Annotated in this window: 56 protein-coding genes, 1 tRNA gene and 3 pseudogenes (1 of these 60 cut by a window edge); 29 read left to right on the top strand and 31 right to left on the bottom strand. The window is 49.7% G+C overall.

What is annotated here, in order from left to right; genetic code table 11:
- The 3 genes from AC1S5B_RS17395 to hslO form a co-directional block, all read right to left on the bottom strand.
- Window positions 1-261: the 5' portion of a hypothetical protein gene (locus tag AC1S5B_RS17395; protein WP_482036963.1), read on the bottom strand. Its footprint begins 27 nt before the window's first position; 261 of the gene's 288 nt are visible here — the first part of the coding sequence; it begins with the start codon at window positions 259-261; the stop codon falls past the left edge of the window.
- Window positions 262-266: 5 nt separating this feature from the next.
- Window positions 267-1,418 carry an NAD-dependent epimerase/dehydratase family protein gene (locus tag AC1S5B_RS17390; RefSeq protein WP_482036962.1) on the bottom strand — a complete coding sequence of 384 codons (1,152 nt, stop codon included), beginning with the start codon at window positions 1,416-1,418 and terminating at the stop codon, window positions 267-269.
- Window positions 1,419-1,725: 307 nt separating this feature from the next.
- A complete protein-coding gene (gene hslO, locus AC1S5B_RS17385; protein WP_482036961.1) occupies window positions 1,726-2,628 on the bottom strand; it encodes an Hsp33 family molecular chaperone HslO in 903 nt (300 codons plus the stop codon).
- 270 nt (window positions 2,629-2,898) lie between these two features.
- On the opposite strand from hslO, the gene glmS reads away from it, so the two are divergent.
- The gene (glmS, locus tag AC1S5B_RS17380; protein WP_482036960.1) at window positions 2,899-4,851 is read left to right on the top strand and encodes a glutamine--fructose-6-phosphate transaminase (isomerizing); all 1,953 of its coding nucleotides are present in this window, start codon (window positions 2,899-2,901) and stop codon (window positions 4,849-4,851) included.
- Window positions 4,852-4,964: 113 nt separating this feature from the next.
- Window positions 4,965-5,876, top strand: a complete 912-nt coding sequence (locus AC1S5B_RS17375) for a transposase (protein ID WP_482036959.1) — start codon at window positions 4,965-4,967, stop codon at window positions 5,874-5,876.
- 351 nt (window positions 5,877-6,227) lie between these two features.
- Here the strand turns inward: AC1S5B_RS17375 and AC1S5B_RS17370 are convergent, their stop codons facing one another.
- Window positions 6,228-6,992 carry an IS1 family transposase gene (locus AC1S5B_RS17370; RefSeq protein WP_482034382.1) on the bottom strand — a complete coding sequence of 255 codons (765 nt, stop codon included), beginning with the start codon at window positions 6,990-6,992 and terminating at the stop codon, window positions 6,228-6,230.
- 463 nt (window positions 6,993-7,455) lie between these two features.
- On the opposite strand from AC1S5B_RS17370, the gene AC1S5B_RS17365 reads away from it, so the two are divergent.
- Entirely contained in the window at window positions 7,456-9,267 is a 1,812-nt protein-coding gene (locus AC1S5B_RS17365) for a hypothetical protein (RefSeq protein WP_482036958.1), read from the top strand.
- A gap of 237 nt (window positions 9,268-9,504) precedes the next feature.
- Here AC1S5B_RS17365 and AC1S5B_RS17360 read toward each other — a convergent pair whose 3' ends face one another.
- Window positions 9,505-10,185 (bottom strand): phosphoadenylyl-sulfate reductase, encoded by a 681-nt coding sequence (locus tag AC1S5B_RS17360; protein WP_482036957.1) that lies wholly within the window; start codon window positions 10,183-10,185, stop codon window positions 9,505-9,507.
- A gap of 81 nt (window positions 10,186-10,266) precedes the next feature.
- Between AC1S5B_RS17360 and AC1S5B_RS17355 the strand changes: the two genes are divergently transcribed.
- Complete coding sequence (locus tag AC1S5B_RS17355; protein WP_482036956.1) at window positions 10,267-10,653, top strand: glutaredoxin family protein; 387 nt, start codon at window positions 10,267-10,269, stop codon at window positions 10,651-10,653.
- Between the two features lie 27 nt (window positions 10,654-10,680).
- Window positions 10,681-12,183, top strand: coding sequence for a UDP-N-acetylmuramoyl-L-alanyl-D-glutamate--2,6-diaminopimelate ligase (locus AC1S5B_RS17350; RefSeq protein WP_482036955.1), 1,503 nt, complete (start codon window positions 10,681-10,683; stop codon window positions 12,181-12,183).
- Window positions 12,184-12,198: 15 nt separating this feature from the next.
- Here AC1S5B_RS17350 and AC1S5B_RS17345 read toward each other — a convergent pair whose 3' ends face one another.
- Window positions 12,199-12,741: a methylated-DNA--[protein]-cysteine S-methyltransferase gene (locus tag AC1S5B_RS17345; RefSeq protein WP_482036954.1), complete on the bottom strand. Its 543-nt coding sequence runs from the start codon at window positions 12,739-12,741 to the stop codon at window positions 12,199-12,201.
- Between the two features lie 177 nt (window positions 12,742-12,918).
- Here AC1S5B_RS17345 and ubiG point away from each other — a divergent pair, with 177 nt between their 5' ends.
- From ubiG to AC1S5B_RS17295, 10 genes and pseudogenes are all read left to right on the top strand, one after another.
- Window positions 12,919-13,677, top strand: a complete 759-nt coding sequence (gene ubiG / locus AC1S5B_RS17340) for a bifunctional 2-polyprenyl-6-hydroxyphenol methylase/3-demethylubiquinol 3-O-methyltransferase UbiG (RefSeq protein WP_482036953.1) — start codon at window positions 12,919-12,921, stop codon at window positions 13,675-13,677.
- A gap of 401 nt (window positions 13,678-14,078) precedes the next feature.
- Window positions 14,079-14,680: pseudogene (locus tag AC1S5B_RS17335) on the top strand (DUF4347 domain-containing protein); the annotation flags it as partial.
- Window positions 14,681-14,734: 54 nt separating this feature from the next.
- Window positions 14,735-15,103, top strand: a complete 369-nt coding sequence (locus AC1S5B_RS17330; RefSeq protein ID WP_482037111.1) for a CSLREA domain-containing protein — start codon at window positions 14,735-14,737, stop codon at window positions 15,101-15,103.
- Between the two features lie 79 nt (window positions 15,104-15,182).
- Entirely contained in the window at window positions 15,183-15,635 is a 453-nt protein-coding gene (locus AC1S5B_RS17325) for a hypothetical protein (RefSeq protein ID WP_482036952.1), read from the top strand.
- On the top strand, window positions 15,620-15,937 hold the full coding sequence (locus AC1S5B_RS17320; RefSeq protein WP_482036951.1) for a choice-of-anchor Q domain-containing protein: 318 nt from the start codon (window positions 15,620-15,622) through the stop codon (window positions 15,935-15,937). The genes AC1S5B_RS17325 and AC1S5B_RS17320 overlap by 16 nt, the downstream gene beginning before the upstream one ends.
- A pseudogene (locus tag AC1S5B_RS17315) lies at window positions 15,919-16,440 on the top strand (Ig-like domain-containing protein); the annotation flags it as partial. The gene AC1S5B_RS17320 and the pseudogene AC1S5B_RS17315, both read left to right, overlap by 19 nt.
- 11 nt (window positions 16,441-16,451) lie before the next feature.
- Window positions 16,452-16,520, top strand: a pseudogene (locus AC1S5B_RS17310) (hypothetical protein); the annotation flags it as partial.
- 54 nt (window positions 16,521-16,574) lie between these two features.
- On the top strand, window positions 16,575-16,814 hold the full coding sequence (locus AC1S5B_RS17305; protein WP_482037106.1) for a putative Ig domain-containing protein: 240 nt from the start codon (window positions 16,575-16,577) through the stop codon (window positions 16,812-16,814).
- Window positions 16,745-17,026, top strand: a complete 282-nt coding sequence (locus AC1S5B_RS17300) for a hypothetical protein (protein WP_482037110.1) — start codon at window positions 16,745-16,747, stop codon at window positions 17,024-17,026. The genes AC1S5B_RS17305 and AC1S5B_RS17300 overlap by 70 nt, the downstream gene beginning before the upstream one ends.
- A 15-nt stretch (window positions 17,027-17,041) precedes the next feature.
- Window positions 17,042-18,130 (top strand): tandem-95 repeat protein, encoded by a 1,089-nt coding sequence (locus tag AC1S5B_RS17295; protein WP_482036950.1) that lies wholly within the window; start codon window positions 17,042-17,044, stop codon window positions 18,128-18,130.
- A gap of 173 nt (window positions 18,131-18,303) precedes the next feature.
- Here the strand turns inward: AC1S5B_RS17295 and carA are convergent, their stop codons facing one another.
- From carA to AC1S5B_RS17270, 5 genes are all read right to left on the bottom strand, one after another.
- Window positions 18,304-19,458 (bottom strand): glutamine-hydrolyzing carbamoyl-phosphate synthase small subunit, encoded by a 1,155-nt coding sequence (carA, locus tag AC1S5B_RS17290; RefSeq protein WP_482036949.1) that lies wholly within the window; start codon window positions 19,456-19,458, stop codon window positions 18,304-18,306.
- A gap of 399 nt (window positions 19,459-19,857) precedes the next feature.
- Window positions 19,858-21,090, bottom strand: coding sequence for an outer membrane protein assembly factor BamB family protein (locus AC1S5B_RS17285; protein ID WP_482036948.1), 1,233 nt, complete (start codon window positions 21,088-21,090; stop codon window positions 19,858-19,860).
- Between the two features lie 451 nt (window positions 21,091-21,541).
- A tRNA-Pro gene (locus AC1S5B_RS17280) sits at window positions 21,542-21,615 on the bottom strand.
- A gap of 210 nt (window positions 21,616-21,825) precedes the next feature.
- On the bottom strand, window positions 21,826-23,547 hold the full coding sequence (locus AC1S5B_RS17275) for a pentapeptide repeat-containing protein (RefSeq protein WP_482036947.1): 1,722 nt from the start codon (window positions 23,545-23,547) through the stop codon (window positions 21,826-21,828).
- A gap of 20 nt (window positions 23,548-23,567) precedes the next feature.
- Window positions 23,568-25,091, bottom strand: a complete 1,524-nt coding sequence (locus AC1S5B_RS17270; protein WP_482036946.1) for an Ig-like domain-containing domain — start codon at window positions 25,089-25,091, stop codon at window positions 23,568-23,570.
- A gap of 81 nt (window positions 25,092-25,172) precedes the next feature.
- On the opposite strand from AC1S5B_RS17270, the gene AC1S5B_RS17265 reads away from it, so the two are divergent.
- From AC1S5B_RS17265 to AC1S5B_RS17255, 3 genes are all read left to right on the top strand, one after another.
- Window positions 25,173-25,754, top strand: a complete 582-nt coding sequence (locus AC1S5B_RS17265) for a 2OG-Fe(II) oxygenase (RefSeq protein WP_482036945.1) — start codon at window positions 25,173-25,175, stop codon at window positions 25,752-25,754.
- Complete coding sequence (locus AC1S5B_RS17260) at window positions 25,739-27,136, top strand: recombinase family protein (protein WP_482036944.1); 1,398 nt, start codon at window positions 25,739-25,741, stop codon at window positions 27,134-27,136. The genes AC1S5B_RS17265 and AC1S5B_RS17260 overlap by 16 nt, the downstream gene beginning before the upstream one ends.
- Window positions 27,137-27,354: 218 nt before the next feature.
- Window positions 27,355-27,561 (top strand): family 2 glycosyl transferase, encoded by a 207-nt coding sequence (locus AC1S5B_RS17255; RefSeq protein WP_482036943.1) that lies wholly within the window; start codon window positions 27,355-27,357, stop codon window positions 27,559-27,561.
- A 242-nt stretch (window positions 27,562-27,803) separates the two neighbouring features.
- Here the strand turns inward: AC1S5B_RS17255 and frr are convergent, their stop codons facing one another.
- The 7 genes from frr to apcB all read right to left on the bottom strand — a co-directional run bounded on the left by frr (window position 27,804) and on the right by apcB (window position 32,433).
- The gene (gene frr / locus AC1S5B_RS17250; protein WP_482036942.1) at window positions 27,804-28,352 is read right to left on the bottom strand and encodes a ribosome recycling factor; all 549 of its coding nucleotides are present in this window, start codon (window positions 28,350-28,352) and stop codon (window positions 27,804-27,806) included.
- Window positions 28,339-29,067, bottom strand: a complete 729-nt coding sequence (pyrH, locus tag AC1S5B_RS17245; RefSeq protein WP_482036941.1) for a UMP kinase — start codon at window positions 29,065-29,067, stop codon at window positions 28,339-28,341. The genes frr and pyrH overlap by 14 nt, the downstream gene beginning before the upstream one ends.
- A 100-nt stretch (window positions 29,068-29,167) precedes the next feature.
- Window positions 29,168-29,713, bottom strand: a complete 546-nt coding sequence (locus AC1S5B_RS17240; RefSeq protein ID WP_482036940.1) for a thioredoxin family protein — start codon at window positions 29,711-29,713, stop codon at window positions 29,168-29,170.
- A 28-nt stretch (window positions 29,714-29,741) separates the two neighbouring features.
- Window positions 29,742-30,644 (bottom strand): agmatinase, encoded by a 903-nt coding sequence (gene speB / locus AC1S5B_RS17235; RefSeq protein ID WP_482036939.1) that lies wholly within the window; start codon window positions 30,642-30,644, stop codon window positions 29,742-29,744.
- Window positions 30,645-30,769: 125 nt separating this feature from the next.
- On the bottom strand, window positions 30,770-31,318 hold the full coding sequence (locus AC1S5B_RS17230) for a hypothetical protein (RefSeq protein ID WP_482036938.1): 549 nt from the start codon (window positions 31,316-31,318) through the stop codon (window positions 30,770-30,772).
- 118 nt (window positions 31,319-31,436) lie between these two features.
- On the bottom strand, window positions 31,437-31,811 hold the full coding sequence (locus tag AC1S5B_RS17225) for a histidine kinase (RefSeq protein ID WP_482036937.1): 375 nt from the start codon (window positions 31,809-31,811) through the stop codon (window positions 31,437-31,439).
- Between the two features lie 112 nt (window positions 31,812-31,923).
- Window positions 31,924-32,433: an allophycocyanin subunit beta gene (gene apcB / locus AC1S5B_RS17220; RefSeq protein ID WP_482036936.1), complete on the bottom strand. Its 510-nt coding sequence runs from the start codon at window positions 32,431-32,433 to the stop codon at window positions 31,924-31,926.
- A gap of 458 nt (window positions 32,434-32,891) precedes the next feature.
- Between apcB and glnA the strand changes: the two genes are divergently transcribed.
- From glnA to AC1S5B_RS17200, 4 genes are all read left to right on the top strand, one after another.
- Window positions 32,892-34,310, top strand: a complete 1,419-nt coding sequence (gene glnA, locus AC1S5B_RS17215) for a type I glutamate--ammonia ligase (protein WP_482036935.1) — start codon at window positions 32,892-32,894, stop codon at window positions 34,308-34,310.
- Between the two features lie 188 nt (window positions 34,311-34,498).
- Entirely contained in the window at window positions 34,499-35,608 is a 1,110-nt protein-coding gene (locus tag AC1S5B_RS17210) for a class I SAM-dependent methyltransferase (RefSeq protein WP_482036934.1), read from the top strand.
- Window positions 35,609-35,771: 163 nt separating this feature from the next.
- Window positions 35,772-36,233, top strand: a complete 462-nt coding sequence (locus AC1S5B_RS17205) for a YbjN domain-containing protein (RefSeq protein ID WP_482036933.1) — start codon at window positions 35,772-35,774, stop codon at window positions 36,231-36,233.
- A 17-nt stretch (window positions 36,234-36,250) separates the two neighbouring features.
- Window positions 36,251-36,988, top strand: a complete 738-nt coding sequence (locus tag AC1S5B_RS17200) for a lipoate--protein ligase family protein (protein WP_482036932.1) — start codon at window positions 36,251-36,253, stop codon at window positions 36,986-36,988.
- Between the two features lie 6 nt (window positions 36,989-36,994).
- On the opposite strand, the gene AC1S5B_RS17195 is transcribed toward AC1S5B_RS17200, so the two are convergent.
- The 5 genes from AC1S5B_RS17195 to AC1S5B_RS17175 form a co-directional block, all read right to left on the bottom strand.
- The gene (locus AC1S5B_RS17195; protein WP_482036931.1) at window positions 36,995-38,212 is read right to left on the bottom strand and encodes a site-2 protease family protein; all 1,218 of its coding nucleotides are present in this window, start codon (window positions 38,210-38,212) and stop codon (window positions 36,995-36,997) included.
- 168 nt (window positions 38,213-38,380) lie between these two features.
- A complete protein-coding gene (locus tag AC1S5B_RS17190) occupies window positions 38,381-38,869 on the bottom strand; it encodes an AAA family ATPase (protein WP_482036930.1) in 489 nt (162 codons plus the stop codon).
- A gap of 73 nt (window positions 38,870-38,942) precedes the next feature.
- On the bottom strand, window positions 38,943-40,334 hold the full coding sequence (locus AC1S5B_RS17185) for a DUF2330 domain-containing protein (protein WP_482036929.1): 1,392 nt from the start codon (window positions 40,332-40,334) through the stop codon (window positions 38,943-38,945).
- A gap of 83 nt (window positions 40,335-40,417) precedes the next feature.
- Window positions 40,418-41,323: an RnfABCDGE type electron transport complex subunit D gene (locus AC1S5B_RS17180; RefSeq protein ID WP_482036928.1), complete on the bottom strand. Its 906-nt coding sequence runs from the start codon at window positions 41,321-41,323 to the stop codon at window positions 40,418-40,420.
- 184 nt (window positions 41,324-41,507) lie between these two features.
- Window positions 41,508-42,298, bottom strand: a protein-coding gene (locus tag AC1S5B_RS17175; protein ID WP_482036927.1) for an IS5 family transposase whose coding sequence is annotated in 2 segments (ribosomal slippage) — window positions 41,508-41,947 and window positions 41,947-42,298 — 792 coding nt in all. Because the reading frame shifts where the segments join, the coding sequence is not laid out codon by codon here.
- Between AC1S5B_RS17175 and AC1S5B_RS17170 the strand changes: the two genes are divergently transcribed.
- On the top strand, window positions 42,255-42,611 hold the full coding sequence (locus tag AC1S5B_RS17170) for a hypothetical protein (RefSeq protein WP_482036926.1): 357 nt from the start codon (window positions 42,255-42,257) through the stop codon (window positions 42,609-42,611). The two genes, AC1S5B_RS17175 and AC1S5B_RS17170, sit on opposite strands and share 44 nt — an antisense overlap.
- A gap of 234 nt (window positions 42,612-42,845) precedes the next feature.
- On the opposite strand, the gene AC1S5B_RS17165 is transcribed toward AC1S5B_RS17170, so the two are convergent.
- The 5 genes from AC1S5B_RS17165 to ilvC form a co-directional block, all read right to left on the bottom strand.
- Complete coding sequence (locus AC1S5B_RS17165) at window positions 42,846-44,018, bottom strand: IscS subfamily cysteine desulfurase (protein WP_482036925.1); 1,173 nt, start codon at window positions 44,016-44,018, stop codon at window positions 42,846-42,848.
- A gap of 18 nt (window positions 44,019-44,036) precedes the next feature.
- Window positions 44,037-44,468: a hypothetical protein gene (locus AC1S5B_RS17160; protein ID WP_482036924.1), complete on the bottom strand. Its 432-nt coding sequence runs from the start codon at window positions 44,466-44,468 to the stop codon at window positions 44,037-44,039.
- 55 nt (window positions 44,469-44,523) lie between these two features.
- Window positions 44,524-45,225: a hypothetical protein gene (locus AC1S5B_RS17155; protein ID WP_482036923.1), complete on the bottom strand. Its 702-nt coding sequence runs from the start codon at window positions 45,223-45,225 to the stop codon at window positions 44,524-44,526.
- Between the two features lie 36 nt (window positions 45,226-45,261).
- The gene (locus tag AC1S5B_RS17150; RefSeq protein ID WP_482036922.1) at window positions 45,262-46,026 is read right to left on the bottom strand and encodes an IS1 family transposase; all 765 of its coding nucleotides are present in this window, start codon (window positions 46,024-46,026) and stop codon (window positions 45,262-45,264) included.
- 226 nt (window positions 46,027-46,252) lie between these two features.
- A complete protein-coding gene (ilvC, locus tag AC1S5B_RS17145; protein WP_482036921.1) occupies window positions 46,253-47,248 on the bottom strand; it encodes a ketol-acid reductoisomerase in 996 nt (331 codons plus the stop codon).
- Window positions 47,249-47,377: 129 nt separating this feature from the next.
- Between ilvC and AC1S5B_RS17140 the strand changes: the two genes are divergently transcribed.
- A complete protein-coding gene (locus tag AC1S5B_RS17140; protein WP_482037105.1) occupies window positions 47,378-47,869 on the top strand; it encodes a DUF3122 domain-containing protein in 492 nt (163 codons plus the stop codon).
- Here AC1S5B_RS17140 and AC1S5B_RS17135 read toward each other — a convergent pair.
- Together AC1S5B_RS17135 and AC1S5B_RS17130 are read right to left on the bottom strand one after the other, a co-directional pair.
- Window positions 47,866-48,780 (bottom strand): alpha/beta fold hydrolase, encoded by a 915-nt coding sequence (locus AC1S5B_RS17135; protein ID WP_482036920.1) that lies wholly within the window; start codon window positions 48,778-48,780, stop codon window positions 47,866-47,868. The two genes, AC1S5B_RS17140 and AC1S5B_RS17135, sit on opposite strands and share 4 nt — an antisense overlap.
- Before the next feature lie 66 nt (window positions 48,781-48,846).
- Complete coding sequence (locus AC1S5B_RS17130) at window positions 48,847-49,605, bottom strand: ferritin-like domain-containing protein (RefSeq protein ID WP_482036919.1); 759 nt, start codon at window positions 49,603-49,605, stop codon at window positions 48,847-48,849.
- A 323-nt stretch (window positions 49,606-49,928) separates the two neighbouring features.
- On the opposite strand from AC1S5B_RS17130, the gene AC1S5B_RS17125 reads away from it, so the two are divergent.
- The 4 genes from AC1S5B_RS17125 to ureC all read left to right on the top strand — a co-directional run bounded on the left by AC1S5B_RS17125 (window position 49,929) and on the right by ureC (window position 54,820).
- The gene (locus tag AC1S5B_RS17125; protein WP_482036918.1) at window positions 49,929-51,707 is read left to right on the top strand and encodes a bifunctional pantoate--beta-alanine ligase/(d)CMP kinase; all 1,779 of its coding nucleotides are present in this window, start codon (window positions 49,929-49,931) and stop codon (window positions 51,705-51,707) included.
- A 135-nt stretch (window positions 51,708-51,842) separates the two neighbouring features.
- Entirely contained in the window at window positions 51,843-52,727 is an 885-nt protein-coding gene (gene rfbD, locus AC1S5B_RS17120; protein WP_482036917.1) for a dTDP-4-dehydrorhamnose reductase, read from the top strand.
- Between the two features lie 153 nt (window positions 52,728-52,880).
- Window positions 52,881-53,042, top strand: coding sequence for a hypothetical protein (locus AC1S5B_RS17115; protein ID WP_482036916.1), 162 nt, complete (start codon window positions 52,881-52,883; stop codon window positions 53,040-53,042).
- A 68-nt stretch (window positions 53,043-53,110) separates the two neighbouring features.
- Window positions 53,111-54,820: an urease subunit alpha gene (ureC, locus tag AC1S5B_RS17110; protein WP_482036915.1), complete on the top strand. Its 1,710-nt coding sequence runs from the start codon at window positions 53,111-53,113 to the stop codon at window positions 54,818-54,820.
- Between the two features lie 238 nt (window positions 54,821-55,058).
- Here the strand turns inward: ureC and AC1S5B_RS17105 are convergent, their stop codons facing one another.
- A complete protein-coding gene (locus AC1S5B_RS17105) occupies window positions 55,059-55,358 on the bottom strand; it encodes a ferredoxin (protein WP_482036914.1) in 300 nt (99 codons plus the stop codon).
- A gap of 374 nt (window positions 55,359-55,732) precedes the next feature.
- Between AC1S5B_RS17105 and AC1S5B_RS17100 the strand changes: the two genes are divergently transcribed.
- On the top strand, window positions 55,733-56,710 hold the full coding sequence (locus AC1S5B_RS17100; RefSeq protein ID WP_482036913.1) for a Gfo/Idh/MocA family protein: 978 nt from the start codon (window positions 55,733-55,735) through the stop codon (window positions 56,708-56,710).
- The last annotated feature ends 175 nt before the right edge of the window (window positions 56,711-56,885 follow it).

Genomic DNA, 56,885 nt, shown 5'->3' with positions numbered 1-56,885 from the left:
GTGAACACCAATTGATACCATAATGCCACCTAACAGAACCCCGATCCCTTCGGCAAAGCAGTTGATCCGATGTCGATTTTCAGCCGCTTGGGCAATGGATAGTTCGCGCATGGCGGCTCCAGAGGTTGCCAGTTTCTGGTAGTTTTGATAGCTCTTGTCTAGGGCTGACCATTCTGGAAACAGGTAAAAGGTGCTGATGGCGATCGCCCCTAATCCAGGTGCGATCGTCGTTGAGACCAATAGCCACACACGAGCGCCCATCGTGATTACCGTTTCCAGGTGACTTTGGGCAGAATCTGCGACTCGTCTACACGGGTTTTGTATTTGACTGCCACATTGAGCAACGAATCGAGCAGCGAATTCGAGAGATAGTGAGGCTCCAATCCAAGATCTAGCAAGTTTGTGTTTTTAGCATTGAAGTAGTGTTCTTCTTTTTCAATCCGAGGATTTTCCAAATGCTTCACTTCAACCTTTAAGCCAATCTTGCTGCCTGCTTTTTCCACCATGGAGGCTAAATCGCCCACACTGAAGAGTTCAGTGAACTGGTTGAAGACTCGGAATTCACCTGGATTGGCTGGCGTGGCGATCGCCAATTCCACACAACGCACCGTATCCCGAATATCCAAGAAGCCACGAGTTTGTCCGCCCTTTCCATAGACCGTTAGAGGATGCCCCACCGCCGCTTGAACGCAAAAGCGATTCAGCGCCGTGCCAAACACGCCATCGTAGTCCAATCGATTCACCAGCAAATCATCCATGGCGGTTTCATCGGTCAACACGCCGTAAACCACACCTTGATTCAGATCCGTTGCCCGTAAGCCCCAAATGCGGCAAGCAAAATGAATATTATGAGAATCATGCACCTTGCTCAGGTGATACATGCTGCCGGGTTGCTTGGGATAAGGCAATGTATCTTTGCGCCCATTATGCTCGATCGTGATGTAGCCCTCTTCAATATCAATATTGGGGGTGCCATATTCGCCCATGGTGCCCAGTTTGACCAGGTGACAATCGGGAAAATCCTCTTTCATGGCATAGAGAATATTCAACGTGCCAACGACGTTGTTTACCTGAGTCATGACGGCGTGTTCGCGATCGATCATGGAAAAGGGGGCGGATCGCTGTTCGCCAAAATGAACGATCGCTTCGGGTTCAAACTGCCGAAGCGTCTTGCTCAAAAACTCGTAGTTTGTAATATCGCCAATGAACAGGTCAATATTTTTTTCCGTTAGCTCATGCCAGCGCTTGAGACGGTTCTGGATCGGCGCGATCGGGGTGAGAGTTTCCACACAAAGCTCATTATCCCAATGCCGCCGCACCAAATTATCGAGAATACCCACCTCATATCCCCGCTTGTTGAGGTAGAGCGCGGTTGCCCAACCGCAATAGCCATCGCCACCAATTACTAGGACTTTCATCTTGCACATGCTTGCGAATACTCTGCCAAATCTACCAGACTTAGGCACATTCTGAGCTATGAATTTGGGTTAACACGTTGGTGACTAAAAAATCTATCCTGTTCTGATTCATCCCACTTGTGAAGTTTAGCAGGTTGCAGAATCGCTAAGCGCCTTACTATCAAGGAGTTTAACGATGAATTTTGTGCTTGTATTGGGCGTAGAAATGCAGTCACGAGTACCCTCAAGTTTTTCGGTAAGGCGCTACCGAGTCCGGCACTAGGGGAGGCAAGCTTGTGTTTTGAATACAAATTCGTTAATCATGCACCTAGCTAGAAACTGGATCTTTCTGTTCGCTCAATAACTCTGCTAACTCGCCTTCACTCGCCTGATAAACCGTATTGCAAAACTCACAGGTTGCTTCAGCGCCTTGATCGTCTCGAATCATTTCTTCCAGTTCTGCTTGACTAAACAACCTCAAAGCATTTAGCACCCGATCTTGAGAGCAACCACAGTGAAAACGCACCAGTTGCACTTCGGGCAAAATGACCAATCCCATATCGCCCAGTAGTTCATCAAAAATGCTTGGCAAAGTTTTGCCAGCCTGTAGCAGGGCTGTAAAACCGGATAGGCTGCTCAATCGAGATTCTAGCAACTCAACCAAGGCTTCATCCCGTGCAGCTTTAGGCATGATTTGAATTAGCAAGCCGCCCGCAGCAGACACTCCTTGTACATTGGTAAATACCCCAACCATCAGCGCTGACGGTGTTTGCTCAGAGGTTGCCAGATAATGAGTTAGATCATCCCCAATCTCACCCGATACTAGTTCTACGGTACTGGAGTAGGGATAGCCAAAGCCAACGTCGCGAATCACATAGACATAGCCGTTGTGTCCTACTGCGCCTCCCACATCCATCTTGCCATTTTCCGTGGGTGGCAGTTCAATTTCAGGGTGGGTAACATAGCCGCGAACGGTGCCATCTAAGCCTGCATCAACGGTCACACCGCCTAAAGGACCATCGCCTTCAATCCGAATATTGACCCGCGACCCTGGGCGTTTCATGCTGGAAGCAAACAAAAGCCCCGCTGCCATGGTGCGCCCTAAAGCGGCTGTGGCAACGTAGGAGAGTTTGTGCCGCTGTCGAGCTTCTTCTGTTAAAGCGGTGGTAATAACACTAACGGCTCGAATCCCACCATCAGCGGCGGTTGCGCGAATAAGCTGATCTACCATGAAAACCTTAAAACATTTCGTTACGGAGTATGTTTCTATTCTAAAGGGAAGGGAAGGGCAACGTGCGAGGGGCAGGTTTCGGGTTTCGGGTTTCAGGGTTTCGAGTGTGGGGTTTCGAGTGCAGAGTGCGATCGCGATTCGCTCTACTATTGCGAAAGTCATCTAAATCCGTTAAAACAAGCAACACAGACACAGCATTGACTATCGCGTCCGGAATGGCGACTGACGATTGTGTATAAACCAGCGTGGCATTGAGTGGAGTGAGGTTTTATGTGTGGAATTGTCGGCTATATCGGAACGCAAGCTGCCAGCGGGATTTTGCTAGAAGGGCTGCGAAAGCTAGAGTATCGAGGGTATGACTCAGCGGGTATTGCGACTATTTTGGATGACACGATTCACTGCGTTCGTGCTAAGGGCAAACTCCACAACCTGCAAGAAAAGTTAGAAGGCGAACACAATCCTGCCCAAATTGGCATTGGTCATACGCGCTGGGCAACCCACGGCAAACCTGAAGAATACAACGCCCATCCTCACACTGACACGCAACGCCAGATTGCGGTCGTGCAAAATGGCATTATCGAAAACTATCGCGAACTGCGGGAAGAGTTGAAAGCGCTGGGTCATGAGTTTCGCTCAGAAACCGATACCGAGACGATTCCGCACTTGATTGCAGAAGAAATGAAACAAGTTGGGGATGCTTCTGCTCCTACTCTCTTCTTTGCGGCGGTGAGGCGGGCGGTGAATAAACTCCGAGGAGCGTTTGCGATCGCGGTCATCCATGCCGACTACCCCGATGAATTAATCGTCGCTCGTCAGCAAGCTCCCCTCGTCATCGGTTTTGGGCAGGGTGAATTCTACTGTGCTTCTGATACGCCTGCGCTGGTGCCCTATACCCGTGCCGTACTAACCCTGGAAAATGGCGAAATTGCCCGCCTCACTCCCTTGGGCGTGGAGGTTTATACCTTTGAAGGACAGCGGCTCAAAAAAGCGCCCCGCACCCTTAGCTGGAACCCCGTCATGGTGGAAAAACAAGGCTTTAAACACTTCATGCTCAAAGAAATTTATGAGCAGCCTGGAGTGGTACGAGCTTGTTTAGAGGCTTACTTAAATGACGAATGGGGCAACGAATCGGTAATAGGCGTAATGGATGGAATCTTAGCAACCGATGGAATTCATGCGACACCTACCACGCCGCTTAATTCTCCCGTTCGCCTCAATCTCCCCCTCGATCTCTACACCAATTTGCAGCAGATTCAAATTGTTGCCTGTGGCACCAGTTGGCACGCCGCTCTGGTGGGCAAATATTTGTTAGAGCAATTGGCAGGGATTCCTACCCAAGTTCAATATGCTTCTGAGTTTCGCTATGCCCCCTCGCCGTTGACTCCCCACACGCTGACAATTGGCGTAACCCAATCTGGCGAGACAGCCGACACCCTGGCAGCGTTAGAGATGGAAATTCGACGGCGCACAGAGTTGGCTGCTGACTATCAACCGCGATTGTTGGGCATCACGAACCGTCCCGAAAGCTCTTTGGGAAATTTGATCCCCAATATTATTGATACCCATGCCGGGATTGAGATTGGGGTGGCGGCAACCAAAACCTTTTCGGCTCAGTTGGTGGCGTTCTATTTGTTGGCGATCGATCTGGCGTATCACCGCAACACTCTTTCAACAGACCAGTTGGAAAAGCTGCTAGATGGGTTACGCCAACTTCCGGCTGAGATTGAAATGATTTTAGAAAGTCAGGAGCGCTACATTGAAGAACTAGCACATAATTTTGCGGAAACCCAGGACTTTATCTTTTTGGGTCGTGGCATCAACTTTCCGATCGCCCTCGAAGGTGCGCTGAAGCTCAAGGAAATTAGCTACATCCACGCGGAAGGCTATCCTGCTGGCGAAATGAAACATGGTCCGATCGCCCTGCTGGATGCCAAAGTACCTGTAGTAACGATCGCCATGCCGGGAACGGTGTTTGAAAAAGTGCTATCCAATGCCCAGGAAGCCAGAGCGCGGGATGCCCAACTGATTGGCATTACCCCAATGGATGAAAAAGACGCAGAGGATACTTTTGATACCCTGATTCCGGTGCCCCATGTGGATGAGATTTTGTCTCCCTTGGTCACGGTGATTCCGCTGCAACTGCTGGCATACCACATCGCTGCACGGCGCGGCTTGGATGTCGATCAGCCACGTAACCTCGCAAAGTCGGTGACGGTTGAATAAATGATTAGATTTGTTTGATAAAAATTGTGCTGACATAAAAAAGTTAAACAATAGACTTAATCGGAAATAGAATAGTATGAGAAAAAGATAACGTAAGTCGAACGGAGTAAACGATGTTGAACTATAGCAAAGTTCAAGGTAAGCCTTACGTATTGCAAAGTCTTACGGGACTCAAGCCAGCGGAATTTGAGCAATTGTTGAACAGTTTTGAGTTGGCATGGCAGGAGTACATCGAACGGGAATACATCAATAGACCCCGTGCGCGTCGTTATGGGGGAGGACGGCACGCTGAGTTATCGAGCAGTGCGGACAAGCTGTTATTCATTTTGGGCTACTTCCGACTGTATCCCACTCAAAGCGTGCAAGGTTTTTTGTTCGGGATTGGGCAAACCCAAGCATGGGACTGGATTCACAAGCTCAGTCGAATATTGAATCAAGCGTTAGGTTACGAGAACCAATTGCCGGAACGAGAACCCGCAAGGCTAGAAGCGGTGTTAAGGGAGTGTCCCAGTTTGGAGTTCATCATCGACGGCACCGAGCGCCCCATTCGCCGCCTGAAAGACCCAGACCGCCAGCAGGATTATTACAGTGGCAAAAAGAAGCGTCACACCGTCACGAACAATATCATTAGTGAGCGGGGAGGCAAGGTTGTCTTTCTGAGTGACACCTACGGTGGCAGAGTGCATGACAAAGCGATTTGTGACGGCGAGCAATACCAGTTTCCACCCGGCAGTACCCTGTGGCAAGACACAGGTTTTCAAGGGTTTGCCCCTCCTGGAGTGAGGATTAGACAACCGAAGAAAAAGCCTCGAAACCAGCCGTTAAGTAACCCAGAGAAACAACAAAACCGGGAGATTTCCAGCGAACGAGTCGAAATAGAGCATCAAATTGGTGGCATCAAACGCTGCAACATTGTGGTGCATCAATTTCGCAACCGAACCGACCATTATGCGGATGATGTGATGGAAACTGCCTGTGGGCTACACAACTTGCGACTGACCCATCGTCAACTCAAAGCGGCTTGAGATTGAAATTGCTAGAAGTTCTCTCCTCCCTTGCTTTAGAGTGCTTCACTATTTCCAATAATGTTTAATAAATAAAAAAGTTAAACAATGATCAGAAAAACAATATAATCCTGGGCAGTACATCATTACGCCCAGGATTTACCATGCCAAAGAGGAGAGGGGAATGGACTCAGGAAAAGTTTGATCAATATCTTAAAGAAGGACGTGGACAAGGAGTTGGGGGAAAGTACGTTCCTTGGATTAAGGTGTCGGAATTTTCTTCAAGGGGTAGAGTTTCGAGAAATCCAGGTTGGAAGACGAATCGATTGCATCACCTCTTCTCAGATCACGAAACTCGGCTGGGTAGTGTCATTATGTAAAGGATGGAGAAAAAGAAACCATCTGCTCCCGTCGCAATTGCTCTCGAATCTTTTGATTGTAGTGATGAATGAAATTCCAAATCGCTCCAATGTGATTCTCTAACTTCTTCGAGAACGATAAAGTTTGGCGCACTAAGCGTGAAATGCGTTGTCGTAACGTGTTATTCAACCGCTCAATATAGCTGGTTAACCCAGAATCCTTGTCTACTGCAAAATGTCGTTTGCTCGGTAGCACACAGGCATAGGCTTCCCAGTGGTCGGTGTAGATCCGGGCATATTGTCGATAGCGGCGCGGCAGGCTATCCCATAGGGCTTGCGCTGACTCGGCAGAACGATCACCGACATGACACCCAATGATTTCGCGGGTCGCTACATCCATTGCTAACCAAACCCATTGTTTATTGCCTTTGTCATCCACCAAAGACCACAACTCATCCATCTGAACCGTCAACCTTGCGGTTGTTTTGGGCAGCACCTCAGCTTGTTGGCGCACCTGCTCATAGGTCTGATTGACGTACTGTTGCAACCAACTTTCCGACAGCTTCAGGACTCTAGCAATCCCCGCTAAAGGAATCCGCTCTAGCAATAACCGATCAATTAGAGCCTTGGTATCTTGATCCTTGGGCTTCCACTGGGGATCTTCGACAAACTGACGACCACAGTCTCGGCATTTATGGTTTTGCTTGCCCCGGCGAGTTGTCCCGTTTTTCATGATGTCATCCGATCCACAATTCGGACAGATTAAGTATGGTTTCATGGTTGATCTCGGTTTACTTAAGCCGTTGGCTCTATTTTCCCTCACCCTTTACGAAAAAGCACTACCGAATTTGTGACCCGCATGACCTTGGATGGCGATAAAGTGTCTGGAATTTTAATCACATAATTTAGCTGTTTGATAGGGCGTTGCAGTAGATAGGCGATCGGGTGCATCCCAGTTTTGCAAGTTTGACCTCAGCCTCTAGCCCTTTCTTCCGGGGAGAAGAGGAATTGTCCCTCTCTTACTCTGATAGAGGGATTTAGCTTGCTTCCCGCAGGGTGAGCTACAAAAGTGGGATGCACCCAAAAAAGTATTCTGTCTTATATTATCTGTGTGCTTAGGTGTTATGATTGCCGACACATAAAGCAGAATTTTACGTTTTTTATCGATTGACTAGTCTGGAAGTAAAAATGAAAGCATCTCAAAACTTTCAATTCCGGCTTTTATTAATTTTTTATCTTGAATGTTGAAAAAATCATCCTTTTCTCGCGAGCAAATTCTTAAACTATCGGCAGTAGTTCTATTTGCAATTCCTGCTTTTTTGATTGGCTGTCTAATATTAGACAATAGTATAAACGTTCCTCATTGGGATCAATGGAGTATTACAAAAACAATTATAAAATCTACGACGGGGGATTTATCATTTAGTGATTTTATTGCTCAGCATAACGAAAGCAGAAAAGTATTTCCAAGGCTGATTTATATTGCCCTAGCTCACCTAACGAAATATGATGTTCGGTACGAAATGCTCGTATCATTTTTGCTAGCGTGTTTGATGTCGCTCAATCTATATCAGCTAAGCAAAATAACAGTAAAAGGCGATCGCACTCAAATGTTGGTACTAGGGTTAGTTACCAATTTTCTAATTTTCAACCCCATTCAATACCGAGCTTGGCTATTAGGATTGTCGAGCGTCTTTTTCATTCCCATTGCTTGCATTACAACTGGTTTGGTTGTTGCTTATTCTAACCTGAGCGATCGCGCAAAGTTTATCATTTGTGGTGGACTCTCAACCATTAGCATGTTTTCATTTGCTAGTGGTTTTTTAAGCTGGATTGTTCTATTTCCTGTCCTGATTATTTTAACTCAACGCCATGAAGAACCCCTAAGCCTCAGCATCCGCCGTCGCTTGTGGTTGCTAATTGGATGGGTCGGAACCTTTGTAGTTCTTATGGCGATTTACTTTTATGGGTATGCTAAACCCGATGGACATCCTAGTCTTACAGCACCTCTCAAAGATCCTAGTGGTGCAGTTGCCTACTTCCTAACATTTTTGGGTAGCTCATTGGCTTGGGGAACTAGTATCAATAGCCTTGATTTGGCTCAAACTATTGGGAGTTTGCTTGTAATTATCCTTTTCATAGATGGATTCTACCTACTTAAAAACCGGAAAAATACTGAGCTATGGCAGCGATCAGTCGGCTGGATTGCCCTAGCGAGTTATCCGCTATTGAGTGGATTATCTGCCACCGTTGGTCGGTTAGGATTTGGACTTTCTGAAGCATTAGCTTCTAGGTATACGGTCATTACAGCGCACGTTTTTATCGCTGCAATTTATTTGACAGCCATTGTATTAGAGGATGCTATTAGTCAAGGGATTTTTCAAATTAATCGTCCGATAGAGCGTAGTTTTATCATCTTATCCACTCTTTTGATTGGTTTGTATGGGCTAACTTATGGTTATGGTATTGGTCAGATGAATGCTTTGAGAAGTGAGCGAGCTTACCTGAAAAGCTGTATCCTATTTGTGAATGTTGCTCCCGATCCCACCTGTCTTGAACAGTCATATTTTGGTGGGACTAAAGAATTGCAATCTATGAGCAATAGCCTAAACGATTTAGGCTGGATGCAGCCTCCATTGATGACAACCAATAACATTGAAAAAATCGCTCAATATTCTGAGAATTCTGCGTCTTATGGCTGGATAGATACGATCAAACCTAAGGGCGATCGCACTTATTTTGTTCGAGGTTGGGCAGTGTTGCCAACGCAACATCAAGCAGCAGATTCTATTCTGCTCACTGCTAAAAATCAGATGGGTGATGCAGTCCTATTGAAAATCATTCAAATTGAAATTGAAAGAAGAGATGATGTCGCAAAAAACCTGCGTAATCGAGCCTTAATTAATACAGGTTGGCAAGGAACGTTTAAATTTCCAAATATGCCGATTAAAGATTTGACTAATATAAGACTTTGGGCATTTGATACAAACAGCAGCAAGGCTTTTGAGTTAAAAACCAAAGAAATAACGCTAGAATCTCAGTTCAATTCATAAGTTTAGGTCAGCTATGGCGATCCTAAATGATTTTTGAAAATGCGCCGTACATAAAGACTTTTGGAAAATCAAAGGTTTGACGATAGATAACGAACCAAATAACCCTTTCACCGATGTGAATGACTTACACAAGTGATAGAACTCTCTACTTGAGCAGGTTAACTTGGGCTTCCAGATCTTCAGGAACCTATGCACTAAAAGTGAACAATAGTTCAGTGTAGTTTTGCCAAACTTAGCCTATGGTTCACTAGCTTCGGTGCTTGGCATCGTTAAGGGTTCATCCCCAATGTTGGGATATCCTTGGTCGTGCAAAGGATTGTAGGTAACATCATATTCAAACACATATGCCCACGTTTCTTTACGAGTCCAGTTTGCCAAAGGATTGACCTTTAACCGCTGATGTGGATCCAGTTCAAAAATAGGGAGATTGGTGAAAGCGGCAGATTGATCCCGGCGATCGCCCGTCAGCCAAGCGATCGCGCCTAATTCTGCTAAACCCCGCTGCAATGGTTCACCTTTCGTTAAGTGATGAAATTTGGCACTATCATTTTTCCATAGAGCTTCCCCATGCTTGGCTGCAAACTCTTGCCGCATAGTGACTCCAGGGGTTTTATAACTCTTGAGATTAAGCGTGTAAATATGCCTCGATTTTGTGACTAAATCGAGTGTTTGAGGAAAGTGGTGTAGGGTGTCTATAAACAAAACAGGAATCGGGTTAGCTGGCTGCAAATCGCGGTAAAGCAAATCTGTAATCAACAAATCATCGACGCTAAACGCACTAGTTTGAACCAATCCCGTGGGGATGTTCACAACGCACCAGGCAAGAATCTCTTTGGGGTGAGCCTGCTCAAATTTTTGGCTGAGCCATTGAAGATTAAGGCTAGCGGGGTTAGTCAAAGGTTCAATAGACTGGTTCATTTTAGATTCGTTGCCTGCTCTATCCGCGTTGTCCCTACCATACCCAAATCTAGCGAACCTTGCAGGGCGATCGCGTCATTAATGTTGCCTTATACTCACTTTGACGAATCGGATCATTGCGATCGGCGATCGCTAAAGGAGTTTTCAGTCATGCAACTGATTTTGTATAGCAAACCGGGGTGTCATCTTTGCGAAGGACTGCAAGAAAAACTAGAGCAAATTCAAAGTATTCCGCTGGAACTCGAAGTACGAGACATCACCACGCGAGACGATTGGTTTCAACAGTACCAATACGAAATCCCAGTCCTGTTTTGGGTGAAAAACGATTCGAAACCCAACATATCTCCTACTGAGACGCTACGCGAACAAAACCCAAAACTCTCTGCTATTTCCCGCCCTTCTCCTCGTGCCACGATCGCCCAGTTGGAACAGATGCTACAGAAATTGCTAAATAATCCGGCACAATAGAAGTTCGTTTTGTGAGAAGGTGCTGACATGAAGCTGCGAGAATTGCTGGCTGCATCTGGAATTACTTCAACGGTGGATCATCCAGCGCTGGATAGCGAAGTGAAAGGCTTATCCACTAATTCGCTGGCGTGTCAGTCGGGAGATTTGTTCATTGGAATGCCGGGAACGCGAGTCGATGGGGGCGAGTTTTGGTCGGGGGCGATCGCGGCGGGTGCCATTGCGGCGATCGTGTCTCCAGTGGTCGCAGATAAAGCATTGAATAGCCTTGAAGCTGCCTGCATCATTCCCGCAGAAAATATCTCTCAAGTGTGCGCTCAGCTTGCTGCCGCCTTCTATCAACATCCTGCCCAAACCCTAAAGCTGGTGGGCGTAACTGGCACCAACGGCAAAACGACCACAACCCACCTGATTGAGTTTTTTCTCAACCACGCCCAGAAGTCTCCGGCGCTTTTAGGAACACTTTATACCCGCTGGAAGGGCTATCAACACACTGCCGCCCACACTACCCCTTTTGCGGTGGAACTCCAGAAGCAGCTTGCCGATGCGATCGCGGCGGGATGCGACTATGGCGTGATGGAAGTAAGCTCTCACGCACTGGCGCAAGGTCGCGTGCAGGGCTGCACCTTTGAGGTCAGCGTGTTTACGAACCTGACCCAAGATCATTTGGATTATCACGCGGACATGGAAGAATATTTTGCGGCTAAAGCGCTGCTGTTTAATCCGGATTATTTGAAAGGGCTGGCGGTGATTAATCTGGAGGATGCTTACGGTAAGCGGTTGATTCAAGCAGTCCCTCAAGCGCAAGTTTGGAGCTACAGCACACAGGATAGTAGCGCCGATTTGTGGACGAGTGACCTGAGTTATGGAGCCGCCAGTGTCAGCGGAATGCTGCATACGCCTAAGGGAAACACCCCCTTTGTGTCGCCCTTGGTGGGGCAATTCAACCTGGAAAACTTGCTGGCAGCGGTTGGCGCAGTGCTGCATTTAGGGTTAGATCTGGAGGCGATCGCGGCGGCGCTCCCTCACTTCAACGGTGTGCCTGGTCGCATGGAGCAAGTCCAACTTTCAGCCGATCAAGACATCAGCGTGATTGTGGATTATGCCCATACGCCCGACAGTTTGGAAAATATGCTGAAAGCCGCTCGTCCGTTTATTACTGGGCAGATGATTTGTGTGTTTGGCTGCGGCGGCGATCGCGATCGCACCAAGCGTCCGCAAATGGGGCGCATTGCCGCTGACCTTGCCGATGCCGTCTATGTCACGTCTGACAATCCCCGCACTGAAGACCCCCAGCGCATTCTAGAAGATGTGGTCGCAGGCATTTCTGAAGCGGTGAACCCAGTTGTGATGGGCGATCGCGCTGCCGCTATCCGCACTGCTATCCTGAATGCCAAACCGGGCGACGGAGTCTTGATTGCCGGTAAAGGACATGAAGATTATCAAATCCTGGGCACTGAAAAAATTCACTTCGACGATCGCGAACAGGCGAAACTGGCGCTAGTGGAAAGAATGAAATCAATATTTGTCTAATGCAACTGAGTGTCTTCAACTCGATGCTTCTCGCCCTAGCAATGCCCGTTTGCGGTCGATGCCCCAGCGGTAGCCACTCAAATCGCCATTGCTGCGAACCACTCGATGGCATGGGATGGCAACCGCCAGCGTGTTTGCAGCACAGGCAGTCGCCACTGCTCGTGTTGCTGTAGGCTGATCAATTTGTTGAGCGATCGCGGCATAGCTGACGGTTGTGCCAGATGGAATAGTCTGCAATGCTGTCCAGACACGCTTTTGAAAGGCGGTTCCTTGAATATCAAGTGGCACATCAAGTCCGCAAGCAGGGTTTTGAATCAAGCGAATCACTTGAGCAACCCAGTGGGAAAAAATCGGATCGGATTCTTGCCGTTGAGCCGTGGGAAATCGGGTCTGTAATCGGGTTGTCAACCTTTCTGGTGTGTCGCCAAACTCAATCGCGCAAATGCCCTGCTCACTTGCCGCCACTATCACCCAGCCTAAGACCGATTGCGCGATCGCAAATCGAACTTCAACAGTTGTTGCTCCGGCTTTAGATTGATTGGATGTCCTGCCTACCATTGCGATCGCTCCTGCATAAAACTCACTACTTAACTACTCGCTGCCAGCCCTGTATTATCAATCATCTGAGTATTCAAAAGTCAATTGACAAATGATTGATTTTGAAAACCTAAAATTTTGTGCTTTGATTCAAACAGGATTCAGAAATCATTTGTACTGGACTGTTTTAGGATTTGCATGGTAATTACCAAAAAAAATGATTTAGAGTTCTACGATCGCAACGCTAATAACTGGTGGGATGAAGATACTAAAATCTACACACTGTACCATTTGAATAAGCCGCGCTTTGAGTTTTTTGATCGCCACATTTCCAATTGGCAAGGCTTACGAGTGCTAGATGTGGGCTGTGGTGGCGGCTTTTCCTGTGAGTTTATGGCAGCACGCGGCGTTTTTGTATCGGGGATTGATCAATCTCAAAAATGTATTACGGCTGCCCAAGCCCATGCGGTTAAAAGTGGGTTTGCGATCGACTACCGCTGCGGAGTCGCAGAAGCCATGCCCTATGCCGACAATAGCTTTGATGTGGTGATTAGTGTGGATGTGCTGGAACATGTCGAGAGCGTTCCTCGCGTTCTAGCAGAGATATTCAGAATTCTCAAACCCAATGGCACCTTTTTCTTTGATACGATCAATCGCAACTTTAAATCGCGATTGGTCATGATTTGGATTATGGAAAATATCTTAAGAGAAATCCAAAAAGGCGTTCATGATTGGAACAAATTTATCACTCCAGAAGAAATCACCGAATTGCTGATTAAAAATGGCTTTGGAGATGTAGAAATTAAAGGCTTTGATTTATTTAGCGAAGCCTTAAAACTGAATTTAGCTAGCTACTTCGACTACCGAAAAACAGGTATTCCCAAAATTTTCATTAATGACGATACATCGATTAACTATATTGGCAAATCAGTTAAGAGCGTAGGACTTGGCAAATAATATCGAGAGATCATCGCAGCTACAATTTATACTCTAGTTTTCTAGTTGTATATTGCATAGTCGTCACCTTGAAGTCTATTAGCATTCATCTTCGTTGAGCAATATTGCAAATAACCAGGGAGTGGTTAGCAGAAGTTGATTGGAGGGCAATGAATAGAAGAGCGATCGCGCCTTAGCAAACTCTTAGCAATCTGCTTCAGTTCACCCGTGTGAATTTGTGAAGCTTACGTAAATTTACGGCGTGAATATATTTTCCATTCTGCTAGGCAATCCTACTAGACTTCGGTTATTCTCGAGTTGGGATATTTCTATATTTCTGCCCCCAGCAGTTCTTGCTTGCTGGGCTAATTTTTATTGCAACCCAATTTGTTTCCATTCTCAACTACAGGAATAAAAACTCAATGCTTGATGCTCAATCGTTCTCTGGCGTATCCAATGGTACGTCGTTGGATGCTGCGGTTTATCCACAACGAATGGTGGATTCCTTCACTACGGCTCTACCCAATTCCACGGGGTTTAGCCAGCCTTTGCGATTGCCCTTCACTCTAACGGGTAGCAGTGCCCCTGTCAAAGAAATCGCCTTTGTCGATGCCGCCTTACCAGATTATCAAACTTTGGTGAATGGACTCAGTCCCACCACCGCGGTCTATCTGCTCAATCCCGCAGGCAATGAGTTGAGCCAGATTAGCCAAGTGTTGGCAGGCTACAGCAACCTAGCGGTGGTGTCGCTCTATTCTCACGGCACCGATGCCTTACAACTGGGCCATACTAGCCTCAACAGCAACACGTTACCCGACTATGCCGAAATGTTGCAATCCTGGGCGGGGGCATTCAGTCAGGATGCCGATCTGCTGTTCTATGGCTGTGACCTGGCAGCGGATACCACTGGACAGGACTTTATTCGCCAGATTGCCGCCCTCACGGGTGCAGATGTGGCGGCATCGAGTGACCTGACGGCAGTGCAACCCTCGGTGGCGACTGGGATTTGGAATTTAGCACGGGCAGTATTGAAGCGTCAGAGTTTCTCTCTGACTGGGCACAAGCCGCCTATCAGAACGTGCTGGCAGCCTACACCGTCACGACGACTAACGACATAGTCGATGCGGGTGACGGCGTTCTCTCATTGAGGGAAGCGATTGATCAGGCAAATGCCAGTGTCGGAGTCGCAGACACGATCGACTTCGCCCTCAGCGGCACGATTACCGTTAGCAGCCAACTGGCGCTCACCGACAGCGCCAAAACCACCATTGACGGCGGCAATGTCACCACCGTCAGCGGCGGTGGGGTCACCCGCGTTTTTCAGGTCAACATTGGAGCCACCGCAGAATTCAACGGGCTGACCATCAGCGGTGGTCGGGCTACAAACACTTCAACCAGAGACTTTTATGGCGGGCGGCATCAACAACCTGGGTGCCCTGGTGAATAACAGCACGATCACGGGTAACGAGGCCACTTGCACGGGTGGCATCAACAACGGTGGCAGGGACGGGCGCTTCGGCGGCAATGTGACCGGTGCCAATATTACCCTCAACAACAGCACGATCAGCAACAATACGTCCAGCAGTGGCGGTGCGATCGGCAACGCAGGCACCGCCGCGATCAATCACAGCACCGTCTCTGGCAATAGCGGTGGCACTAACGGTGGTGCCGTTGCCAATGAGGGTGGGACATTGACGCTCACGAATAGTCTCCTGACTAAGAATGTCAGTGGTGGTGGCATCGTCAACGGTGGCAGGGTGACTGTGATCAACAGCACCATCAGCGGCAACTCAAGCGGCAGCGGTGGTGGCATCGCCAACCGTGGCAGGGTCGATGTGTTCAACAGCACCATCAGTGGCAATACCGCAACAAGCTCAAACGCCATTTTCGGTGGCGGCGGCGGCATCTACAACGATGGCACGCTCGAATCCGAACAGCATCGTGGCAGGCAATATTGCCCCGATTGGCTCGGAAATTAGGAGCACTTTCTCAGTCAACTCGGACGGCTACAACCTGCTGGGCGACAGCAACAAAACGACTGCCCAAGCCCTCGCCAATTTCACTCCCCTCGCCAGTGATATTCCTGGCAACCAGCGATAGTCTGACACCTGCCGCCCTTGCTAGCATCCTTGCCCCCCTCGCCAAATACGGGGGTGCCACCCAAACCTTTGCCCTGGCTGCCGGGAGCCTCGCCATCAATGCGGGTAGCAACGCGCTGATTCCCGCCGGGAAACCACGACCAACCAGCGCGGCTTTGCTTGCATCGTCGGTGGCACGGTAGACATCGGTGCTTTTGAATTTGTCCCTCCCAATAGTCCCCCCATTGCTCGCAACGACAGCTTCACCACCAGTGAAGACACGGTGCTGACGGGCAACGTGATCACCAACACTACCCCCAATGGTGCCGACAGTGACCCGGATGGCAATCCGCTCACCGTCGTCGCTGTGAATGGCAGCGCGGCAAATGTGGGTAGCGCCATTTCCTTGGCGAAGGGTAGCCTGACGCTGAACGCCAACGGCAGCTTTAGCTACACCCCCAACGCTAACGCCAACGGTAGCGACAGCTTCACCTATACCCTCAGCGATGGCACCGTCGCCTCTAACATCGCCACCGTCAGTCTTGCCATCACCCCCGTGAACGACGCGCCCATCGTGGCGAATCCCTTCGGTAATCAATCCAGTCCCGAAGACACAGCGGTGAATTTCACCATTCCGGCTAACACCTTCAGCGATGTGGAGAACGCCACCCTGAGCTTGAGTGCAACGCTGGCAGATAACTCAGCGTTGCCTGCCTGGTGGGCTTCAATGCCACCACAGGCACCTTCTCTGGGACTCCGCCGCTCAATTTCAATGGCACCCTAGCACTGAAAGTGACGGCAAGTGATGGGCAGTTCTCGACCTCCAGCCCCTTTGACTTGGTGCTTACGCCCATTAACGGTGCCCCGGTCGTGACGAACTCCTTGGGTAATCAATCCAGTCCCGAAGATACAGCGGTGAACTTCACCATTCCCGCCAACACCTTTAGCGATGTGGATAATGCCATCCTCAGCTTGAGTGCAACGCTAGCAAATGACACCGCACTACCCTGTTGGTCGAGTTTCATGCGACCACGGGCACCTTCTGGCACGCCGCCGCTCAACTTCACAATGGCACCCTAGCGCTGAAAGTGACGGCAAGTGATGGGCAGTTTTCCACCTCTAGCCCCTTTAATCTGGACATCACGCCCGTCAACGATGCCCCCATCGTGGCGAATCCCTTGGGTAATCAATCCAGTCCCGAAGACACAGCGGTGAACTTCACCATTCCCGCCAACACCTTCAGCGATGTGGATACTCCCACCGTAGCTCCAGCGCAAAACGCCGGCGGATAACTCGGCTTTGCCTGCTTGTTTAGCTTCAATGCCACCACGGGCACCTTCTCTGGCACGCCGCCGCTCAACTTCAACGGCACCCTAGCGCTGAAAGTGACGGCAAGTGATGGGCAGTTTTCCACCTCTAGCCCCTTTAATCTGGACATCACGCCCGTCAACGATGCCCCCATCGTGGCGAATCCCTTGGGCAACCAATCCAGTCCCGAAGACACAGCGGTGAACTTCACCATTCCCGCCAACACTTTTAGCGATGTGGATAATGCCACTCTCAGCTTGAGTGCAACGTTAGCCAATGACACGGCTCTACCTGCCTGGTTAAGCTTCAATGCAGCAACTCGCACCTCTGGCACCCCACCGCTCAACTTCAACGGCACCCTAGCACTGAAAGTGACGGCAAGTGATGGGCAGTTTTCCACCTCCAGCCCCTTTAATCTGGTGATTACGCCCGTCAACGATGCGCCAGTGGTTAGCGCCATTGCCAATCAAAACGCTTTCCAAAACACAGCAACGGCTCCCATCTCCTTCACCATTAGCGATGTGGAAACCGCAGCGAGTTCCTTAACGGTGACAGCATCCTCCAGCAACACCGCTTTGATCTCCAATGGCAGCATTGTCTTGGGAGGCTCTGGTGCCAACCGCACTATTACCCTCACCCCTGCTAACAACCAGTTCGGCACGGCGACGATCACGGTTAATGTCAGCGATGGTACGACCATCACCCCGACTACCTTTACCGTCACCGTCGGTCGTAACCTGAACGGCGGCAATGGTAAAGATACCCTGAATGGCACCGCTGGCAACGATCGCCTCGATGGTGGCAATGGTGAGGATACTCTATTTGGTGGCGCTGGCAACGACTTCTTGTTTGGCGGCAACGGGGATGATGTGTTGCGGGGTGGATTGGGTAACGACATCCTCAACGGGGGCAATGGCAGCGATCGCTTCATCCTGACCGCAGGGGAAGGCACTGACACCATTCAGGACTTTCAGAATGGCATCGACAAATTCGTTCTGACCGGGGGCTTGACCTACAATCAACTGACGATTCAGCAGGAGGGCACTCGCGGCACCAAGCTATCGGTGACGGCAACGGGTGAGGTGTGAGTGATTCTCGATAATGTCAACTTCAACCTGATTGATGTCACCGATTTTGTTGCGGGGTCTTAGCCTCCATTAAAACCGCGATCGCTCTTCTCGGTGTAGAAGGGCGATCGCTGTTAGATTTTTACCGAAAGTCCGATACCTAAACAGGTGCGCCCTGTTCAGAGCACGTTTTCTTAGGCGACAGGCTGCTGGCGCGAGGTTCGCATTAGGGTGACAAACTGCTCAAACAGGTAATCGGCATCGTGAGGACCAGGGCTGGCTTCCGGGTGATATTGCACCGAGAACAGGGGTAGTGATTTATGACGTAATCCAGCAACGGTGCGATCGTTCAAATTTAGATGAGTGATTTCCACATCGGCATCCGGCAGAGAATCAGAAGAAATCGCAAAGCCATGATTTTGGCTAGTAATTTCTACCTGTTTTTGCTCCAATCCGCAGGGCTGATTCAGTCCCCGATGGCCAAACTTGAGCTTGAAGGTTTCGGCTCCCAAAGAAAGCCCCAAAATTTGGTGCCCCATACAAATGCCAAAGATAGGTTTTTGGCTGCTCAATAAAGCTTTGGTCGTTTCTACTCCTTCGATGACAGCAGCCGGATCGCCCGGACCATTGGAGAGAAAAATACCGTCGGGATTATAGTTAAGAATGTCTTCGGGGGACGTAGTGGAAGGAACCACAATCACCCGGCAGCCATAGCTGGCAAGGCGACGTAAAATATTCCGCTTCACGCCAAAGTCGATCGCAACCACGGTCAGGGGTGGCTCGTTGGTTTGGGTGCCGGGGCTAAATTCCCAGCTTGCTTCAGTGATTTCTGACCATTCATACATTGCAGCAGTTGTGACTTCTTTTACTAGGTTGAGTCCTGCCATGCTGGGCGCTTCTTGAATCCGCTGCAATAGGTCATTGGGGTCAAGAATTTCAGTAGAAATCGCGCCGTTCATGGAACCGACCGATCGCAATTTGCGAGTTAAGGCGCGGGTATCGATGCCGTAAATGCCTAAAATATTGTGCTGCTTAAAGTAGTTTTGCAAAGATTGAGTCGATCGCCAATTGCTGGGTCGCGCACAGATATTTCGGGCGATCGCGCCTCGCACTTGAGGACGAGCCGACTCTTCATCATCGGGGTTTACGCCCGTATTGCCCAACTCTGGATAGGTAAAGGTGACAATTTGTCCGCAGTAGCTAGGGTCGGTCAATACTTCTTGATAGCCCGTCATGCCCGTATTAAACACCACTTCTCCAATGGTGGTGCCCAACGCGCCAAACGAGTAGCCGGGATAGGAAGATCCGTCTGCCAAAACCAGCAGTGCAGGCTGGGGGGAAGTTGCCATAGTTACCTTGTCACAAATTTGAAACGCTTTATTATGCCACGCTTGATCATTTGCGAAAAGTTCAACCCGCACGATCGCGCCATTACCGCCGCAATTCAATCCTGCCCATTCCAGCGAGAGTTGCCCTTAACGATGCTTTTTGGGGTGCGATCTCTGAAAGGGCAGCGTCGCACGCTTATTGGTATACCAATTCTAAGAAGGGCTTCAGCGGAAATATTTGATTCTGACGTTTTTAAGAGTCTGTTGCCATCAAGGTGTACTGCTGTTTACGCAAATGAAACAGATCGCCTCGCCCTACTCGCTTCCCCTTCTGTCCTGGCTGCAATGGTTATCAGCACGGGAGAGGGCAACACATTGCGAGTGATGGAGGAAAAACGGCAACGATCAATAACGATCAGTCTACGGCAGCTTAAAGCCGAACACGGCATTTGGATTTGCACCAAAACCGTCAACAGCAATCACCAGGCGATCGCTCACAACGGCGGGTTCAGAGGTTTGCCCTCGGCGAAGTGGGGTTTGCCAGAGGATCTGTCCATTCGTCGCATCAAAAACATCAATCCGGCTGTAGTTTTCAACGGTTGTCCAGGACCCTGTACTATGCACAGACTCTTTGTAAATTCGGTTGCCGATCAATCGTGGTGCACGTCCATATCGGCTCTCTTGAGTCAGTGTAAATTGACGGAGCAGTGCCCCTGTTTGCCGATCCAGCACCAGGTATCGAGGTGTAGATTGGTCATTGGGAGCGACCAAAAACACTTCGCGATCACTGACAAGATCGGGTCTACCAGGAGTGCCAGAATAGGTCCAGCGTTCTTTGCCCGTCTTCAAATCCAATGCTTTGAGACAACGACCTTGAGCCACACCTTTGCACACCGAACCAGTCCCATAAACCGTGCCTGCTAACACAACAATTTCATTTTCTGCGGCTTGCAACTCCCATAAGAGCGTGCCCGTGGTCGCCTCGATCGCTTTTACGAGCACGCTGCGTTGGTTCGTTTGGCGGTTAATTTGCACAATGGGCAAAACGACGACCCCATCCTGTACTGTTCCCCCTCCAAACAGATAACTGTTGGGTTCTGTATCTAGCATCCATCGCAGACCAGTCGGTGTTTGCGCGGTGACTCGATCCCGGTAGGGTAGGCCTTCTCGCGACATCGAACTATTGTAGATGAACATCCCCTGATGCACTCCCAGCATGCGATCGTACCGAATATCTGCCCCTTCATTCTTCATGGTTGGGTCAAGTTGGCGCGCAGGCAGGGGAACCACAGCGATGGTTTTACCCGTTGTGGCATCGAGGGTTAATAGATTGGCTGGTCGATCCATTAAACCCGAATCACTGGCATAAATGACTTGATTTTCGCTTGTAAACAGTTGGCCCACGGGGCGATCGCTGCGCCAAAGCTGTTTTCCAGTGGTCGGATCGATGGACAATAAGGGTCCCGGTTCCCCCGCGAGTCCACCTTCAACCAAGAACAACTGAGTTGCTGTTGCCAGGAGATCCGCTCGTCCTTTCATCTCCATGGTCCAGTCTGGTTGTCGAGTTGAAGCCGTGGGGGTTTGGGCGATCGCAAAACTTCCGATCGTCAACACACTGACCCAAACCGCAAACTTGCAAAATGACTTCAACATCGTTAATTAACCGCAATTAACCGCTTCGACGCTTCCATCAAAGCATATTAGTCAGAATTTTGGGGGTTACCACAAAGGTTCTTTGTCGTGCGGGTGTCGCATCTCGCGCCGCCTGTCGTGTCGGTTAAACGGTCAACACGTTTGCTGTAATCTGTCAGCGTCAGGCGGAACAAAAAGAGGTTGTGGAAGCGTAGCGATCGCTAGATAACCTCAGTTATGATGACAAACAAATATTATGATGTCACGCAGTTGGTGGTCGAGCGGGATGGCGCACCTGATTTTTTTGACGAAATAATTTCAGCAACTTTCAGGACAATGCTCGAATCCCCTGAAACTCGCATTTTGTCAAAAAGGTCTAGCAGGAGCGGTTTGAAACTGACAAATCGCTCCTTAATGGACAACTGATTTGTTGTCGATGACAAATAAAGTGTTACTCGACAACACCGACAAATCGGGATGGCGGGATTCGAACCCACGGCCCCTTCGTCCCGAACGAAGTGCGCTACCAAGCTGCGCCACATCCCGTTAAGCGACTAATCACAACAGAATTAATCGCCTCTTATTCTAGCACCCTCGAAGTTCAACATCGGCAGGCTAGAGGTGGATTATTTAGGCTAATACAATTAATAAAAAGGGCAGACCGTTCTGCCCTACGAGGTTCAGTCAATCTTCAGAGCAAGACGCGGGGAGCAGTGAAATTGTGCCCTAGTTTCAGATTTCTTGAGATTGTAGCGGCTAAGGACTGCTAAAAAGAGCGATCGCCACACGGAGCGCCTGCCCCACTGGAGATGCCCGAACCGTGTGGGTAGCTTGGGCGCTCCATTGCAGCAAATGATCTCGAAAGGCTTCATCCCGCTTGGCACGTTGAGCAACGGCTTGACTAATCACCTTACGCTGAATTTCTTGGGTGGCAACGCCTTCTCCTTGTAGATAATCTAGTAATCGCTGAACGCTATCGACCAATTGATCCGGCGTTTGAGTGACCAAAATATATTGAATCTGACGAACCACTTCTTGATACAGATGGGCGCGGCGATCGCCCTTAGTTTGGGGCAATTTCTCAGCCGTTGATGGTGCGGCAGGTTCTCCCTTTTCTGCCAGAGCAATTCCCAACAGGCTCAAAATTTCGGGTCGGTTTGCCAATAATCGCTGCTGCACCTCTGGATAAAGCTGAAATATTCGCCTTGCCAGCACTTTAGAATTTACCGTGCGATTGGCAGAGAGTTTGACCCAATAATTATCTTCCACAGGCTCATAGGATTTTACTTTCAAAATCAGCCCCGGTTCTTCGGTGGCAGCTTGGACTAACGTGAATGCCAGCACTTCCCAATTCACAGACTCAGTAAAATACAAATCTACGCCTGTGTGGTCATCTTGGTAATAAGCGCTCATTTCGCCCGGTTCAAAGTCGCGCCCTTGGGGAACGCGATCGGTGGGTTTCTTCTCCGTATGGTTGAACTGAGTATAAAGGTAGCGACACTGCACCTTAGAAAAATCCACTGATTCTGGGTGCCAGTTATAGATGCAGCATCCCGTCAAAATTGCCCCATCTAGCGTGGTTTGGATCAGATGACTTTCTAATAGGTAAGCATCAGTCAAATCCGCCTCACTCAAATTGGCGTGGCTCAAATAGGCACCGCTCAGATCCGCCCGTTGCAAATCGGCTCCCCGTAAATTGGCTTCGCTTAAATTGGTGCGGAGCAGGTAGGCATCTTGCAGATTTGCCCGCAATAAATGGGCACCTTGTAAGCTGGCTTTGAGTAAGTAAGATCCAGATAAGTTTGCCCGACTGAGGTCGGCACTGGTTAGAATTGCCTCGCTCAAATCGGCACCCGCCAACACAACCCGGTGTAGATCGGCTTCGCTCAGGTTTGCCTGCCGGAGATAGGCACCGCTCAAATTCGCCTCAGTTAAGTTGGCACTCCGCAGGCTTGCCTCTCGCAAATTCGCCTCTTCTAAATGGGCTTCTCGCAGATTGGCGCGATCGAGGTTTGCATTCGATAAATTGGCGCGACGCAAGGTTGCTTCCATCAACTCTGCGCCCGCTAGGTTGGCACTATTGAGCTTCGCCCGATCTAGATTGACCTGATCCAATTTTGCAGCACTCAGGTTGGCACTAGCGAGATCGGCTTCTTGCATCACTGCCCAGTTGAGGTCTGCGTTTTGTAAGTTGGCGAGGCGTAGATCAATTTTGCTGAGGTTTGCACCACTGAGAATTGCCTGATTTAAGGTTGCCCCATTCAGCGAGGCACTGCGGAGATCCGCTCGTCGCAGGCAGGCTTCGGTCAGAGTGGCTTGGTTTAAGAATGCCCAACTCAGGTTTGCTTCGGTTAGGTTTGTCCCGGTCAAATTTACGCCACGCAGATTAAAGCCGCTCAGGTTGGCACCGCTGAAATCTCTGTGGGAAAAGTCTCGTTCTCCTTGACGATAGCGCTCTAGGATTTCCTGGGGGTGCATGGCGAATGGCGAATGGCGAATTATGGTAGCCAGCGGGGTTGGATGCCAGCAAAGGGAAGGGGTTCTGGTGTGAGGGCGGGTGAGGGAGATGCGGTGTTGATGGGTAGGAGCCAAAGTTTGCTGTTGGCGATCGCCTGACCTGCTTGGTTACGAATAGCGGCTGCATCTGCCTGGGTGGATTCTGTGACTTGGTCATATAAAATCGCCAATCCATCGGGGGAAAGGCTAAATTGAATGTCTCGCTGATTGGGCAAGTCTATTAGGGAGGTGAGTTGGGTCGTTTTAAGATCGATCGCGGCTAGATAGGGCTTCTCTTGATAGGTGTCTCCTGGAATCAGTTCAGATAATAAGCTGTAGAGTATCTGTTTGGTGGGGTCAAACTGGGCAGCCATGATTGAGCCAGTGGTTCGCACTAATTCTTTTTGGACTCCTTGGTTGGTCACAAGAAACAGCGATCGCGTGTTATCGCTGTTAAATTTCACCATGGCGGCTAAAGAGCCATCTCTAGAAAACGCCAATACCATGCCAAACTTGGGCAAAAAGTTGAGTGGGGCAGCATTGGGTTGAAGCGGTAAGACGGCAAGCCCCTGACCTTGGGCGATCGCGAGAGAGTCGCTGTCAGGCGTAATCAAAAAATCGCCTCCCGGTTGCCCCTGCAAGGCTTCCGGCGGTTTGCCATCGCGCAAAATCCAGGGTCCAAAATCTGCCGGATCAGTACGGCTGACTCGCTGCACCACAATCACTTTGCCATCCGCAGACAGGTCAAACTTAAGGTTTTGATAGGCAATGCTGTCGAGGACTAACTCGGTTGTCCCTGCCGCCACAACTGGAAAGGCAGCAATTGAGTTGCCATCGGCTTGGGCACCTAGTTGAGTCGGTGGCGATTCCACTTGAATTCCGGTGGCGACGCGATAGAGCTTTTGTTCTAGCACCCCTTGAGATTGGGCAGAGCGGGGGGTGGCGGCAATCAAAATGCGATCGCCCAAGGGATAGGGTTTGAACTGGTTAACGACAAAATCAGCAGAGGTGAGGATGACATGCTCTTGTTTCGATAAATTTTCCAGCACCAATCGTCCGGCTTCTTCGCCCTGAGTGCCAATATAGGCAAAGGCGCGATCGCGGGTACGAAAAGATGCTTGAAATGGCTGAATTGGGGCGCGTTGAGTGCCCTTTTGAGTGAAGTAATCTTGGGCGTTTTCTAGCCGAACCTGATACTCACTCCCATAGGCGGCAGGCATTGTTAGGGTGTATGCCATGCGTCGCCCTGCCCAACTCACCTTTCCGGGTAGAGGCGGGTCAATCTTTAAATTCTTTTCGACACTGACATAATCCATCGGACGGCTGAACCCTAGGATAAAAGCGGTGTCATCTGCCCCAACCTGCTTGTTTTGCCAGGTGAAGTCACGCACACGCGGAGCCGTGCGATCTCCCCCCCACAGCAGCAGCCCAATCAGCATGAGCAGCACGACTAAGAGAGTAATGGCAACGCGATCAAGCGGTTGCGGAAAAGATGGAGTTGATTTGAGAGACGGCGATCGTTGCATAGAGCAATTGTAGAGGCATGATTTCAGTTTGGGAAATCCATTCAGCGCTAAGATCCAACATACACGCAGGGCTAACAACCGATGGGAGTTCCTTTCAAAGATTTAGGCGCAGATATACTATTTGTCGAGACCTTGCTCGAACCTTCCCTGTGTGCCCATGTGGTGCAAATTTCAGAGTGCTATGAGTTCAAATCGCCGCCACCCGGAGCCAGCTTAACGGGAGAACGCCGCAGCGGGGAAGTGTTGCCATTGGATAACCGCGATCCTTTGTTGGAATCGACCAATCAGCTTTTGTTGAGCAAGCTGCAAGGAATCCGCGATTTGCTTGCCCAGCGCTATGAGGTGCCTTTTAGCCATGCGGAAATGTATTCCATTGATCGCTATCGCCCAGGGCAAAGCTACAAGCGCCACGCTGACGGGCTGCTGCTCTCCAATCGCTATGAAGAACTTGCTAAAGGACTGCCCGCACGGGATGTTAGCATTGTTGGCTTTTTGAATGACACCTTTGAAGGCGGTGAGCTTCTGTTTGATCGCCAAGCCATTAAAGTTAAGCCCACCGTTGGCAGTGTCGTAGCGTTTCCCGCTTGCTACACTCATCCCTATCAAACCTTGCCCGTTTTGCGGGGCTGTAAATATACGGTGACCTGTTGGTTGTTTCATTAGGCGAAGTGATGCGGATTGTTGCCTATATTTATAGTGATCCGTTGTTGGAATCTGCGCCTGATCCAATGACTTGGGGCTGGGAGATTGCTCAGGTCTATCAGGATTTGGCTGTTGGAACAATAGGAAAGAAGTCGGTGAAGCAGGCAGTGGAACAACCGCGATCGCAGTGGCAGCAGCTTGTGACAGACTGTGAAACCATACCAACTGGATGGGTGTTAGTGCGGCAGTTGGAAGACTTGGGCGAGTCGATGCAAGCGGTGGGCGATCGCCTCGCTCAGTTGGAATCTCTGAAAGTTGGGCTGATCTGCCTGGATCAGTTGCCCGATGATGCGGAAGGGCGATTACAGACCATACCGCAGTCTGAAACCCTGCAAGCAGAGATGTTGAAGCAGTTTCAAGAGATGCAGACAGCGCAGCGTAGCCGTCGAATTCGCCAGGGACATGCTCGGAATCGGGTAAAAGCCTTGCCACCGCCAGGAAAAGCGCCCTATGGCTATCGGCGGGGCAAAAGTGGCTATGTCATCGATCGCAGTACGGCTCCAGTAGTGAAAGATTTTTTTGAACAATTTTTGCTCTATGGCACGGTGCGCGGTGCGGTGCGCTATTTGGCAAAACGCTACAACAAGCGAATTTCAGTGTCTACCGGGCAACGATGGCTGGCAAATCCAGTTTATCGCGGCGATCTGGAATATCAAGATGGCAACCGGATTCGTAATACTCATGATGCAATTCTGTCGCGAGATGAAGCGGCTCAAATCGATCGCCTGCTGCGTCGCAATCGTCGGTTGCCGCGTCGGTCTGCTAGTGCGCCGCGATCGCTAGCGGGGTTGGTGTTTTGCAGCGAGTGCCAGTCATCCATGACGATCGCACGAGTCACCACTCACCGCAAAGATCGAGACTATCTCTACCTGCGTCCCACCCAGTGCGCCCGAAAGCCAAAGTGTAGAGCGATTGATTACGATGCCGTATTACAAACCACGATTCTAAGAATTTGCGAGGATTTGCCTAACGCGATCGCGGGCGTAGAGTTACCCGACCTGATCCAGATTAAACAGGGAATCAATGGCGCGATTGCGGCAAAACAATCCTTGCTCGATCAACTTGCGCCCTTAATTGACAGTGGCGTGTTGGATCAAGAAACAGCAGATCTGAGATCCTATAAGGTGCGCTCGGAGATGGCAGAACTGGAAAATCAACTCTCCCAATTGCCGCCTGTGGACTTGAAAGCGACGGTACAAATCGTTTCACTGCCCCAATTTTGGCTCGACCTTTCCGAAACTGAGCGCCGCTTCTACTTTCGCGAATTTCTCCGTCAAATCGACCTCGTGCGCCAAGACAAAAGCTGGGATCTGAAACTCATCTTTTTCTTTAGCCCACCCTAAAGACCTGCTTTCTCCATAAAGATTCCACTGCCTAGGCAAGCCTTTTTTAATGGAGGTTAAGGTGCCCCGTTGCTTAAGGTTTGATATTGTTTGAGCGATCGCCGCCAAAGTTCAACAATTATACGGAACACAATTATTTCTGAGGCTTCTAGGATAGGTTCATGAAAAGTTCATAAAGATAAAGAATTTGATTTTTCCTATCAAAAAGGTTTAAAGAGATGAGCTGGCAAGTCTGTATTCGCTATCCTAATGGTCAAGAAAAAGCCATTTGCTCTTTCCAAAATCGAGAACACGCTTTAAAGCGAATTGATGCTATTTACTCTGAAGGCTATCCTATGCATGTGGCCTATGTCGTGCGTCCTGTGCCGGGTATAGAAGTTGCTCTGGGTAAAAAGGAAGCAATTAACCATTTACAGATTGCTTAAGATAGGTGTTTGGTTTCGGTTGCCAAGTTTAAGGCTTCGACGTGAGAGGGGTTCGATCTCTCAGTCGAGTTGCCCTCAGCCACCCAGTGCCAGGATATGCAGGATATGCTTCATGTGGGTTGGGTGAGGATGCCTTAGCGCCGGGTAACGCAGCGTTTTACAGAGTTGATATGTAACGCGCGGCGTTGCCAAGCTTCCAAGACTCATGGGTCACGGCGACCTAACCCATCCTACCAATCCACTTAGACCGTGGTAATGTCTTTCTCTTTTGCAGCAAGCACTTCTTCTACTTTTGCGACAAATTTGTCAGTCATTTTTTGAATCTTATCTTGTAGATCCCGGGCTTCATCCTCTGACACTTCGCTAGCTTTTTCCTGTTTGCGAACCGAATCGATCGCGTCACGGCGGATGTTCCGAATGGAAACTTTGCCTTCCTCGGCGAGTTTAGCAGCAAGCTTCACTAATTCTTTGCGGCGATCGCTAGTCAACTGGGGAATGTTCAAGCGAATCACAGAACCGTCGTTGTTTGGAGTCAGCCCCAAATCGGATAGTTGAATTGCTTTTTCAATTAGGCTGATGCTGCTTCGATCAAACGGCTGGATCGTAATCGTACTGGCATCAGGAATGCTAATGTTGGCTAAAGACTTGAGTGGAGTCGGCGCTCCATAGTATTCCACAGAGATGCGATCGAGAAGAGAAGGGTTCGCGCGCCCCGTCCGAATAGTGTTGAAAGACCGTTGAGTGGACTCAACCGCCTTTTGCATATGATCTTCAACGTCAGCTAACTTCACAAAGACCTCCGACAAGGGTTCCAATGGGATCTCCCATCACCGCTTTACGAATGTTGCCCTTCACTGAAAGGTCAAACACGATGATAGGAATGTTGTTCTCTTTACATAAGGATATGGCAGTCGCGTCCATTACCCGCAAGTCTTTGTTGAGAACGTGGGCATAATTTAGGGTTTGATAGCGTTTTGCATCGGGATTCGTGCGGGGGTCTGAGTCATATACGCCATCTACTTTCGTGGCTTTGAAAACCACATCTGCGCTAATTTCAGCCGCTCTGAGGGCTGCGGTGGTGTCAGTGGTGAAGAAGGGATTACCCGATCCGGCTCCAAAAATGATGATCCGCCCTTTTTCGAGATGACGGATGGCACGTCGCCGAATATAAGGTTCCGCAATTTGCTGCATTGCGATCGCCGTTTGCACTCGCGTGGGCACTTCCATTCGCTCTAAGGCATCTTGCAGGGTCATGGCATTCATCACCGTGGCGACCATGCCAATATAATCAGCAGTTGCCCGATCCATACCCGCCGCTGCGCCCTTAATCCCGCGAAAAATGTTGCCGCCTCCAACGACCACTGCAACCTGTACCCCATTTGCTGTAACATCCGCAATTTCTTCAGCGATTCTCTGCACAATGTCTGGATCAATTCCATAAGCCAGATCGCCCATTAAGGCTTCACCGCTTAATTTCAGTACTATCCGTTTGTAAGTTAAACCCATGGGGTGTCAGTTGCCTCAAATACCTTCCTAACATACTCGTTAAAAAATCACTTCGTCCATTCATTGATTGAGATCAATTTTTTTAGCCTCGTTCAAACCTTTAGATTCGCCATTTAACCGAACACCCAATCGGTGGCGTTGAGGTGGGCTTGACTGGACTACCCTTGAGAACTTGGGAGATCGCATCCCGCAGATAGGCACTCTTTACACCACTTGCGTCTTCTGCATTATCATCCATGCGTCCGCTATAGCAAAGAATCCCATGACGATTGAGTAGGAAAACATGGGGAGTTTTTTCGGCACCAAAGCTATGAGCGACATCCTGAGTCACGTCTCGCAAATAGGGAAAATTCAGCCCATTGTTTGTCGCAAATGTTTTCATGTTGTCAAAACTATCATCTGGATAGCGATCGGCATCATTGGGATTAATCCCAATCAGAGTAAATCCTTGATCTGCAAAATCGGTTTGTAGTTGCTTAAGCCGCTCCAGGTACATATGGACGTAAGGACAGTGGTTGCACATAAACACAACCCCGACTGCCTGAAACCGCTCTAAGTATCGAGATAAGTGGTGTACAGATCCATCGGCACCTGGCAACTCAAAATCTGGTGCGTAGCCTCCGATCGCGGTTCCCATTTTCTCCATAACGTTGCCCCTGTGAATGAATGGAAGATTACCAGCCTTTGGCGATCGTCTGATAACCAATCAGTTTATAGACCAATTTAGCAGCCGTAAACTCCGAAACGACAGAATCTGCGATCGGTGCCAACTCCATGACATCACAACCAATCACATCATGGGTTTCAAACACCCGCTGCAAAAACACCAGTAGGGCAAACCAATGTAAGCCGCCGGGTTCAGGAGTGCCGACTCCTGGCATTAATGTGGGATCAATCCCATCTAAATCAATTGTGATAAATACTTTCTCTGTTTGAATGCCTGCCCATGCCCGTTCCATCCAATCTGGCTGGAGGGCAATTTCCCGCGCTCGAATCACTGTTAGCTGCTTTTCGCGAATCAGATCAGCTTCTTCTTTACAAATGCTGCGAATGCCGATCTGCACGGTTGGCAAGCCCATATCCACCACACGGCGCATGACGCAGGCATGGTTGTGAATCGAGCCTTCATATTCATGTCGTAGGTCGCCATGGGCATCAATTTGTACTACGGTAAACGGCTCGCCAGGATTTGCCTGCCGATAGGCTTCCACAATGCCCGTGGTGATGCTGTGTTCGCCGCCCAGGGAAATCACAAACTTATGATCCGCCACGAGCTTACTAACAGTCTCTTGGGTGACCCTGAGCATTTCCTCGGAGGGCATCAAGGCACTGTTGCGGGTATCGGCGATCGCTTCGTGGGTGTGAATGCCAACCGTCCACAATTCGCGATCGTGGTCGTCGTCGTAATACTCCACCTGCTGAGACGCATCCAAAATGGCGGCAGGTCCGTTTTCACAGCCGCGTCGATAGGTTGTGGTCGCCTCAAAAGGAATCGGCAAGATCACTACTTTGGCAGCGTCGTAGTCTGCGGCAACCTCTGCCCCTAAAAACGGTAAAGACGATGTTAACGTTTGCACCTAAATTCTCATGCCATAGAAACTATCTCAATCCTGACATGATTGAGGCATCCATTGCCACATCTGAACCATAAAGCAGATCACGCAAACGAACCCATAGTGACTTAAGTGAAAGGTGCCTTGGTTTAAAACTCAGCCTTCATAATCACAATCTTGTCTCCATTGATTCGAGGAGTCGCTGTAAAGGTCGTTTTTTCTCCTGCTTTGAGCGAATTTGCTTGGGTTTGAGTGGAGCCACTATAAACAGGTTTCCATTTCGTTGGAGATTCTCTTTTTAAAACAACGTAGTTAATCGAAACCTCTCCAATCGGCTTACGTGTCTTGTTTCTAGCAAAGCCAACTAACACACCGTCTTCATAATTGAGGTCTGAAAACTCTATAGTACGCTTCGCCGCAGAGTCTACAGAAACTATTTTCTTGTCTTCAGTTGGCTTATCGCCGGAGGGAGTTGGGGATTGGGGCGCATTATTTTTAGTGGAAGTTCCGGGTTGAGCAGTCGTATCAGTACTGTTTTGAGATTGGCAGACTGCGGTTAAATCGCTAATTTGCCCAGTCATTTGCTGTTGATAACAGAAATAATCTGCTTGCATTGGACGCGACCCCGCTGCATTGGGTACGGCTAACGAAGCAGCCGAAACGATTCCTGCCATAGCCCAGCGATGCATCTTTTCCATAGCTGCCGTGTCCTCTCAAATAATGTGAATAAATTTAGAGTGCCCGATTAATTTCGGAGCGATCGCTTTAGTCACATTTACTTGAAAGCAGCACTATTTCCGGAGAGGGCTGGTCAGGCTAAATTTCTCCAGTCCATAGGCTACAACCTCCCAGCCCAAGCTCTGGAGATTTGCGATAGGCTTCATCCGCAACCCATACCTTTAGGGTGTGATCTAGCCCAACCCAATACAAATAATTCGCCGTGGGATTATAGTGAACGCCGACGCGGATGTTGGAAAAGTCGTCTTCACAGGTGGCATACCCAAAGCGAATCGTGAGTTGGGCAATCAAACATTCTGGCGTATCAATATCTACGCCAAAGGTATCGCGCTCTTTCCAAAAGGTATCTAGAAATTTCTCAAGAACAGGCAAAACTTTGTCAGGACCGCCGCCCCGACTGGCGTAGATGATGGCGGCGTTGTTTTCAACGATGATGTGGCAGGAGTGGGGCATCGTTCAGGTTATTTAGCTTAAATATGAATAGGGCATGGGCGATTGCAGGATAAACCGCGTTGCACCCATACCCCACTTTAGGAAATTTTCCGAACTTTAGAAAAGTTTCCGATTAAATGTTAGTTTCGCTCAATTCGCGAGTCATATAGTCGAAGGGCTGGTCTAACATCGTACCCACCGGAATGCCAGCGGCTGCCACTTGCTCTTTCACAATTTCTTTCATCACCTGAATGCCGTATACCGTGGAACCAATCGGCACCGATAGAGAGTTGTAGGTTTCCCGCAGCCCTTCTAACACGCGCTCGTCTAGGACATCGGTGTCGCCTGCCACCAAGGCATAGCTGGCATAGCGCAGGTAGTAATCCATATCTCTAAGGCAAGCGGCATATCGACGAGTGGTGTAAGCGTTACCACCCGGACGAATCAATTCGGGCAATTCCTCAAACAATCGTAGTCCTGACTGTTTGACAATATCTGCGGCATTAGAGTTGATCACGGCGGCAGCTTGCACGCGCAGCATCCCCGTATCAAAATAGGACTTGAGCCGATCCATCGCATCCCGGTCTAAGTAGCGACCTGTGTTGTCGTAGTTTTTAATGAGGCTTGTAACTGCATCACGCATTGAATCTTCCCCCAGGCATTCTCAATAGTTCAAAAATAAATGCTTTTGATTATCTCTAACCAAGTGTTTATGAACGCTCTACAGATCGCGATCGCTCTACTCAGCACGGTTAGTCTAACATGAGCCGATACCCCTATAACCCTTATCTCTTGGCTGTTTTGGCGTGTAAAGAGATGTTGAGAAAAACCGCGATCGCAGCTATTTATGCTCTCTAGAATTCCTGCTTTTGTGAGCGATCGTGTAGACTTGTTTCAATAAACTCGCTTGTAATTTTTGATACGAAATTACAGCAAACCACTTTTTAGGATCATTCAAGCATTAGGATCGTTCCAAGCGTAGTAACGCTGTAGCCCCATCAGATCAGCCCTTACGTTAGTATCAGCTACGACGTGTAATTTTAACTGCTTTTTCTGTTTCCCAGCCTTTGGAAACAGTCCGCACGAACTAAGGAGTATTTCATGACAACCCCGCAGGAAATCCTGGAATGGATCAAGCGTGACAACATTCAGATGATTGATCTGAAATTTATTGATACCCCCGGAATTTGGCAGCATTTAACGCTGTATCAAGACATGATCGATGCCGATAGCTTTACCGAGGGCGTTGCCTTCGACGGCTCAAGCATTCGAGGCTGGAAAGCCATCAACGACTCAGATATGGCGATGGTGCCCGATCCAAACACGGCTTGGATCGACCCATTTATGGAAGAGCCAACCTTGAGCATGATTTGCAGCATCATAGAGCCGAGAACCGGGCAACCCTACAGCCGCGATCCTCGCTCTATTGCCAACAAAGCAGTTGAGGCAGTCAAAGCAGCCGGATTAGGCGATACAGTCTACTTTGGACCCGAAGCAGAATTTTTTGTGTTTGATAATGTCCAGTTCGACCAAACTCAAAATGAGGGCTACTACAAGGTCGATAGTATTGAGGCAACCTGGAACTCTGGTCGGAAAGAACCCGGTGGCAACTTGGGCTACAAGGTTCGCAACAAGGAAGGCTATTTTCCAGTCGCTCCCACCGACACGCTGCAAGATATGCGAACTGAAATGTTGCTGAAGATGAAGGATTGCGGGGTGCCGATCGAAAAGCATCACCATGAAGTGGCGACGGCAGGTCAGTGTGAACTGGGATTTCGGTTTGCGCCTTTGGTGCAGGCAGCCGATTTTCTACTGACTTACAAATACTGCATCAAGAATGTGGCTAAGAAGTATGGCAAGTCAGCCACCTTTATGCCAAAGCCTGTGTTTGGCGACAATGGAACGGGGATGCACTGTCACCAATCGATTTGGAAGGAAGGACAACCCACGTTCTTTGGCGATCGCTATGCCCAACTCAGCCAAACCGCGCTGTGGTACATTGGCGGCTTGCTCAAACATGCGCCTTCCATTCTGGCATTCACTAACCCGACTACTAATTCCTACAAGCGCCTAGTACCTGGGTTTGAAGCTCCCGTAAACCTAGCCTATTCCCAAGGCAATCGCTCTGCCTCCATTCGGATTCCTTTAACTGGCGACAGCCCCAAAGCAAAACGGCTGGAATTCCGCTGCCCAGATGCTTCCTGCAACCCTTATTTGGCTTTTGCCGCCATGGTTTGCGCGGGTTTGGATGGCATTAAGAATCAGATTGATCCCGGTAGCCCCTTGGATGTCGATATCTATGAGCTTAGCCCTGAAGAACTGTCAAAAATCCCTTCCACTCCAGCTTCGTTGATGGATGCGCTAAAGAATTTGGAGCGAGATCACGAGTTCTTGCTGGCTAGTGGCGTGTTCACTGAGGATTTCATTGAAAACTGGATTAGCTACAAGCTCGATCGCGAAGTAATTCCCATGAGCATCCGTCCTCATCCCTATGAGTTCATGCTCTACTACGACTGCTAGGCGAGCTTAATCATTGGGCAAAAGCCTGAAAAGGGAGCGATCGCACGATCGCTCCCTTTTTTAATCGCATCTCGCCAGCCAATCCCCCAAACCTGACTCCCATTTTCAATATTTGTCTGAAGAGCGATAACTGGTTGAAAAGAATTCGTTACACTTGTTTACAGTACTTCTCAGTTCTCTTTGCAGCTATGTCTGAACCGTTCACAAAAATGGCATACCAAGCTTTCCATCAAGGGAAAAGTTACTTTGGTCTCGCCCACAAAGCCTTGAGTACTCAATTTCTTAATTTCGTTGCGCCTCCGCCCGAACAGCGTGCCCAACCCGTTCCTGTAGATCTTTTGTTAAAAATCCAAAAGCGCCTGACCGAAATTAACGAAACAGACTGGCAAGATGCCGAAAAAGGAATCTATCCAGCAAGTTTGCTATTGGAAAATGATTGGCAAGATTTCTTTCGCAACTACCCGCTTCTCTGGTTCGATATGCCTGCCACTTGGGAACGGGCAAATCAGAAGCGCTACCAAGACTTTTCTCCAGAGGTGGATACCAGTATCTATCCCAGCTATTACACGCAGAACTTTCACCATCAAACCGATGGCTACCTAAGTGACTGGTCTGCAAATCTATACGATGTGCAGGTAGATATTTTGTTTAATGGAGCCGCCGATGCCATGCGTCGCCGGGTGCTGGCACCGCTGAAGCAGGGTCTACAGCCTTTTAGCCATCTCGACCCTCGGCAGGTGCGCGTATTAGATGTCGCATCGGGTACAGGTCGGACTCTGAAGTTCATTCGCAGCATGTTGCCCAAAGCCTCTTTGCACGGCGTTGATTTATCCTCTGCTTATTTGAAGAAAGCCAATCAACACTTATCTCAACAGTCCAGCGAATTGCCGCAACTGATTCAGGCAAATGCAGAAGAGTTACCCTATCTCGACAATTACTTTCATGGCACAACCTGTGTGTTTTTATTCCATGAGTTGCCTCCTGCCGTCCGCCAACGGGTAATTAATGAGTGCTTCCGAGTGACTAAACCCGGTGGAGTGTTTGTCATTTGCGACTCCATTCAACTCAGCGATTCGCCAGAAATGGCTCCTCTGATGGACAGCTTTGCGGCGATGTTCCATGAGCCTTACTACCGTCATTATGCGAGTGATGATTTAGTGAGCCGCCTACACACGGCTGGCTTTACCTGCGTGACTGAAGAAGTTCACTTTATGAGTAAGTATTGGATTGCCCACAAGCCGATCGCACTTGAGCAGTCTAACCAAATGACCGAAAGTGAAAGTGCGGTTACCGCTTAAAAAGGGTTCAGCAAGATCCTAAAATCCTGAAGCCATCAGAAGACTTTTTGATGGCTTGCGCGATCGCAATAATCTAGAGCAATTGAGTCTTTAGCAAAGGAAAAGATCGTAAGCTAAAGACTCGACCTTTGAGATATTTCACCTAATCTCCTCAAAAATTCCTATGGTTCAAACAATTTCCAGTGACGAGTCAACCAGTCAAGCTGAGACCAATGCATCCAGCAACTTGGTAGAAGTGATTGAGACGGTGATTGCCAGCCTGGATGACGGGCAGACGGCGATGGTCAGCCGCAGCGAAGAGGGGCATCTTTGGAAGTTCAAATACGGCACTGTAGAGGTATTTGTCCAGCTTACGGGCTTGTCGGAAGACGATACGCTGATGGTCTGGGCAGCGGTGCTGAAGCTACCTGCCAAGGATGAGCCAAAGTTAATGCGTCAGCTTTTAGAAAAAAATTGGTCTGATACCTTAGAAGCGCGATTTAGCATTGTGAATAATGAGGTGGTGGTCGTTACCAATCGGTCGATCGCCGATCTTTCCCCTAGCGAACTCTCCCGCGCCATTACCATCGTTGCCACGATCGCCGATGAAAGTGATGAACCCCTAATTGCGGAGTTCGGCACTTAGGAATCGCGGTAAATTTTATGACCGTTTGGCGGTTCATCCCCCCTTTCGCTGCATCAGGTGCCGTTCATATGGCAGTAGATGCTTGGCTGCTAGAACAACATGTTCAAGGCACCCATCCGCCGGCCCTACGATTTTATACCTGGGAACCTGCGGCAATTTCATTGGGCTACCATCAGCGGCACTATCCCGATTATTGGAACCATCTAGTGTGGCAGGGGAGATCGCTGGATATTGTGTCGCGTCCCACGGGGGGCAGGGCGGTTCTGCATCAGGGCGATTTGACCTACGCCGTGATTACTTCTGGATTGAGCAACAACCGGATGGAAAGCTATCGGCAAATCTGCCAGTTTTTGATTCAGGGCTGGCGATCGCTTGGTGTAGAGTTGCACTACGGCAAAGCAGGGCGGGGCTATATTCACAATCCCAACTGCTTTGGCACCGCTACCGCCGCTGATTTAGTCTTGTCCAATGGCTATAAACTGATTGGCAGCGCCCAGAAGCGTAGTGGTCATGCCATTTTGCAACATGGCTCCATTCGCCTAGCTTCTGATTCCACGCTATTTCAGCAGGTTTTCCAGTCAGAGTCTATCTCTATTTCCTCTGACTCTCTCCGACAAAAAGCATCTCCGGATCAAGTCATTGCAGCCCTGATGGAGTCTGCCAAAGATTGTTTTGGCATGGAGTTCCAGCATCAACCCCTCTCTGACTCAGAATGGAACATCCTGTCCCAGCTCTCAACCCTGAGCCAACTCTGAACTACTTTATTTTTCTGCCGCTTCCATTGCGGAATCTGCCAGCGCTGCAATCTGAAAGCCAGATGGATAGGTGCCATCTTCTTTAATCTGCTTGATCAAGCTATCCGTGATCGGCATTTTTAGCTTTTCCGCCAGAGCGCGGACAATATCGCCCCGATCGATGACTCCAGAAACCGCCCCTGCTGGAGACAAAACTGTCATTCGCCGCAACGTATCTTTTTCCAACTGTTGAATCACCGTGGCTAAAGGAGTCGCTTCTTCAACCGTCGCGATCGTGTCGAGTGGGTGAATAATTTGAAATAAGGTTTCTTTTTCCCAACGGCTGCGTTCTACCGATTGCAGGTCATCTGATGCCACTAACCCCCGATAGCGCCCATCGGAGGATGCAAAATATACTTCCGGCTGACCCGCCAACAGCAGGTATTTGTCGGCAAAATCCCGCAAACTCATGTTCGCATCGACGACTCGAAACTCGCGGGTCATGGCATCGCTGGCTTTAAGCGAAAGCAATGTTTCCTGGATTTCGGTCATGCGATCGTAGCTGCCGGCATTTTGAATGCCAAACCAGCCTAGCAATATGAACCACAAACCATTGCTAGCACCAGATACTAGCGAAAAGCCCCCTAGGGCGATCGCAGTCCAGCCTAAAATAGCTCCCGATTTTGCCGCCCAGCGAATTCCCTTAAATCGACTGCCTGTCGCTTTCCAAACGGCTGCTTTCACTACTTGTCCACCATCAAGCGGTAAACCAGGCAGCAGATTAAACAGTGCTAAGACTAGGTTGGTGGTCGCCAAATACTGGGCAATGACGTTGATGGGGGTATTAGCCCCCGGAGAAATATTCGCCACAAGCGCCAATAAAACAGATAGTACTAAGCTAACCGCAGGTCCCGCGATCGCGACTTGAAAAGCTTTGCCAGGAGTTTTTGATTCGCGCTCGATCGAGGCAATCCCACCAAACAAAAACAGCTTGATGGACGTGACTTTAATTCCTTGGGATAACGCTACCAAACTATGACCCAGTTCATGCAGCAGCACTGAGCCAAAAAATAAGATTGCCATGACGAACGCTGACAGATAAGCCGTGGCATCACTCCACTCCGGATACCTCAACTGCCAGTTGGCTGCCGTGGGCAGCGCAATCAAAAACAAAATAATGAACCAGGACAGATCAATGTAGAGGGGAATGCCAAACACTGATCCGATCCGCCAACCTGATTGCATACGGTTACCTTAATGCCTGTTCTTCTAGGATAAGGGAGCCAGACCGGAAATGGCGCAGAGTAAAGCGCCTTGTTTGGCAGATGAATCGTCAAGGTAAGGTTTCAAGCCTTTAGCAAAAACGATTCAATGTCATCCAAGTTGGGGCAATATCCATTACTGGTATCAACTTCAAGTGTAGGAATTGGGTAAAAGTGGCGGATCGTAATTTCCTGGCGGTAATTCCACACCTTGTTGAGCGGCGCGTACTCCCCAATCGCCATGAAATCTTAGTCTGTTTGGATCAGACAAGCCTCTTTGAATAAAACGTGATCTCGCTAAATGAGGTTTAACCATGCAAACTATTATCTTTATTTGCGATATGCGCGAAAGCGATTCTAGCGGTGGTGCCCAGAGAGTGTGTTGAAACGCTGCTTCAGCTATCAAAGTTATTTGCCTGGATAGCAAAAAGTCTAAAGTTTCAAAAAATGTGCTGTAAATCCCTTGGTTAACATCTTTTCCAAGAGATTCGTGACTACTTTTCATTGTATTGACAAATCCTTCTTTGATTTCATCACGACATATCGCTGGGCATCCTATCTTTCTTGCAAGAGTGTGCGCTAGCGTGGTCTTGCCCGATCCTGGGCATCCTGTAACAACTACAAGCAAAGGTTTCTTCATGGAACGGTAGATGCTAATGCCGAATGAACGTTCTCCAGTTCGGGTAGAGTTTACGAACGATTTTCAGAGACATTTATCTTAATCCCTTGAACCGTTGCCAAACTGACTCCCACCATGACGATGGGGCTAGCGCTTGAACTTTGGGTAACTTTTGGCGGATTTTTTGAATATCCCAGTTGGTCAGTCGGGCGAGGGTTTGGGCTTCTTGGTCAAAACGGCGGGGCAGCGATCGCCCATATTCCCGACCTGCGGCACAATCAGCATTGCCCAAAAAGGCATGGCGCAACACGTAGCGTCCCTGAAACTGTTCGCGGTTATTAGTGTCTTGAAAGACTAAATCTTCGGGAAACTTGTCGCGGGTATAGCGCACATGCAGACGAGTGATGAACACATTCGATGAGGGGAAGGGCGACGGGCGACGAGGCGCAAAAAATCCAGGGTTACTCGGCTCTCTTTGCGGCTCATCTAGCCAGAAAACCCCGGCATCGCGCAGTTCTTCACGAGACAGCGGTTCCGCTGAACAGGGATCACAATTTGACATATCCCAGGCATATTCCAAAAAGGCGACATTGCGACCTTCGCGATCGTAGGACGTTTGGAACATAGACTTGTAAAAGTCGCTGAACTCACTTTTCACAAACGTCGGAATTTCGGTGTTGGAAGGCACCTTAACCGTGCGGTAGTTCGTCACTTCTGCCTGACCTTTAGGCGACAAAATATAAACAAGCAAATCTTGAGCTTGCTGAGCGTTCACCATACCCAAGCGCAACGGCAGCATAAACCGAGGCGACTCAAACGCCATTTTGATCGGGCGCAGGTTTTGAAATCCCGCTTTTTCAAACTCGTTCAGATTCACCTTTGCCACAAAAAACTTCAGCTTTTGGCGAATATAAGGCTTAAGTAATTCTTTTGCGCCCTTGGGAATGCGGTAGCCGTTTTGAGTCAGCCAGGTTTCTAAGCCCCCCGATTCCTTAGCGCTGAGGATCAAAATGTCGTATTCGCCCACGGTAAATTTTTCTTCAATCGTCACGCCTAGCTCGGCAGCGTTGCTTCTTGTTCTTGCCGATTGCAAGTTGGAAGGAGCCGCTGCCATGGGGGGCATTCGGTCATACAGGGGTTGAGGTTGGCAGGGGTCGGGGTCAAAATACTCCACTAATCGCGGCGCACTGAAGGCATCCAAATGTGCCATGACGCTAGGTTTTCCGACTTCTACCTGCTCTTTTTTCAACACCACAGGCACGGGAACGACGATCGCAAAATCCTTCACCTCACCCTGATAATCATTTGCCATGGTCAGCACCGTTTTGTTACCGCTGCGGGCGATCGCCACTTGGGATGCCTGGTTATATAGCTTGGCATCTGCCTTTGCCACATAAAACCCACAAAATGCCCAAGCTTTGGCGGCAAGAAAGAGGCTGGAAACCGTGAATAAGCAAGACAGCAGCACAGTTCGGAGAAGTTTCATAAAAATGACGAAGGGTGAAGGGTGAATGACGAGTGGTAGAAAAGTTGAAAGGAAGTTTTGAGTTGAGAACTAGAAGTTTTGAGTTAGGAGTGGGTTGCTAGAAGATAGTTTTTCTTTTCTGCCGCTGTTTTTTCTGTTTCCTCATTTTCTGGTTCATTTTCTTGAGGTTCGCTATTTTCTTCTGTCTGCCAAGTGAATCGGGGACTTGCCCAGATGAGATCCAGCACCGCACTGAGGGGCGCGAGGGCAAAGAGTGCCCAGAAAACGGCGGTGGGAATGAAGTAGACATTGCGGAGGATGAAAGCGAATAGGGCGATCGCGACTGCCCAAACCAGCCGCGCCACACGAGCATTGGGAATCGTGCGGGGATCGGTGATCATAAACAGGGAAAACACCAGCAATGAACCGCTGCTGAGACGATGTAGCAATACATCCCATGTCCAGCCTAGCCAGAGGTTACGCCCCAGTTCAAGCAAAGCATAGCTACCCAAAAATGCCCCCGTGGTATCCCAGCGCCCGACCCGTTGCACAACAACTCCGCCAGTTCCCAAAAATAGCAGCGCATACCAACTTGATTCGCCCCATTGACCGGGTGAAATCCAGGCATCGTGGGTCAGCACCACTGCTGCCACAATGCCGAGATTGGTAGGGTTAAACAGATGTTTTCCATTCACCTTCAGCAAAAATTTGCTAGAGATGGCAATCACCGCCGCCACGATCATGGTGCCGATGTGTTCGGTTCGGAGCAACATACTCAGCCCTAAGGCGGTGATTAGGGCGGAAGGCAGGGCGGAAAAGGGCAAGGCAGACGAAGGGTAACGCATCGACCAAATCCATTGGGTGAGGAGGCAGGTGGCGATCGCGGTTACCACGATTTCCGGGTGCAGCGTCCAATCACGAGTACCCGTTCCTAACAATAGGAATAGGGACAGAAACAGAATTTGGTAGAGTCGAGCATCACGAAACATAGACGGTTGGGCGATCTGCATCCAGTGACCTACATCGGGTTGTCGCCAGTATGCCTTGACTCAAAGCGAAATAGGAGAGTTGTTACCGTTCCCGTAACGATTTGCTTTTCTGAAACACTTTGAGCAAAGGCTTTAACACCTCGATAGGTTGAGGCTCAATAGGGAACAACCCTTAAGGCGCTGGGTAGTAGACCTCCTGCATAAATCATGAGGCATGTGCCAGTTCGTAGTTCAATAAGCCAGCGATGAGATTTAAGCGTAAGCCAAAGCGCTTTCTGCGATTACGATAACGCCCTGAAAAGATGCGGAAGATCTTGAAGCGGCGAATCCCATGTTCAATTCGCACCCGCAATCGTGCTAAGGCTCGGTTATGCTGCTTTTCTTCCTGTGGCAACGGTTGCTTGCGGGGCTTTTTGGTTGGAGTACAAGCGCCAGCATGCAGTTTGGCAAATCCTTGATAGCCTCGGTCTGCCAAACACACCTGCGAAGAAACAAACGGCAAACGAGTGCGCTTGAGCAGTTTGAAGTCGTGGGTTCTGCCACTCGCAACTGCGGTACAAATGATTTGCCCGGTGTCAAACTCCGCTACCACTTGCGCTTTGAGGGTGTGACATTTTTGTTTGCCGCTGTAGTAGCGTTTCTGTTTTTTTTAGGGCGCTCGATTTCCATCTCCCCCACATCGACCAGCATTACCTTCCCCGCCCAACCGGGTTGGTACAACTGGTGTTGGCTCGGTAGCCGGAACTTGCCACACTTGACCAAAAGGTCTTCCACTTTTCCGATAATCCGCCCCACCGTGGTCTCGTGCAATCCCCAACTCACTCCAATGTGAAACTGAGTGCGATACTCTCGCCAGTATTCCAATGCCACCAGCAATTGGTCTTCCACGCTCAGTTTCGCTTGACCACCCTTGCGTCCTCGTCGCTCTAGGGCAGGGCGGACCACCTCGACCATGGCACTGAATGTTTTTTGGGTGGAACGTTGGGGCACTCGCAATGGACACTACTTTGAAGAGTCTGTCGGCTACATCAGTGATTTGGAACTTGAAGCCGCTGAATTTTTACTGCACATTCAGCAGCATTGGGGCATTGAAAATCGATTGCATTGGGTGAGAGATGTCACCTTTGAGAAAGACGATGCTCGTCCGGGTGGCAATGCTCCAGTCATGTGGGAAATTTTGAATTGCTTTCTCATCTCTATTGTCTGTCAACTAGCCTACCGCACCATTCCTCAAGGGGTACGCGCGCTCACCAATCAAGTCAAGCAAGTCTATGCGATCCTGTCCCACGGTTTTTCTTCTCCTGTATAAAACTACCCTGCTCTCCCGCCTTGGGAGAGGGACTTTGAAATCGGCTCCCCTTGTCCCAAATTTAGGACAAGGAGTTGGGGGATGTAGCTTGATTCCCGCAGGGTGGGCTGTTGCTGTCTTCATGCAAAAGATCTAGTGAGGGCTATTCTCTGCGAGATGGCACAAGTCTTTTGGGGGATGAAACCGAAATATTATCTGTTCGCGATCGCTAGGGTAGATTGCGAGGCTATGCAATTAGGATGCGATGGCGATATGCCGCAACGCTCGGATGGTAGCGATCGCCTGTTCTGCCGCATAGTCAATCTCAGTTTCTGTATTAAACCTGCCAATGCCAAAACGCAGGGAGGCATAAGCAAGATCATTCGATCGTCCAATGGCTTGCAGCACATGGGAAGGAGTGGCTTTCGCGGAGGTGCAGGCAGAGCCAGACGAGACTGCAACATGGGGCTGTAAGCCCAACAGCAGCGATTGTCCGTCTACGCCCTCGACGCTGATATTGAGGTTTCCGGCAAGGCACTGAGTGGGGTGTCCATTTAGGTGAATCCCATCCAGTTGATTGAGTTGCTGCCACAGGCGATCGCGGAGTTGGCTACCTCGCGCCGTTTCTACACTCATCTCATCAATGCCTAGCTGCACGGCGGCGGCAAACCCAACGATTTGTGGTGTATAAAGTGTGCCAGACCGCATTCCCCGCTCGTGTCCGCCCCCATGTAGCTGAGGCGCAAGCTGTACCCGTGGATTGCGACGACGCACATACAATGCTCCAATGCCTTTGGGCCCATAAATTTTATGGGCGGTCAACGACATCATATCTATTTTCATCGCATTCACATCTAGCGGAATCTTGCCGATCGCTTGGGCAGCATCGGTGTGAAACAAAATTCCGCGCTGATGGCACAGCGCCCCAATCTCAGCGATCGGCTGCAATACGCCAATCTCGTTGTTTGCCGCCATCACGGACACTAAGATCGTATCGGGGCGCAGGGCGTTTTCTAAGTCATCTAGGTTAATGAGTCCATCCGGTTGAACGGGCAAAAAGGTGATGTCAAACCCCAGCGATCGCAGATAGCGGCAGGGATCTAGCACCGCGTTATGCTCGGTTACAACAGTAATCATATGCTTGCCGCGATCGAGATAGGCTTCTGCCACGCCTTTGATCGCCAAGTTGTTTGCTTCCGTGGCTCCGCTAGTAAACACAATTTCTTCTGGTGTTGCGGCGATCGCGGCAGCCAGTTGTTCTCTTGCCTGTTGCACAGCGGCTTCCGCTTCCCAGCCATATTGATGCCCGACACTCGCAGGATTGCCAAAGTACTGGGTAAAAAACGGCAGCATGGCAGCCATGACCCGCTGATCGACGGGCGTAGTCGCGTGACAATCCAGATAAATCGGGCGTGAGGAAGTCTTCATCTAAATGAATAAACGAAATTAATAAACGAAAATGCCGCCCGTTTCCTGAATGTTAACGGTGGTTTTTCCAAGGCTGCTCTCTGCCGCCTGCGTCACAGTAATGATGATCAAGTTGTTGCGAGCGGAAACCGTGTAGCTCAAGTAAAAACGACCATCTAGAGGGCTAATCAGTAAATAGATTGGAGTCGGTAGTTGGTTGAGGGTGCTGGTGGCGTTGGCTGCAAGTTTGCGGGGGGAAAATTCATTGGTCGTGGAACTATATTCCAACACAGTGCCCGTTTGGTTGATGATTTTCACCTGGTAGGGCTTGGCGGGATTAATCCGGGCGACGGGTTGCCAGGAAGCGTCAGCCATCGCCCTAATCGGTGCCGCGATCGCTCCAGGTAAAGGCAATGCAGTCATGCCAACGGACAGAAAAAAGCTCATGGCGACAATCGGTTTCCAACTCATTTTAGATAGACTCCTTCACAGTTCCACATTTCTGCAAGTAGTCTATCAAGGATAGCTACTTGCACTTTAAAGAATTGAAAACAGTATTAGAGGTTTGCTTCGCGTTCTGCCCGATCGCCGTCAATGTCACCTGCCGTTTACTGTTCTCAAAGGTGGCGATCGCATCATATTTCACGGCTGGAATACCGGGAAGCTCGGCACTTAGTATCAGTTCACCCGTTTGAATTCGAACGGGCACAACCGAACCGCAGAATTGCCTATCTTCAATTGTTTCGGTAGCTGCCTTAAAATCCTCTCCAGAGCGGTAAGAAAATGAAAAATCAGGCGATGCAAAAAGATCATAAGGATCAGTAGACTTGGACGCGTAAACATCAGGAACCACCACGCTACCCACTGGCGTTTCTACATCCAGAGGAACTCTGGCAATGAATAATTCAACCCCGTTCAGCTTTACTAATTTAGCTGGAGAAACCAAACTACCATCCCTAGGGAATCCAGGACTGGTGACGATCGCCACTTTCGCTCCGCCAAAATTTGACCCGAAGGCTCCTTGGGCACCTCCCGGAATTTGATAATCCATCAGGCTACGGGCAATCAAAGTCGCCCGTTGAGGATTGGCAGCATTACTAAAAAATTTGTAGACCAGCCCCGCCGACCCAATCGCCACTAGTGAAACACCAGCCAGAACGATCGCGATCGTCTCCCAAATGGTCACGGAATACTGGAGGTGTGCTGGTTTATCTGCCGCATCAGTCATCAGAGTGAGCCTTGGTTTTGGAAAATGGTAGTGTCATTATGTAAAGGATGGAGAAAAAGAAACCATCTGCTCCCGTCGCAATTGCTCTCGAATCTTTTGATTGTAGTGATGAATGAAATTCCAAATCGCTCCAATGTGATTCTCTAACTTCTTCGAGAACGATAAAGTTTGGCGCACTAAGCGTGAAATGCGTTGTCGTAACGTGTTATTCAACCGCTCAATATAGCTGGTTAACCCAGAATCCTTGTCTACTGCAAAATGTCGTTTGCTCGGTAGCACACAGGCATAGGCTTCCCAGTGGTCGGTGTAGATCCGGGCATATTGTCGATAGCGGCGCGGCAGGCTATCCCATAGGGCTTGCGCTGACTCGGCAGAACGATCACCGACATGACACCCAATGATTTTGCGGGTCGCTACATCCATTGCTAACCAAACCCATTGTTTATTGCCTTTGTCATCCACCAAAGACCACAACTCATCCATCTGAACCGTCAACCTTGCGGTTGTTTTGGGCAGCACCTCAGCTTGTTGGCGCACCTGCTCATAGGTCTGATTGACGTACTGTTGCAACCAACTTTCCGACAGCTTCAGGACTCTAGCAATCCCCGCTAAAGGAATCCGCTCTAGCAATAACCGATCAATTAGAGCCTTGGTATCTTGATCCTTGGGCTTCCACTGGGGATCTTCGACAAACTGACGACCACAGTCTCGGCATTTATGGTTTTGCTTGCCCCGGCGAGTTGTCCCGTTTTTCATGATGTCATCCGATCCACAATTCGGACAGATTAAGTATGGTTTCATGGTTGATCTCGGTTTACTTAAGCCGTTGGCTCTATTTTCCCTCACCCTTTACGAAAAAGCACTACCTGGAAAATGAGGGAAAGTGCAAAGTACAGTAGGAAAAGTACGGAGTTCGGTAGAGAGTACGGAGTTCGGAGTTTAAGACAGAAAAGCTCAAGAGTTGGAGTGGGAAATTTTCAGTTTTGTACTCCGTACCCAGACCCCGCACCCCGTACTCTGCCCTTCCTTATGCTTTCTTCAACCAGCTAAACATGGCGCGTAGGTCTTTGCCCACTTCTTCAATCGGGTGTTCGGCTTCACGACGGCGCATGGCGGTAAAACCAGGCTTGCCAGATTGGTTTTCCAGCACAAACTCCCGGGCAAACTGTCCGGTTTGAATTTCCAGCAGAATTTTCTTCATCTCGGCGCGGGTTTCATCGGTGACGATGCGAGGACCACGGGTGAGATCGCCATATTCTGCGGTGTTGGAAATGCTGTCGCGCATGGTCGCCAGTCCACCTTCCACAATCAGATCGACAATTAGTTTCACTTCATGCAGACACTCAAAATAGGCTAGTTCGGGCTGATAGCCAGCATCGACTAAGGTTTCAAACCCAGCTTTAATCAGCGCACTCAAGCCACCGCACAAGACAACCTGTTCGCCGAACAAATCGGTTTCGGTTTCTTCGCGGAAGGTGGTTTCCAATACGCCTGCACGAGTGCCGCCGATGCCTTTTGCGTATGCCATGGCGCGATCGCGTGCCTGACCCGATGCATCTTGATACACTGCAAACAGCGCTGGAACGCCTTCACCCTGCTCATAGGTACGACGCACCAGATGACCTGGACCCTTTGGAGCCACCATCACCACATCTACATGGCTCGGAGGCACCACTTGAGCAAAGTGAATATTGAAACCGTGAGCAAATGCCAGTACCTTTCCTTCGGTCAAATTTGGCTCAATTTCGTTTTTGTAAACCGTTTTCTGCACTTCGTCAGGCAGTAAAATCATGATGAAATCTGCCTGTTTAGAAGCTTCATCTACACTCATAACGGGCAGTCCGGCATCCTTGGCTTTGCCAGCAGATTTACTGCCGGGATACAAGCCCACAATCACGTTGATGCCGCTGTCTTTCAAATTCAATGCGTGGGCGTGTCCTTGGGAACCATAGCCGATAATGGCAACGGTCTTGCCCGATAACAGATCCAAGTTGGCATCTGCGTCATAATACATTCGCGCCATGATGGGGTATCTCCTTGCGGCTTCGTAATTCCTTGCAAACTTTTGATCTTACCAAAGGTCATTGCACTGTAGGAATTATTCTTAGTTTCTATTAAATCTAGAGTAGAGAACAACGAGGTCAGTGTGTTAATGAATTGGGTTGTGCGAGTCGTCATTTGGATGGCGTGTGGGGTACTGAGTTTCAGCCGTCCGGCGATCGCGTCGGTGCACACCTATCCTGAAGGTGAGAACCAAACAATGTTTCGATCGCTGCAAACTTTGCGGGATACGAGCGATCGGGCGTGGCAATTTGTTTTATTTAAACGCATTAATGCCGGACAAGTGGACAGTATTCACCTGCGCGTCGTGGGTTTTCCGGGTTCTGGAGAACTGGAGCATCCGGCAGATTTGCACATAACCAGTCATCAGCAAACTTGGACAGCAGCAGATGTTTTGCCTGAAAACTCACCCTTTCCTGTCAATGTGGGTGAATATAACGTGTTAGATGTCGTCCCTAAGCTCACCTCTGACGCGCCGTTAAAGCTAGAGATACCTGCTGCTCAAAGGAAAGTTGCGATCGCCGTACCGCCGTTTGTAGTCAAAGAATGGCGCAGGGTTGCCGCCATGTGGCAAAGCCCTTAAAGCGCACTCACCCACGATCGCAGCAACTCATTCACCTGATCAGGCACCTCATCATGGGGGCAATGCCCCGCTTGCAGATAATATTCCGTCAACTGCGGATAGTATTCACGAAACTTGGCACCGCGATCGTGGGCATTAATCCATGGATCAGCTTCCCCCCACAGCATCAACAATGGGCAAGTCAACTGACCGAGTAGCACATCCACCCGTTCCCCCTGAGGCGTGCGAAATACGGATGCAAATACTTTTGGCGCACCAGGATCGCAGGAAGGCTGATAAATTTCTTCCACTAAGCGATCAGTGACGGCGCTCTGGTCGAGATAGACCTTTTCTAGCGTTTTGCGAATCAAAAACTTTTGCCGCACATATTGAAACAGCAAGTAGCTTGCCCAGTCTTGCTGAAACAAACTGCGTACTATCGAACCCATCACTTCCCGAATCGGATCGGGTTTAGGAGGCGCAGCTTTCAAGTCGGTAAACGGTCCCGCACTATTAATCAGCACCAACCCAGCCGCCGAACTGGGACGCTGACTCGCCACACATAACGCTGCGTAGCCGCCCAATGAGTTGCCCACCAGCACCGCCGACTGTCCAATCACCTCGGTCACAAAGTCATGCAGTTGATCGCGCCACAAATCCCCGCTATATTGCCAGTCGGGTTTTGCCGATCGCCCAAACCCCAACAAATCGATCGCCCAAACCTCAAATTCGTTGCTCAACCCAATGATATTTTTGCGCCAGTGATCCGTCGAGGCACCAAACCCATGAATCAGCAGCAACGGTGGGCGATTCCCTTTGGGATCGTGAAACGAATCGCCCCGTCGTTCTCCCGCCTTCACGTAATAAACCTGCTGCCCACGCCACTGCCAATACTGCCCTGGGATCGCGATCGTGGATTCCATCACCTGCATACGTTACAAACCCTAAAAATTGACGACCTACAAATGAGTGACCAGCTTCAACTCAAAACTCAAAACTTAATTAACTCCCACCAACTCTGGAGCCACCTTAGCGCGATCGGGCATTCCTTCTTGCGTCAAATCCGGCATCTTGCCCCTTTTTTCCAGGAAACCACCCACCATGGCGATGAGAGCATTAACTTTGCGAGTGCGCCACATGTCGATCGTCTCATCCACCGCAGCCAGAGACAACTGCCGCTCCATCGCTTCTTGCAGGTAGGCAGCATGTCCAGTTTCATCTTGAGCAACGCTGAGGATACCTTTCTTCAAACTGATACTGACGGGATCGGTGTCGGGCAAAGCGTTTGCCATCCGAGCAAAATCTTTGCTTGCATCCAGTTCAAGAATGTAAGTGCTGGCAAAAAACACCGTCCAATCCATGGTTTCGGGTTTTAGCTCATCACTGGAGTAATCCTTGAAATAAGCCTCAAAAAATGGGCTACGGCGACGTTCATCCGGTGTTCCGTCAGTTGTCGTTTGCGGAATAGATTTGAAGTCAATCAGTTGTTTATTCAGTTGTTTCAACGCTTGAGCAAAAATTTGACCATGGCGACGCTCATCAGTTGCGTGACGTGCCAGCCGTTCTGCCAGCCAACTGTCTCCTTCAGCAACAGCCCGCGCACTGAGCGCTTCCAAAAAGGGAACAGAGCCAGATTCTGCCATTTGTAAGGCAGCAAGAGTATTCGGACGAGTTTGCAAATCACGCATGTTCCGAGCGGAAATGTAGGCAGATGCGCCGGAGCCAAGAATATGAAGCAGTTGGGTAGAAAGATTCATAAAGTAGTTGCGTAGGAACGGAATCCGCACAGAAACGTACAGACGAGATCCTAGCGTTATTTATCGATTTCAACCGCACCATCAACCGCAAGGTCAGCGAATATGAATTTGACCGAATTATCACAGTTATCAAAATTTTTATAGCAGCCTAGAAAAAATCTGGCTACAGTTTATGAGGATGTTTTCAATGGGCTGATGTGTAATCGAGTGTTTACTAAAACCTCAACAAAAAGTTGATTTTCCAGTCTCAGTAAAAGAGTCAAGCTCTACACGTTCAAGATTCACAAGGTCGCGATCGCAACTTCATTAGGGGAACCCGTTCAATGCGCCTGTTCACAACCATCTTAGGGTTACGCTGCTACCTGGATTCCTGTCGCTTCAAACGGCATGACTTAGCGCGATCGGGCAGCTATTCAGAGGTGGCGACTCCCCTAGAAATTGGTTTCGTCCCCACCATGGGCGCACTCCATGCCGGACATCTCAGCCTAATTCAGCGCGCTCGTCGAGAGAACAAAATCATCGTCGTCAGCATTTTCGTCAACCCCCTACAATTTGCCCCCACCGAAGACTTTCAGCGCTATCCCCGCACCCTAGAGCAAGACCGCGCCCTCTGCGAAAAAGCCCACGTCGATGCCCTATTCGTGCCCGATGCAGACGAAATGGGCACAGCAAGGCAAATGGCGAATGGCGAGGGGCGAATGGCGAATGGCGAACCTAAAATATCTCCTAGGTCAACGCTAGGTAAACAAAACTCAAAACTCAAAACTCCGAACCCCGAACCCCGAACCCCGAACCCCGAACCCCGAACCCCAAACCCTGCCCTGACCCAAGTGCTTCCCCCATCCACTCTGACTAGCGAACTCTGCGGACGCTCCAGGGAAGGACATTTTCAAGGCGTGGCAACGATTGTGACCAAGCTGTTCCATGTGGTGCAACCGACTCGCGCCTATTTTGGACAAAAGGATGCTCAACAGCTTGCCATCATTCGCCAGTTAGTAATAGATCTGAACCTGCCCGTGGAAATTGTGGGCTGCGCGATCGCCCGTGAAACCAGTGGACTCGCCCTCAGTTCTCGCAATCAATATCTGAGTGGCACAGAGCGAGAGCAAGCGGCTATGATTTATCGGGCATTGCAGCAAGCATCATCCGCCTTTCAAGCTGGAGAGCGATTAGGTAGTAAACTAATCGGGGCGGTTAAGGCAATGTTAACCACTGCACCCGATCTCATCCCCGAATACGTTGAACTGGTTCACCCCATGACTATGACTCCCTTAACCCAAATTGAGGACACAGGCTTATTAGCGGTTGCTGCCCGGATTGGCTCTACTCGCTTAATTGACAATGTGCTGCTGAGCGATCGCCAACCCATCGTGGCGATCGATGGACCCGCTGGAGCCGGAAAATCCACTGTGGCGCGGCTCGTTGCCCAAACCCTCGGCTTGGTTTACCTCGACACCGGAGCCATGTATCGCGCCTTTACCTGGCTAGTCATGCAATCAGGGATCGCCCTGGACGATGAACCCGCGATCGCGGAACTGGTCAGCCAGTGCCAGATAGAATTTAGGGAACAGGGAACAGGGAACAGGGAACAGGCAAGGGAAGACAAAACTCCCAAGCCCCTCACCCATCGCCTCTCGCCTCTCGCCTCGTCTGCCATCTTCGTCAATGGACAAGAAGTCACCCAAGCAATTCGCAGCCTAGAAGTCACTTCCCAAGTTTCTGCCATTGCCGCTCAGCCTGCGGTTCGGTGGGCGTTGGTGCGGCAACAGCAACTCTATGGAAAGCAGGGCGGCATTGTGGTTGAGGGGCGCGATATTGGCACCAATGTGTTTCCGGATGCGGAACTGAAGATTTTTCTGACGGCTTCGGTGCAAGAACGTGCCCGTCGTCGTCAGCGTGATTTACAAAATCAGGGCATCGGCGATGTCAACCTGGACGAGTTGGAGCAGTCAATTTACGATCGCGATCGTAAGGACAGCACTCGTTCGCTTGCGCCTCTGTGTAAAGCGGACGACGCGATCGAGTTGATTACTGATGACCTGACAATTCAGGCAGTAATTGATCAAATTGTTGAGCAGTACAATGCTGTAATCAATTTTTAGAACCATTCAAGTTTGGTAAAGTCTTCACTTTAAGCTGTCTTTTTCCTGGTGATTTCTTCACCTATTCTTATGTCCTGTGCAATATGGTTGAGTCAGTTTTGGCTGTAGTCCCCTAATTAATGGTGGTGATGGTTTATGGCAAAGATCCTATTAACAGGCGCAAATGGACAGGTTGGCGCAGAACTAAAACAGACCTTGGCGGATTTGGGTGAATTGACGGCGATCGATCGCACCCAGTGGGATCTGGCAAACCCCGACACCATTCGCGCGATCGTGGAGCAATTGCAGCCCACGGTTATTGTGAATGCAGCCGCCTACACCGCCGTGGACAAGGCAGAAAGTGAGCCAGGCCTCGCAACCCTGGTGAATGGCAAAGCCACTGGCATTTTGGCGGAAGCGGCAGAGAGCGTGGGAGCCGGACTGATTCACATTTCTACTGATTATGTATTTGATGGAAAGAGCAGCAGTCCTTACCTGGAAACCGCTCCGACCAATCCGTTGGGCGTGTATGGCGCATCAAAACTGGCAGGAGAAACCGCGATTCGGGCAGCGTGTGAAAAACATATGATCATTCGCACCGCCTGGGTTTATGGCGTTCAGGGCAAAGGGAATTTTGTCAAAACGATGCTGCGGGTGGGTGCCCAGCGGGATGAACTGCGCGTGGTCACTGATCAAATTGGTGCGCCCACTTGGGCAAAGGATCTGGCACTGGAGATCGCCCATCTCGCCCCCCAACTCACCGCTGAAACCGCAGGCACCTATCACTACACCAACAGTGGCGTGTGCAGTTGGTATGATTTTGCCGTTACCATCATCGAAGAAGCCAAAGCCATGGGCTTTCCGCTGCAAGTGCAGCGCGTCATCCCCATTACCACTGAAGAATATCCCCTACCCGCTCCCCGTCCCGCTTTTTCCGTCCTGTCCCTCAAAAAAATCTCTGCCCTCCTCGGCACTCATCCCCCCTACTGGCTCGAAAGTCTCCGCAAAATGCTCACCGAACTGCAACAAGTCTCTGGTTAAGCCCATGTTTGAGCGAGTTACAGAATCAGCGATCGCAGACTTCACCCAGACGATTCGCCTTGATCGCCATTTTGCTCCTACCTACAAAGAGTAAAGCGTACCGCTTACTTCTCCATTTACCCAACACCAGCCAACAGCCACGAGTGTCTGTCCTTGGCTAACTACAATCCCAAAATCATTCGCCCGATGGAAGACTTAACAAAAGGTCAACAGTCTGACTTTATTAATCGTGCCACCCCTAAGCTTAAACAACTATTGGGGTATGACTTTCTGCGAGCCTTGCTCAACGATGTAATCAAATTGCGATCGCATTAGTATTTTCCGCGACGATTCTGGTACAACTAAACGGATACAAATTTTTCTATTAGTGAATTAAGGCATCCATGAGCTATCGCATGAATCGCCGCGCCTATGCGGAGACCTTTGGACCAACCGTGGGCGATCGCGTCCGGCTGGCTGACACGGAGCTAATCATCGAAGTGGAGCAAGACTACACCACCTATGGCGATGAGGTAAAGTTTGGCGGCGGCAAAGTGATTCGCGAAGGCATGGGGCAATCGCCGATCACAAATGCGGACGGGGCAGTGGATGCGGTGATTACCAACGCGCTCATCCTCGATTGGTGGGGCATTGTCAAAGCCGATGTGGGAATTAAGGATGGCAAAATTTGTGCGATTGGCAAAGCCGGAAATCCCCATATTCAAGACAACGTGACGATTATTATTGGTCCCGGCACCGAGGCGATCGCCGGAGAAGGAATGATTCTCACGGCGGGCGGCATCGATACGCACATTCACTTCATCTGTCCCCAGCAAATTGAAGTGGCGATCGCCGCTGGCATTACCACGATGATTGGCGGCGGCACGGGACCTGCGGCAGGCACCAACGCCACCACCTGCACTCCGGGACCTTGGTACATGCATCGGATGTTGCAGGCGGCGGATGCCTTTCCGATGAACCTCGGTTTTTTGGGCAAAGGCAACAGCGGCAAACCGGAGGCATTGGAAGAACAGGTGGAAGCCGGGGCGATGGGGCTAAAGCTCCATGAGGACTGGGGTAGCACTCCAGCCGCGATCGATACCTGCCTCAGTGTTGCTGATGACTACGATATCCAGGTTGCCATCCACACCGATACTTTAAACGAAGCCGGATTTGTGGAAGACACGATCGCCGCCTTCAAAAATCGCGTCATCCACACCTATCACACCGAAGGCGCAGGTGGCGGACACGCACCCGATATCATCAAAGTCTGTGGTCAGGCAAATGTGTTGCCGTCTTCCACCAATCCCACCCGCCCCTACACCGTCAACACCCTAGACGAACACCTGGATATGCTGATGGTCTGCCATCACCTCGACCCGGCGATCGCGGAAGACGTTGCCTTTGCCGAATCCCGGATTCGCCGCGAAACCATTGCCGCCGAAGACATCTTGCATGATCTGGGCGCATTCAGCATGATCTCCTCCGACTCCCAGGCAATGGGGCGCATCGGCGAAGTGATTATCCGCACCTGGCAAACCGGGCACAAAATGAAAGTGCAGCGGGGCAATCTCTCAGAAGATTCTAGCCGTAACGACAACTTCCGCGCCAAACGCTACATCGCCAAGTACACGATCAATCCCGCGATCGCCCACGGTATCGCGAACCATGTCGGCTCCATAGAAGTGGGCAAACTGGCGGATCTCTGCCTCTGGCGACCTGCAATGTTTGGCGTGAAACCCGAAATGGTGATCAAAGGCGGCATGATTGCTTGGGCGCAAATGGGCGATGCCAACGCCAGCATTCCCACGCCCCAACCCGTGCACATGCGCCCGATGTTTGCCAGCTATGGTGGCGCGATCGCCCATACTTCCCTCACCTTTGTCTCCAAGGCAGCGCTCAAAAAAGGTATTCCTGATGAACTGGGCTTGCAGAAAAAAGCGATCGCCGTCTCCCACATCCGCCAACTCACCAAGCGCGATATGAAGCTCAACGATGCCCTACCCCATATGGAAGTAGACCCCGAAACCTACGAAGTCCGCGCCGATGGGGAACTGCTCACCTGCGAACCCGCCACCGTCCTGCCCATGGCACAACGCTACTTCCTGTTCTAACAACTCACCTATCGACATTCTGCGCGGGAGCAAGATCCTAGTGAAAAGTCTGCCAGAAGGGTAAGCGAGAGTTTACCCCCTTTTTTTTGTGAGCATTCGCCCTCGTGTCTTCAAAAAATACACCCCACAGCAAGACTGCTATGAGGTGCGTTTTTATCACTATCTCTATTTGCAAAAGTGACGCGATCGCTGAATGGGCAACCCCATCAAGATTTTGCAAGCTTCTAGTGAGAAAGCACTAGTACAGAGCTTCTTCCTGGTGGGTCTGAATGGTGACATCAGCGGTGGGATACGCAACGCAAGTCAGTACATATCCTGCTTGAATTTGATCATCATCCAGGAAAGATTGATCTGATTGATCAACCGCGCCAGAAACGATCTTGCCAGCACAGGTGGAGCAAGCACCCGCACGACAGGAATAGGGGAGGTCAATCCCTTGTTCTTCGGCTGCGTCAAGGATGTACTCATCATCGGGAACATCGATGGTGGTATTTAGCCCTTCAGCTTCGTTGATTAATGTGACCTTAAAAGTTGGCATGCAGTGGTCCTCTCTCTAATGGATACAGCACTTTAAGAAAGCTGGTTTAAAGCTGACTGTGCATTCTTATAAGTTAAGACTGCTTTACATTTCAGCCTTACTATTCTTGATACTACGGGATAACGAGCAGTTTATGACTTATGATCCTGTCCCAATAGAATGGGATTCGTAATGGAAATGGTTAATCCAATCTACTTATCTTATGAGACAGGCAAAAAGTACTGAATAGTCGCCGATTTACGATGAAAAAATACCTAAAACCCATTGAAATATTGACTTTTAAGTTTTCTTGGTAGCCAGATAAATATTTATTTGGAAGGTTTTGGATCATGATAGTTTCTTATATGTCTTTAAGGCTTTAAGCCGGATTTTTTATGCGAGTGGGATTGATTGGAACCGGACATGCAGCGAGACTTCGGGCAGACGCGCTTCAGGGAGAACCTCGTGCTGAGTTGGTAGGTGTTGCAGGGCAGGACTTAGAGCGCGCCCAAGCATTCAGTCAACCCTATGGTGCGATCGCCTGTAACTCCTGGCAAAATCTGATCGAGCGCTCAGATATAGATTTAGTGGTAATTGCGACGATTAACCGGGATCATGGCGCGATCGCTCAAGCTGCTCTCAATGCTGGCAAGCATGTAGTCGTAGAATATCCCCTCGCGCTGGATGTTGCTGAAGCCGAAACCGCGATCGCTCTATCAAAAGCTAAGCAAAAACTCCTGCATGTGGAACACATTGAACTGCTGGGCGGCGTGCATCAATCCCTGAAAGCATCCCTGGCTCTGATTGGCGATCCCTTCTTCGCTCGTTACGTCACCCTCAAACCCGAACGCCCCGCCCCACAACGCTGGAGTTATACTCTCCAAGATTTCGGCTTTCCCTTAATTGGTGCCCTCTCTCGTCTACATCGCCTGATCGATCTCTTTGGCGAAGTTGCTTCCGTCACCTGCCAAGCCCAATTCTTCCCCCCTCAACCCTTTCCCCTCGCCTCGCCTTATTACTCCACTTGCCTTTGCACCGCCCATTTACGCTTCCAAAGCGGACTTTTAGCAGAAGTGACCTATGGCAAAGGAGAATCACTCTGGCAAGCCACGCGAACTTTTGAAGTACAGGGCAAAACTGGAGCATTGATATTTGAGGGAGAACAAGGAACCCTGATCCGGGCGGAGGGTACTGAAGAGATCGCGATCGGCAGTCGGCGCGGACTGTTTGCCAAAGATACTGCCATGGTGCTGGATTACCTCACTATCGGCACACCGCTTTACGTTACCCCAGAAGCCAGTCTTTACACTCTCAAAGTCGCTGATGCAGCAAGACGGGCAGCCACAACAGGCAACGTAATTAAAATTTTCTAAAATAAGCGCAACGAATAACTTTTCACGTCTTCTAAAAAATCAAATTTGCAATAAGTATAAATACTGGCAGGGCAGATCTAATTTCTTTCATCCTCATACTATTTTTTAGTTTGGACTAAAGGTGAAGAGAAAGGCAGTCAATACGAGACAACAACTGCCGTAAGGTCAATGAAGT

This window comes from Leptolyngbya sp. CALU 1928 (assembly GCF_056784215.1).
The sequence above is the reverse complement of the archived record's forward strand: the minus strand, read 5'-3'. Positions and strand labels throughout refer to the sequence as shown.

Bases quoted from the DNA above. Each gene is read 5' to 3' on its own strand.
- hslO (WP_482036961.1), bottom strand. From the start codon at position 2,628: ATGGTAGATCAGCTTATTCGCGCAACCGCCGCTGATGGTGGGATTCGA.
- AC1S5B_RS17125 (WP_482036918.1), top strand. From the start codon at position 49,929: ATGCGCCTGTTCACAACCATCTTAGGGTTACGCTGCTACCTGGATTCC.
- AC1S5B_RS17265 (WP_482036945.1), top strand. From the start codon at position 25,173: ATGGGAGTTCCTTTCAAAGATTTAGGCGCAGATATACTATTTGTCGAG.
- ubiG (WP_482036953.1), top strand. From the start codon at position 12,919: ATGGTAATTACCAAAAAAAATGATTTAGAGTTCTACGATCGCAACGCT.
- AC1S5B_RS17270 (WP_482036946.1), bottom strand. From the start codon at position 25,091: ATGCAACGATCGCCGTCTCTCAAATCAACTCCATCTTTTCCGCAACCG.
- carA (WP_482036949.1), bottom strand. From the start codon at position 19,458: ATGGCAACTTCCCCCCAGCCTGCACTGCTGGTTTTGGCAGACGGATCT.
- AC1S5B_RS17375 (WP_482036959.1), top strand. From the start codon at position 4,965: ATGTTGAACTATAGCAAAGTTCAAGGTAAGCCTTACGTATTGCAAAGT.
- AC1S5B_RS17255 (WP_482036943.1), top strand. From the start codon at position 27,355: ATGAGCTGGCAAGTCTGTATTCGCTATCCTAATGGTCAAGAAAAAGCC.
- AC1S5B_RS17275 (WP_482036947.1), bottom strand. From the start codon at position 23,547: ATGCACCCCCAGGAAATCCTAGAGCGCTATCGTCAAGGAGAACGAGAC.
- AC1S5B_RS17140 (WP_482037105.1), top strand. From the start codon at position 47,378: ATGAATTGGGTTGTGCGAGTCGTCATTTGGATGGCGTGTGGGGTACTG.
- AC1S5B_RS17345 (WP_482036954.1), bottom strand. From the start codon at position 12,741: ATGGTAGGCAGGACATCCAATCAATCTAAAGCCGGAGCAACAACTGTT.
- AC1S5B_RS17355 (WP_482036956.1), top strand. From the start codon at position 10,267: ATGTTGCCTTATACTCACTTTGACGAATCGGATCATTGCGATCGGCGA.
- AC1S5B_RS17360 (WP_482036957.1), bottom strand. From the start codon at position 10,185: ATGAACCAGTCTATTGAACCTTTGACTAACCCCGCTAGCCTTAATCTT.
- glnA (WP_482036935.1), top strand. From the start codon at position 32,892: ATGACAACCCCGCAGGAAATCCTGGAATGGATCAAGCGTGACAACATT.
- AC1S5B_RS17130 (WP_482036919.1), bottom strand. From the start codon at position 49,605: ATGAATCTTTCTACCCAACTGCTTCATATTCTTGGCTCCGGCGCATCT.
- AC1S5B_RS17285 (WP_482036948.1), bottom strand. From the start codon at position 21,090: ATGTTGAAGTCATTTTGCAAGTTTGCGGTTTGGGTCAGTGTGTTGACG.
- AC1S5B_RS17230 (WP_482036938.1), bottom strand. From the start codon at position 31,318: ATGGAAAAGATGCATCGCTGGGCTATGGCAGGAATCGTTTCGGCTGCT.
- AC1S5B_RS17350 (WP_482036955.1), top strand. From the start codon at position 10,681: ATGAAGCTGCGAGAATTGCTGGCTGCATCTGGAATTACTTCAACGGTG.
- AC1S5B_RS17165 (WP_482036925.1), bottom strand. From the start codon at position 44,018: ATGAAGACTTCCTCACGCCCGATTTATCTGGATTGTCACGCGACTACG.
- AC1S5B_RS17195 (WP_482036931.1), bottom strand. From the start codon at position 38,212: ATGCAATCAGGTTGGCGGATCGGATCAGTGTTTGGCATTCCCCTCTAC.
- apcB (WP_482036936.1), bottom strand. From the start codon at position 32,433: ATGCGTGATGCAGTTACAAGCCTCATTAAAAACTACGACAACACAGGT.
- ureC (WP_482036915.1), top strand. From the start codon at position 53,111: ATGAGCTATCGCATGAATCGCCGCGCCTATGCGGAGACCTTTGGACCA.
- AC1S5B_RS17100 (WP_482036913.1), top strand. From the start codon at position 55,733: ATGCGAGTGGGATTGATTGGAACCGGACATGCAGCGAGACTTCGGGCA.
- glmS (WP_482036960.1), top strand. From the start codon at position 2,899: ATGTGTGGAATTGTCGGCTATATCGGAACGCAAGCTGCCAGCGGGATT.
- AC1S5B_RS17210 (WP_482036934.1), top strand. From the start codon at position 34,499: ATGTCTGAACCGTTCACAAAAATGGCATACCAAGCTTTCCATCAAGGG.
- AC1S5B_RS17180 (WP_482036928.1), bottom strand. From the start codon at position 41,323: ATGCAGATCGCCCAACCGTCTATGTTTCGTGATGCTCGACTCTACCAA.
- AC1S5B_RS17365 (WP_482036958.1), top strand. From the start codon at position 7,456: ATGTTGAAAAAATCATCCTTTTCTCGCGAGCAAATTCTTAAACTATCG.
- AC1S5B_RS17190 (WP_482036930.1), bottom strand. From the start codon at position 38,869: ATGAAGAAACCTTTGCTTGTAGTTGTTACAGGATGCCCAGGATCGGGC.
- AC1S5B_RS17170 (WP_482036926.1), top strand. From the start codon at position 42,255: ATGGCACTGAATGTTTTTTGGGTGGAACGTTGGGGCACTCGCAATGGA.
- rfbD (WP_482036917.1), top strand. From the start codon at position 51,843: ATGGCAAAGATCCTATTAACAGGCGCAAATGGACAGGTTGGCGCAGAA.
- ilvC (WP_482036921.1), bottom strand. From the start codon at position 47,248: ATGGCGCGAATGTATTATGACGCAGATGCCAACTTGGATCTGTTATCG.
- AC1S5B_RS17390 (WP_482036962.1), bottom strand. From the start codon at position 1,418: ATGAAAGTCCTAGTAATTGGTGGCGATGGCTATTGCGGTTGGGCAACC.
- AC1S5B_RS17135 (WP_482036920.1), bottom strand. From the start codon at position 48,780: ATGCAGGTGATGGAATCCACGATCGCGATCCCAGGGCAGTATTGGCAG.
- pyrH (WP_482036941.1), bottom strand. From the start codon at position 29,067: ATGGGTTTAACTTACAAACGGATAGTACTGAAATTAAGCGGTGAAGCC.
- AC1S5B_RS17205 (WP_482036933.1), top strand. From the start codon at position 35,772: ATGGTTCAAACAATTTCCAGTGACGAGTCAACCAGTCAAGCTGAGACC.
- AC1S5B_RS17240 (WP_482036940.1), bottom strand. From the start codon at position 29,713: ATGGAGAAAATGGGAACCGCGATCGGAGGCTACGCACCAGATTTTGAG.
- AC1S5B_RS17150 (WP_482036922.1), bottom strand. From the start codon at position 46,026: ATGAAACCATACTTAATCTGTCCGAATTGTGGATCGGATGACATCATG.
- AC1S5B_RS17185 (WP_482036929.1), bottom strand. From the start codon at position 40,334: ATGAAACTTCTCCGAACTGTGCTGCTGTCTTGCTTATTCACGGTTTCC.
- AC1S5B_RS17370 (WP_482034382.1), bottom strand. From the start codon at position 6,992: ATGAAACCATACTTAATCTGTCCGAATTGTGGATCGGATGACATCATG.
- AC1S5B_RS17105 (WP_482036914.1), bottom strand. From the start codon at position 55,358: ATGCCAACTTTTAAGGTCACATTAATCAACGAAGCTGAAGGGCTAAAT.
- AC1S5B_RS17155 (WP_482036923.1), bottom strand. From the start codon at position 45,225: ATGACTGATGCGGCAGATAAACCAGCACACCTCCAGTATTCCGTGACC.
- AC1S5B_RS17160 (WP_482036924.1), bottom strand. From the start codon at position 44,468: ATGAGTTGGAAACCGATTGTCGCCATGAGCTTTTTTCTGTCCGTTGGC.
- AC1S5B_RS17200 (WP_482036932.1), top strand. From the start codon at position 36,251: ATGACCGTTTGGCGGTTCATCCCCCCTTTCGCTGCATCAGGTGCCGTT.
- AC1S5B_RS17225 (WP_482036937.1), bottom strand. From the start codon at position 31,811: ATGCCCCACTCCTGCCACATCATCGTTGAAAACAACGCCGCCATCATC.